48 protein-coding genes, 5 tRNA genes and 1 pseudogene (2 of these 54 running past the window's edge) are annotated in these 57,671 nt (G+C 69.6%); 28 read left to right on the top strand and 26 right to left on the bottom strand.

The window, feature by feature from the left end; translation table 11 throughout:
- The 5 genes in view from FHU34_RS28425 to FHU34_RS28405 are tightly spaced (at most 17 nt apart) and all read right to left on the bottom strand, a layout consistent with a single transcriptional unit that may run on beyond the window.
- Window positions 1-667: the 5' portion of a glycosyltransferase family 2 protein gene (locus tag FHU34_RS28425; protein WP_244311866.1), read on the bottom strand. Its footprint begins 248 nt before the window's first position; the window shows 667 of its 915 coding nt (coding positions 1-667); it begins with the start codon at window positions 665-667; the stop codon falls past the left edge of the window.
- The gene (locus tag FHU34_RS28420; RefSeq protein WP_145785253.1) at window positions 652-2,106 is read right to left on the bottom strand and encodes an O-antigen polymerase; all 1,455 of its coding nucleotides are present in this window, start codon (window positions 2,104-2,106) and stop codon (window positions 652-654) included. Before FHU34_RS28420 ends, FHU34_RS28425 begins: the two co-directional genes overlap by 16 nt.
- Window positions 2,107-2,123: 17 nt before the next feature.
- Window positions 2,124-3,203: a glycosyltransferase family 4 protein gene (locus FHU34_RS28415; protein WP_145785252.1), complete on the bottom strand. Its 1,080-nt coding sequence runs from the start codon at window positions 3,201-3,203 to the stop codon at window positions 2,124-2,126.
- Window positions 3,203-4,051: a glycosyltransferase gene (locus tag FHU34_RS28410; protein WP_145785251.1), complete on the bottom strand. Its 849-nt coding sequence runs from the start codon at window positions 4,049-4,051 to the stop codon at window positions 3,203-3,205. Before FHU34_RS28410 ends, FHU34_RS28415 begins: the two co-directional genes overlap by 1 nt.
- 1 nt (window position 4,052) lies before the next feature.
- Complete coding sequence (locus tag FHU34_RS28405) at window positions 4,053-5,243, bottom strand: polysaccharide biosynthesis protein (protein ID WP_244311865.1); 1,191 nt, start codon at window positions 5,241-5,243, stop codon at window positions 4,053-4,055.
- Window positions 5,244-5,478: 235 nt separating this feature from the next.
- Here FHU34_RS28405 and rfbB point away from each other — a divergent pair, with 235 nt between their 5' ends.
- Window positions 5,479-6,480: a dTDP-glucose 4,6-dehydratase gene (gene rfbB, locus FHU34_RS28400; protein ID WP_145785250.1), complete on the top strand. Its 1,002-nt coding sequence runs from the start codon at window positions 5,479-5,481 to the stop codon at window positions 6,478-6,480.
- A gap of 73 nt (window positions 6,481-6,553) precedes the next feature.
- Here the strand turns inward: rfbB and FHU34_RS28395 are convergent, their stop codons facing one another.
- Complete coding sequence (locus FHU34_RS28395) at window positions 6,554-8,020, bottom strand: sugar transferase (RefSeq protein WP_244311864.1); 1,467 nt, start codon at window positions 8,018-8,020, stop codon at window positions 6,554-6,556.
- 173 nt (window positions 8,021-8,193) lie between these two features.
- Window positions 8,194-9,261 (bottom strand): LCP family protein, encoded by a 1,068-nt coding sequence (locus tag FHU34_RS28390; protein WP_145785249.1) that lies wholly within the window; start codon window positions 9,259-9,261, stop codon window positions 8,194-8,196.
- A 120-nt stretch (window positions 9,262-9,381) separates the two neighbouring features.
- Here FHU34_RS28390 and FHU34_RS28385 point away from each other — a divergent pair, with 120 nt between their 5' ends.
- From FHU34_RS28385 to FHU34_RS28375, 3 genes are all read left to right on the top strand, one after another.
- Window positions 9,382-10,215, top strand: a complete 834-nt coding sequence (locus FHU34_RS28385) for a class I SAM-dependent methyltransferase (protein WP_145785248.1) — start codon at window positions 9,382-9,384, stop codon at window positions 10,213-10,215.
- Window positions 10,216-10,219: 4 nt separating this feature from the next.
- A complete protein-coding gene (locus tag FHU34_RS28380) occupies window positions 10,220-11,038 on the top strand; it encodes an MOSC domain-containing protein (protein WP_145785247.1) in 819 nt (272 codons plus the stop codon).
- Window positions 11,039-11,142: 104 nt separating this feature from the next.
- Window positions 11,143-12,129 carry an expansin EXLX1 family cellulose-binding protein gene (locus FHU34_RS28375; protein ID WP_244311863.1) on the top strand — a complete coding sequence of 329 codons (987 nt, stop codon included), beginning with the start codon at window positions 11,143-11,145 and terminating at the stop codon, window positions 12,127-12,129.
- Between the two features lie 157 nt (window positions 12,130-12,286).
- Here FHU34_RS28375 and FHU34_RS28370 read toward each other — a convergent pair whose 3' ends face one another.
- The 3 genes from FHU34_RS28370 to bcp form a co-directional block, all read right to left on the bottom strand.
- Window positions 12,287-12,817 carry a GNAT family N-acetyltransferase gene (locus tag FHU34_RS28370; RefSeq protein ID WP_145785246.1) on the bottom strand — a complete coding sequence of 177 codons (531 nt, stop codon included), beginning with the start codon at window positions 12,815-12,817 and terminating at the stop codon, window positions 12,287-12,289.
- A gap of 105 nt (window positions 12,818-12,922) precedes the next feature.
- Window positions 12,923-12,996: transfer RNA gene (locus tag FHU34_RS28365), tRNA-Leu, on the bottom strand.
- Between the two features lie 616 nt (window positions 12,997-13,612).
- On the bottom strand, window positions 13,613-14,089 hold the full coding sequence (gene bcp, locus FHU34_RS28355; RefSeq protein WP_145785245.1) for a thioredoxin-dependent thiol peroxidase: 477 nt from the start codon (window positions 14,087-14,089) through the stop codon (window positions 13,613-13,615).
- A gap of 185 nt (window positions 14,090-14,274) precedes the next feature.
- Between bcp and FHU34_RS28350 the strand changes: the two genes are divergently transcribed.
- Genes FHU34_RS28350 through FHU34_RS28335 form a run of 4 tightly spaced genes read left to right on the top strand, consistent with a single transcriptional unit; the run spans window position 14,275 to window position 16,960 of the window.
- Window positions 14,275-14,991: an energy-coupling factor ABC transporter permease gene (locus FHU34_RS28350; RefSeq protein ID WP_145785244.1), complete on the top strand. Its 717-nt coding sequence runs from the start codon at window positions 14,275-14,277 to the stop codon at window positions 14,989-14,991.
- Window positions 14,988-15,416 (top strand): PDGLE domain-containing protein, encoded by a 429-nt coding sequence (locus FHU34_RS28345; RefSeq protein ID WP_145785243.1) that lies wholly within the window; start codon window positions 14,988-14,990, stop codon window positions 15,414-15,416. Before FHU34_RS28350 ends, FHU34_RS28345 begins: the two co-directional genes overlap by 4 nt.
- Before the next feature lie 18 nt (window positions 15,417-15,434).
- Window positions 15,435-16,205 (top strand): cobalt ECF transporter T component CbiQ, encoded by a 771-nt coding sequence (gene cbiQ / locus FHU34_RS28340; protein WP_145785242.1) that lies wholly within the window; start codon window positions 15,435-15,437, stop codon window positions 16,203-16,205.
- Window positions 16,202-16,960, top strand: coding sequence for an energy-coupling factor ABC transporter ATP-binding protein (locus tag FHU34_RS28335; RefSeq protein WP_145785241.1), 759 nt, complete (start codon window positions 16,202-16,204; stop codon window positions 16,958-16,960). The genes cbiQ and FHU34_RS28335 overlap by 4 nt, the downstream gene beginning before the upstream one ends.
- Here the strand turns inward: FHU34_RS28335 and FHU34_RS28330 are convergent.
- From FHU34_RS28330 to FHU34_RS28315, 4 genes are read right to left on the bottom strand one after another with little or no spacing between them, the layout of a single operon-like run.
- Complete coding sequence (locus FHU34_RS28330; protein WP_244311862.1) at window positions 16,944-18,065, bottom strand: hypothetical protein; 1,122 nt, start codon at window positions 18,063-18,065, stop codon at window positions 16,944-16,946. The two genes, FHU34_RS28335 and FHU34_RS28330, sit on opposite strands and share 17 nt — an antisense overlap.
- Window positions 18,062-18,778, bottom strand: coding sequence for a DsbA family protein (locus FHU34_RS28325; protein WP_145785240.1), 717 nt, complete (start codon window positions 18,776-18,778; stop codon window positions 18,062-18,064). Before FHU34_RS28325 ends, FHU34_RS28330 begins: the two co-directional genes overlap by 4 nt.
- Entirely contained in the window at window positions 18,771-19,286 is a 516-nt protein-coding gene (locus FHU34_RS28320; protein ID WP_145785239.1) for a MauE/DoxX family redox-associated membrane protein, read from the bottom strand. The genes FHU34_RS28325 and FHU34_RS28320 overlap by 8 nt, the downstream gene beginning before the upstream one ends.
- 32 nt (window positions 19,287-19,318) lie before the next feature.
- Complete coding sequence (locus FHU34_RS28315) at window positions 19,319-19,909, bottom strand: sigma-70 family RNA polymerase sigma factor (protein WP_145785238.1); 591 nt, start codon at window positions 19,907-19,909, stop codon at window positions 19,319-19,321.
- 202 nt (window positions 19,910-20,111) lie between these two features.
- Here FHU34_RS28315 and FHU34_RS28310 point away from each other — a divergent pair, with 202 nt between their 5' ends.
- Window positions 20,112-21,779, top strand: coding sequence for a copper resistance CopC/CopD family protein (locus FHU34_RS28310; RefSeq protein WP_145785237.1), 1,668 nt, complete (start codon window positions 20,112-20,114; stop codon window positions 21,777-21,779).
- A gap of 17 nt (window positions 21,780-21,796) precedes the next feature.
- Window positions 21,797-22,531, top strand: a complete 735-nt coding sequence (locus tag FHU34_RS28305) for a YcnI family copper-binding membrane protein (RefSeq protein WP_145785236.1) — start codon at window positions 21,797-21,799, stop codon at window positions 22,529-22,531.
- Between the two features lie 174 nt (window positions 22,532-22,705).
- On the opposite strand, the gene FHU34_RS28300 is transcribed toward FHU34_RS28305, so the two are convergent.
- Window positions 22,706-23,989, bottom strand: coding sequence for a glycosyltransferase 87 family protein (locus FHU34_RS28300; protein ID WP_145785235.1), 1,284 nt, complete (start codon window positions 23,987-23,989; stop codon window positions 22,706-22,708).
- Window positions 23,990-24,061: 72 nt separating this feature from the next.
- Here FHU34_RS28300 and orn point away from each other — a divergent pair, with 72 nt between their 5' ends.
- Together orn and FHU34_RS28290 are read left to right on the top strand one after the other, a co-directional pair.
- On the top strand, window positions 24,062-24,652 hold the full coding sequence (orn, locus tag FHU34_RS28295) for an oligoribonuclease (protein ID WP_145785234.1): 591 nt from the start codon (window positions 24,062-24,064) through the stop codon (window positions 24,650-24,652).
- A gap of 106 nt (window positions 24,653-24,758) precedes the next feature.
- Window positions 24,759-24,831 (top strand) — tRNA-His (locus tag FHU34_RS28290).
- 120 nt (window positions 24,832-24,951) lie between these two features.
- On the opposite strand, the gene FHU34_RS28285 is transcribed toward FHU34_RS28290, so the two are convergent.
- Both FHU34_RS28285 and FHU34_RS28280 read right to left on the bottom strand, forming a co-directional pair.
- Window positions 24,952-26,241, bottom strand: a complete 1,290-nt coding sequence (locus tag FHU34_RS28285; RefSeq protein ID WP_145785233.1) for a L,D-transpeptidase — start codon at window positions 26,239-26,241, stop codon at window positions 24,952-24,954.
- 250 nt (window positions 26,242-26,491) lie between these two features.
- On the bottom strand, window positions 26,492-27,766 hold the full coding sequence (locus FHU34_RS28280) for a L,D-transpeptidase (protein WP_145785232.1): 1,275 nt from the start codon (window positions 27,764-27,766) through the stop codon (window positions 26,492-26,494).
- Between the two features lie 187 nt (window positions 27,767-27,953).
- Between FHU34_RS28280 and FHU34_RS28275 the strand changes: the two genes are divergently transcribed.
- Window positions 27,954-28,029, top strand: a tRNA-Lys gene (locus FHU34_RS28275).
- Window positions 28,030-28,123: 94 nt separating this feature from the next.
- Here FHU34_RS28275 and FHU34_RS28270 read toward each other — a convergent pair.
- Window positions 28,124-29,065, bottom strand: coding sequence for a GlxA family transcriptional regulator (locus FHU34_RS28270; RefSeq protein ID WP_145785231.1), 942 nt, complete (start codon window positions 29,063-29,065; stop codon window positions 28,124-28,126).
- Between the two features lie 16 nt (window positions 29,066-29,081).
- The gene (locus tag FHU34_RS28265; protein ID WP_145785230.1) at window positions 29,082-29,516 is read right to left on the bottom strand and encodes a DUF6010 family protein; all 435 of its coding nucleotides are present in this window, start codon (window positions 29,514-29,516) and stop codon (window positions 29,082-29,084) included.
- Window positions 29,517-29,706: 190 nt separating this feature from the next.
- On the opposite strand from FHU34_RS28265, the gene FHU34_RS28260 reads away from it, so the two are divergent.
- The 3 genes from FHU34_RS28260 (at window position 29,707) to FHU34_RS28250 (ending at window position 32,936) form a co-directional block, all read left to right on the top strand.
- Window positions 29,707-29,782 (top strand) — tRNA-Lys (locus FHU34_RS28260).
- Window positions 29,783-29,973: 191 nt separating this feature from the next.
- Complete coding sequence (locus FHU34_RS28255; RefSeq protein ID WP_145785229.1) at window positions 29,974-30,282, top strand: hypothetical protein; 309 nt, start codon at window positions 29,974-29,976, stop codon at window positions 30,280-30,282.
- Window positions 30,282-32,936, top strand: a complete 2,655-nt coding sequence (locus FHU34_RS28250) for a DUF4132 domain-containing protein (RefSeq protein ID WP_145785228.1) — start codon at window positions 30,282-30,284, stop codon at window positions 32,934-32,936. The genes FHU34_RS28255 and FHU34_RS28250 overlap by 1 nt, the downstream gene beginning before the upstream one ends.
- Before the next feature lie 51 nt (window positions 32,937-32,987).
- On the opposite strand, the pseudogene FHU34_RS28245 reads toward FHU34_RS28250, so the two are convergent.
- A pseudogene (locus FHU34_RS28245) lies at window positions 32,988-34,652 on the bottom strand (Na+/H+ antiporter).
- Between the two features lie 223 nt (window positions 34,653-34,875).
- On the opposite strand from FHU34_RS28245, the gene FHU34_RS28240 reads away from it, so the two are divergent.
- From FHU34_RS28240 to FHU34_RS28230, 3 genes are all read left to right on the top strand, one after another.
- Window positions 34,876-37,956: a VWD domain-containing protein gene (locus FHU34_RS28240; RefSeq protein ID WP_145785227.1), complete on the top strand. Its 3,081-nt coding sequence runs from the start codon at window positions 34,876-34,878 to the stop codon at window positions 37,954-37,956.
- Window positions 37,957-38,021: 65 nt separating this feature from the next.
- A tRNA-Lys gene (locus FHU34_RS28235) sits at window positions 38,022-38,097 on the top strand.
- 135 nt (window positions 38,098-38,232) lie between these two features.
- Window positions 38,233-38,913, top strand: a complete 681-nt coding sequence (locus tag FHU34_RS28230; RefSeq protein WP_208745096.1) for a YdcF family protein — start codon at window positions 38,233-38,235, stop codon at window positions 38,911-38,913.
- A gap of 6 nt (window positions 38,914-38,919) precedes the next feature.
- Here the strand turns inward: FHU34_RS28230 and FHU34_RS28225 are convergent, their stop codons facing one another.
- Window positions 38,920-40,146 (bottom strand): helix-turn-helix domain-containing protein, encoded by a 1,227-nt coding sequence (locus FHU34_RS28225; protein ID WP_208745095.1) that lies wholly within the window; start codon window positions 40,144-40,146, stop codon window positions 38,920-38,922.
- Window positions 40,147-40,515: 369 nt separating this feature from the next.
- On the opposite strand from FHU34_RS28225, the gene amcA (FHU34_RS33145) reads away from it, so the two are divergent.
- The 6 genes from amcA (FHU34_RS33145) (at window position 40,516) to FHU34_RS28200 (ending at window position 43,646) form a co-directional block, all read left to right on the top strand.
- The gene (amcA, locus tag FHU34_RS33145) at window positions 40,516-40,680 is read left to right on the top strand and encodes a multiple cyclophane-containing RiPP AmcA (RefSeq protein ID WP_167524916.1); all 165 of its coding nucleotides are present in this window, start codon (window positions 40,516-40,518) and stop codon (window positions 40,678-40,680) included.
- Window positions 40,677-41,024 carry a hypothetical protein gene (locus FHU34_RS28220; RefSeq protein WP_145785226.1) on the top strand — a complete coding sequence of 116 codons (348 nt, stop codon included), beginning with the start codon at window positions 40,677-40,679 and terminating at the stop codon, window positions 41,022-41,024. The genes amcA (FHU34_RS33145) and FHU34_RS28220 overlap by 4 nt, the downstream gene beginning before the upstream one ends.
- Complete coding sequence (gene amcB, locus FHU34_RS28215) at window positions 41,021-42,142, top strand: cyclophane-forming radical SAM peptide maturase AmcB (RefSeq protein WP_145785225.1); 1,122 nt, start codon at window positions 41,021-41,023, stop codon at window positions 42,140-42,142. Before FHU34_RS28220 ends, amcB begins: the two co-directional genes overlap by 4 nt.
- 11 nt (window positions 42,143-42,153) lie before the next feature.
- The gene (gene amcA, locus FHU34_RS28210) at window positions 42,154-42,336 is read left to right on the top strand and encodes a multiple cyclophane-containing RiPP AmcA (RefSeq protein WP_145785224.1); all 183 of its coding nucleotides are present in this window, start codon (window positions 42,154-42,156) and stop codon (window positions 42,334-42,336) included.
- Window positions 42,337-42,398: 62 nt separating this feature from the next.
- Window positions 42,399-43,061, top strand: a complete 663-nt coding sequence (locus tag FHU34_RS28205; protein ID WP_145785223.1) for a pentapeptide repeat-containing protein — start codon at window positions 42,399-42,401, stop codon at window positions 43,059-43,061.
- 15 nt (window positions 43,062-43,076) lie between these two features.
- Window positions 43,077-43,646 carry a kinase gene (locus tag FHU34_RS28200; protein WP_145785222.1) on the top strand — a complete coding sequence of 190 codons (570 nt, stop codon included), beginning with the start codon at window positions 43,077-43,079 and terminating at the stop codon, window positions 43,644-43,646.
- An 84-nt stretch (window positions 43,647-43,730) separates the two neighbouring features.
- On the opposite strand, the gene FHU34_RS28195 is transcribed toward FHU34_RS28200, so the two are convergent.
- Window positions 43,731-44,906: a DUF418 domain-containing protein gene (locus FHU34_RS28195; protein WP_145785221.1), complete on the bottom strand. Its 1,176-nt coding sequence runs from the start codon at window positions 44,904-44,906 to the stop codon at window positions 43,731-43,733.
- Between the two features lie 197 nt (window positions 44,907-45,103).
- On the opposite strand from FHU34_RS28195, the gene FHU34_RS28190 reads away from it, so the two are divergent.
- Complete coding sequence (locus FHU34_RS28190) at window positions 45,104-45,619, top strand: hypothetical protein (protein WP_145785220.1); 516 nt, start codon at window positions 45,104-45,106, stop codon at window positions 45,617-45,619.
- A gap of 69 nt (window positions 45,620-45,688) precedes the next feature.
- Here FHU34_RS28190 and FHU34_RS28185 read toward each other — a convergent pair whose 3' ends face one another.
- The 3 genes from FHU34_RS28185 to FHU34_RS28175 all read right to left on the bottom strand — a co-directional run bounded on the left by FHU34_RS28185 (window position 45,689) and on the right by FHU34_RS28175 (window position 50,580).
- On the bottom strand, window positions 45,689-48,811 hold the full coding sequence (locus FHU34_RS28185) for a hypothetical protein (protein WP_145785219.1): 3,123 nt from the start codon (window positions 48,809-48,811) through the stop codon (window positions 45,689-45,691).
- An 84-nt stretch (window positions 48,812-48,895) separates the two neighbouring features.
- The gene (locus tag FHU34_RS28180; protein ID WP_145785218.1) at window positions 48,896-49,348 is read right to left on the bottom strand and encodes a hypothetical protein; all 453 of its coding nucleotides are present in this window, start codon (window positions 49,346-49,348) and stop codon (window positions 48,896-48,898) included.
- Between the two features lie 119 nt (window positions 49,349-49,467).
- Window positions 49,468-50,580 (bottom strand): RICIN domain-containing protein, encoded by a 1,113-nt coding sequence (locus tag FHU34_RS28175; RefSeq protein ID WP_145785217.1) that lies wholly within the window; start codon window positions 50,578-50,580, stop codon window positions 49,468-49,470.
- A gap of 307 nt (window positions 50,581-50,887) precedes the next feature.
- Here FHU34_RS28175 and FHU34_RS28170 point away from each other — a divergent pair, with 307 nt between their 5' ends.
- Window positions 50,888-53,872 carry a glycoside hydrolase family 3 protein gene (locus FHU34_RS28170; protein WP_145785216.1) on the top strand — a complete coding sequence of 995 codons (2,985 nt, stop codon included), beginning with the start codon at window positions 50,888-50,890 and terminating at the stop codon, window positions 53,870-53,872.
- 353 nt (window positions 53,873-54,225) lie between these two features.
- Window positions 54,226-56,922: an RICIN domain-containing protein gene (locus FHU34_RS28165; RefSeq protein ID WP_145785215.1), complete on the top strand. Its 2,697-nt coding sequence runs from the start codon at window positions 54,226-54,228 to the stop codon at window positions 56,920-56,922.
- A 45-nt stretch (window positions 56,923-56,967) separates the two neighbouring features.
- Here the strand turns inward: FHU34_RS28165 and FHU34_RS28160 are convergent, their stop codons facing one another.
- A protein-coding gene (locus FHU34_RS28160; RefSeq protein WP_145785214.1) for a DUF1996 domain-containing protein crosses the window boundary here: on the bottom strand, window positions 56,968-57,671 show its 3' portion. It continues 508 nt past the right edge of the window; only the last 704 of its 1,212 coding nucleotides appear in the window; its start codon lies beyond the right edge, outside the window; the stop codon is at window positions 56,968-56,970.

The raw sequence follows: 57,671 nt of genomic DNA, 5'->3' as shown, positions 1-57,671 counted from the left end.
GCAGGAAGGCTCGGAAGCCCTGGAGCTTGTTGTCACCCTCGACGCTGTGCCCACCCGCGTGCGGGAGGATGACGTCGAGCGCGCGAGTCCGCCTACCTGACGCGTAGAGCCGGTAGGCCAGATCGGCGTCCTCGCCCCAGGCGAAGAGGTGTTCGTAGAAGCCGCCGAACTGATGGAACAGTTCGGTCGGGAAGACAGCTGCGCCACCCGACGGGCCCAGCGGTCCCCGCGCCACGGTTGCCGTCCGGTCGATGAAGAGTGAGATCGGATTGACATCGATGCCGACGTACTCGCCGCCGTGCATGGCCAGACCGACCGCGATCGGCGTGCCAGGGTCCTCCGCGATGGCGGCGCACACCCGTGCCAGTGCGTCGTCGGGCAGCCACACATCGGGGTTGAGCAGCAGGACGTGGCTCGTCCTCGCGGCGGCCACGGCGCGGTTGCAGCCGGCCGCAAAACCGGGATTCGACGAGTCGGGAAGGTACTCGTACCGCCCGTCGTCCAGCCAACCGGCGATGACCTTCTCGCAGCCGTCCTCAGGCCAGTTGTCCGCGAAGATGAACCGCACCGGGAGCCCCTCGGCGCTGCGAACCCAGGTGGGCAGCGTCTGGGTCAACATGTCGTTCGAACGGTAGAGAACGGTGACGACTGTCAGCGTTTCATCCACTCCGGGATCCACCTCATCGGTTTGCTAAGTAGGTACAGGGCAACAAGGCCAGGAGCGAGGGCCAGCCAGAACGGTTGGACCACCGGATAGAGCTCGTAGACGCCGAAGGTCGCGAAGTAGATGACGAACGCCCGGGTCAGGTGATGCGCGGGGCTCCAGGCGGCCGCGAGCCGACGGTCGATGACGCCCACGCTGAGGCCCAGCAGACCGAGGAAGATCACGGCGCCGATCGGCCCGTAGTCCAGCAGGGGTATGGCGACGAACGTCGCGGTGTTCATGTAGAACGGCTTGCTCAGACCGGCGGTGATGGCGTACAGGTCCGCTGGCCCGAACAGCCGATCTCCTACCGAGCCGGTGAAGGTGATGGTGTACCGCCCCCAGGTGGGCGGATGCTGCTCACGCACTTCCCACAGCCGCCCGAACGTCTCTACGGAGCTGCTGAGCGACAGGTCCAGCGACCCGACGCTGGCGTAGAGCGGGCTGGCGCCGTACTGCGCCCGGAACTGGTCCTCGAACTGTCCCGTGCCGGCGAGCGTCCGTTGGCCGCCGAGGAAGACTGCCGCGCCTACCGCGACCGCTCCGATCACGAGCACCACGAGCGACACCCGCAGCCGGTTCTTCGGGCTGATGGTCGCCGAACGGCGGACCGAGAGCGCGGCTACCAGCGGGGGCACGATACCCAGCAGAACGGAGTTCTTGCTCGCGCCCAGAGCCGCGCCGAAGGCGAAGATGACGACGAAGACGACGTACGCCCACCGTCCCTCCGCCTTGCCGGTGAGCGCTCGGAGCAACGAGACCGCCAGCCCGATCCCCCAGAACTCCGAGAACAGCCCGGTGATCAGGTTGGATCGAAGTCTGACCGCCTCACGTGCGGCGTCCGGGTTGTCGGCGAACAGCGGCGGCACGTCACCACGGAACTTCAACGCCGCGCCGATGACGGCGAGCAGGAGCAGGAAGAGTACGAAGACCCGGAGTCGACTCTCGGCGGGCCAGCGCAGTTCGGCACGCTCGGATTCGAGACCGGTACGGCCCGCAGCCGGGCGCGTCGTCACGGCCGGCATGACGAACGTGTCCGCGGTCGGCGTCGACTCGACCGTCTCCGCGGTCGGCGTCGGCTTCTCGGAACGACCCCTGGCTGCCGCGAGTCGACGGCCGAGATACCAGGCACCGAGGAAGCAGGCGGCGTAGAAGCCCAGAACCGGCACCGCGGCGGGGCCGGCCGGGGAGTCGTACGGCCCGGGAATGGTGAGGACGGCGAGGAAGACGAAACCCCAGGCGGCCGTGCAGATGGCGAGCCACATGTGATGACGGAAGAGGAGGGCCGCCATCGCGAGGAATGCTGCTGCGACACCGAACTCGACGTCCCACAGGAAGACCGCCGCGACGGCGACGACCGCTACCACCCACGGCACGAGCGCCCGGAAGCGATTGGGTGTCACGGTGCTGGTCGTGGGGGTCACAGGAGGGACCTGTACAAGCTCTGCCATCGCTCCACACACCTGTCGAAGGCGTACTCCTGGGCGTACCACTCGGCCACCCGCTGCGCCTCGTCGGCCGCGCGGCGACCGACGGCCTGCCGAATGGCTCCGGCGAGCGCGGCGGGCGCGAGGTCCGCCTGGAAAGCCAGGGTCCCCGTCGCGTGCCGGGTGACCTCGGCGAGGCCGCCGGCCCCGGTGTGCACCACGGGTACGCCGAGGGACAGCGCCTCCAGCGCGCTGAGCCCGAACGACTCGACCCGGGACGGCACCACGAGGCAGTCGATCTCCTGGAGGAAGTCCGCAGCCGTGACCCGGCCGACGAGTTCGAGGTTCGGCTGGGGGGCGATCGCCACCGTGCCGGCGCCGGCGACCTTGAAGTCCAACTCCGGGAGGAGACCGGCGATGTCGGACAGGAGGTCGACGCCCTTCTCCTTCTCCAGCCGGCCGAGATAGCCGACCACCGGCCGGCGACCCGGCTCCGGGGTGTGCGCGGGTTTCGGGCTGGGCCAGGTGGCGGGCAGCGGGTTCGGGATGAGGTGGATGTTCTTGACGCCGCCACGGTCGCGCAGCTCGGCGGCCTCGAACTCGGACACCGCCACGGTCGCGTGTGGACGGGCGCGACGCATTGCCAGGTCCAGCGTGATGTTGGACTGGATGAGCGCCTTCTGCTGGAACGATCCGGCGGTGTCCCGGTACTGCCAGAGGCTGTTGTGCAGGGTGACCACGAGGGGGGTGCGCCTGCGCTCCATGCTCAGTGCGGCGCGGCAGTGCATCGCCGCGGACAACAGGTGGGCGCAGACCACGTCCGGCTGGACCTCGTTGACGAGGCGGCGAATCTCCCGGGCGTAGGCGAGGTCGACCCGACTGGTCGCGCTGAGCCCGATCCACGGCACCCCGGCCTCACGCAGCGCGTAGCCCACCTCGTCGTCGGAGGTCGCGGCGATGACCTCGACGCCGGTACGGGCGTGCGCCGGGATGATCTCCGTCAGGATGCGTTCCGCGCCGCCGAGCTGCCGCCTGCCGGAGCCGCCTGTCGTGCAGACGAACAACACCTTCATCAGGGACGCAGCCCCTCGACGGCACCGCGTGCGATGGCGCGGCGAACCGGGTTTCCGCCCACCGCTGCGCGCAGCAGGACGCCACCCACGTACGCCGTCGTGGCGATGCGGCCGCGCCGCCCGCCCATGGTCCGGCTCGCCCGGATGAACTCCCGGGTGCGACGCTCCGAGATCTCCTCCTCGGACCAACGCCGCTTCGCGGTCGCGTCGTCCTCGTGCATGATCACGGCCTCCGGCACGTACGCCAGTCGCAGGCCCTGCTGCCGCACAGCCCAGCAGAGGCGCATGTCCTCGGAGTAGAAGAACGAGGTCTCGTCGACTCCGCCGATGGCGTCGAAGGTGCTGCGGCGCATGGCGACGAAGGGCCCGGTCAGCCAGTCCGCCTTCTCCGGCGGCGCGACGATCCGCAGGTTCGGCAGCACCATGCTCAGCCCGGTGGCGTGGGCGAAACCGACACCCAGGCCCAGGAACCGCCCGCCCTCGGTCTGCGACACACCCTCCGGCGTCACCACCCCCGGGAAGGCTGCGCCCACCTTCGGGTCCTCCAGGGCGGTCAGCAGTCGGGCCACGGCATCGGCGTGCACGATGATGTCGTTGTTGGAGAGGATCACGTTTGCCCGGCTGGTGTGCCGCACACCGAGGTTCATGCCCCGCGCGTACCCCAGGTTCGAGCCGGACTGGACGTACCGGACCCCCTGCTGGGCGCAGAACTCGCTCAACGACTCCTGGATGTGCACGGAGCTGCCGTTGTCGACGACAACGATTTCTGCCTCCGCCGGCAGCGACAGGACACAGGCGCGGGTGCGCTCAAAGTCCTCCCAGGCGAGGACAACGATCGAGACATCCATGTCATACCGTCCCATGATTCGGCGACTGCGCTCGTCGCAGGCTTGCTCGGGAAGCGAAAGCGTGCACGGCGTAGGCGAGTGTCGAGGCGATGGCCGCCCCGACCACACCCGCCCACGGGATGATCGCAAAGTAGGCGGGAATCGCGAACGCCAGGGTGATCATGGCGACCACGGTCGTGGCCCGCTCGCCCCGCCTCTTCAGTAGCAGGGCGCTCCAGCTCTTGCCGGCGGCGGTTGCCAGCGAGCCGGGCAGGAGGACGAGGCCGAGGATCCAGGCGTGCCGGTACTCGGGCTGGAGGTAACCCAGCACGCCGAGCCCGAGGACCGCGGCCAGGGCGACCGGCAGAGCCGCGGTGACCACGGCCCTGGTCGGGTCGGGCCCGTCGGTGCCGTCCCGGCTGGCCAGGATCCGCTGCGCCCGAACGACGGCACCGGCCTGCGCGAACTCCAGGGCGGCGACCGCCAGGGCGTACACGCCGAGGGGACCGGCCCCGACGAACCGGGCCACCAGGATCTGGTTGAACCGGAGCGTCATCATCTGGGCGAAGATCCCGAGGTGGAGATTGCCGACGGCGGCCAGGTCGGCGCGGTAGTCCAACGCGCTCGCCTCCGCCCGGGGGGCCCGACCGATCCGGCGCAGCATGCCCAGCACCAGGCCGCACACAGCCAGCGCGCTGACCCACTGGACGACGAGCCACACCATGCTCCACAACCCGCCGTCGAGGTAGCCGGCGAAGTACAGGGCGACGTAACCACCGACCAGCACCGCCCCGCTCGCCGCACGCAGCGAGTAGACCGCCATGAAACTCTTCTGCCGCAGCGCGATCGACGAGACCGTGTTGAAGATCGTCAGACCCGCCGCGGACCCCACCCCGACCAGGTAACTGCCGATCCCGGCTACCGCGGTGAGGACGGCGGCGGCGACGACGGAGAGCAGGACCGAGGCCGCCAGCATCGCGAGAACCCAGGGACGACCCCGGGAGAAGACCCAGCCACCCGGACGGGACAGGAGGAACGTGTCCAGGGACAGACCACCGACTGCCGCGCCCAGAGTCGCGCTCACCATGTTCGCCGAGAGTTCACCGCGCTCTGCCGGAGGCAGGGCCACCGACAGGACCGCCGCCAAGCCGGTCAGGCCGAGCGCGCCCATGTAGAGGCGCTCGGGGGCGATGAGCCGCCGCAGCAGCCCCACGATGCGGGGTTTCGGGGGTGGATTGGTGCCTGGACCCGGCGATGGCCGAGCAGCATTGGCCAGCGACACGCTGTTCTCGCCCCCGATTTTCGACACAGTGCAGTACGACGAGTCACACGCCGCTGGCACTTTCTACCCGAATGAGATGACGCCTGCAATCGCCCGGGCGGCCCTATCCGAGAGTGCCAAAACACCTGCCGTTGTTGACAAACGGGCGGCGTAGACTTCCCGACCCGTGAGGATCCTCGTCACCGGCGGAGCCGGATTCATCGGGTCGGAGTACGTTCGCCTGTTGCTGGGCAAGCCCCTCGGCAGTGCCGACGGCGTGCCGCCACTGGAGCCGACGGTCGTGACCGTGCTCGACAAACTGACCTACTCGGGCAACCGGGCCAACCTCGACCCCGTCCGCGACGACCCGCGGCTGCGGTTCGTGCAGGGCGACATCTGCGACCCGGTCGTCGTCGACGAGGTCGTCGCCGACCACGACGTGATCGTGCACTTCGCCGCCGAATCACACGTCGACCGCTCCATCGCCGGCGCCGCGCCGTTCGTCACCACCAACGTGCTGGGCACCCAGACCCTCCTCGACGCCGCGCTGCGCCACCACACCAGCCGCTTCGTGCACGTCTCCACCGACGAGGTCTACGGCTCCATCGACGAAGGCTCCTGGACCGAAACCTGGCCCCTGGCCCCGAACTCCCCCTACTCGGCGTCCAAGGCCGGCTCCGACCTGCTCGCCCTGGCCTATCACCGCACCCACGGCATGGACGTCGTCGTCACCCGCTGCTCCAACAACTACGGCCCCTACCAGTACCCCGAGAAGGTCATCCCGCTGTTCGTCAGCAACCTCCTCGACGGCGCCACGGTCCCCCTCTACGGCGACGGCGGCAACATCCGCGACTGGCTACACGTCCACGACCACTGCCGCGGCATCGCCCTGGTCCAACAGAAGGGCCGCGCCGGCGAGGTCTACAACATCGGCGGCGGCACCGAACTGACCAACAAAGAACTCACCGGCCTGCTCCTGGACGCCTGCGGCGCCGGCTGGGACCGCGTCGTCCCGGTCACCGACCGCAAGGGCCACGACCGCCGCTACTCCCTCGACATCACCAAGATCCACCAGGAGCTCGGCTACAGCCCCAGCATCACCCTCGAGAAGGGCCTCGCCGACACCGTCGCCTGGTACCGCGACAACCGCGCCTGGTGGGAACCGCTGAAGTCGGCACCCACCGCATGATCTGACAGCGCCGGGGGTGGTGCCGACGGGTTACGGAACCGTCGGCACCACCCCCGGCGCTGTCTCGATCTGCTCAGCGACCGCCGGCGCGGAAGACCTCCGAGACCGTGCGGAGCACCACCTTGACGTCCAACCACAGCGACCAGTTCTCGATGTAGTAGTTGTCGAACCGGGCCCGGTCGGAGATCGGAGTGTCGCCGCGCAGGCCGCTGACCTGCGCGAGCCCGGTGAGCCCGACAGGAACGCGGTGACGTGACGCGTAGTTCGGGTATTCGGCCGAGAACTTCTCCACGAAGTACGGCCGCTCCGGCCGCGGCCCGACGACGCTCATGTCGCCGCGCAGGATGTTCCACAGCTGGGGCAGCTCGTCCAGCGACGTCCGGCGCATGAACCGGCCGATCGGGCCGACCCGCCGGTCGTTCGCGATGGACCAGTTGGTCTGGGACTCCTGCTCGTTCACGGGACGCATCGAACGGAACTTGATGACCTTGAACGGCTTGCCGTACCGGCCGATCCGCTCCTGGTAGAAGAAGATGCCGCGGCCACCGTCGATGAATGTGGCGATGGTGCAGAGCAGCAGCACCGGGCTCAACAGGATGAGAGCGATCGCCGCGAACAGGATGTCGGACGCCCGCTTGATGGCCCAGCGCGGGCCGGACAGCGTGATGTCGCCGATCTTGACGATCGGGAACGCGCCGATGTGGTCGGGGTAGCCGCTGTGCGAGCGCGAGCCCCACAGGCGGGGCACGGCCCAGAGGTCACAGCGCGAGCTGCGGGGCTGGAGCAGGGTCTCCATCAGGGTCAACTCGTGGCAGTCCGGGTCGGCGATGATCAGGACTTCGCACTCCGACAGCCGGACCAGGTGTTCCAGGTCGGTCAACGTCCCGCTCAACTGGAGCACCCCGTTGTCCTGGCGTGACGGAGCGTCGACACAACCCACGAACCGCAGACCGTACTGCGGGTAGCGGCGCAGCAACCGGGCGAGTTCGACACCGATCGGCCCGCCGCCGACGATGATCGCGTTGTGTTCCGCCCACCGACGCTTGCGGGACAGGACGGTGAACGCCCTGCTGGCCGCCCGCCCGAGGATCACGAGCATCGCCGACAGCGCGACGCCCCGCATGAATCCACCCACGTACGCCACCGAGGCGTGCCGCTCGGCCGCGATGATGGCCACCACCGAGGCGGCGGCCAGCAGCCGCCCACTGAGACTCGGCAACTCGTCGAGGATGCTCACGTGCCGACGCGGCCGGTAGAGACCGCCGACGGCGAAGAGGAACACCGTCAGCACGGCGTTGGCGATGGTCCCGCGCCAGTAGCTCTGGCTCAGTGCCAGCGGAGCGAGCAGCGCCACGACGTCCACCGGTGCGACCATCATCCACGCCCGTAGCCACCGCGTCCGCGACGACGTGCGGGACCTGGCGTACGGCAGGACGGCGGTGGTGCCGAGGCCGGGCACCTCGGGCGCGGCCTCCGGCTCCCGGGACTGCGGAACGGGTGGGGCGCCGCCACCGTAGAGGCGGGCCCCGTCACCCGGCATGTCGAGTTGTCCGCCACCGTACGGGGGCGTGGACGTATGGCTGGTCGCCGGCTGGCCTGACACTTGTGGACCTCCCCGTGAAAGCCCTCGGTCACGCGTCCAGACCAGAAGGGCGACCGAACTCTACGATCGGCCGAGGCGCGCCACCATGGCCGGCAAGACAGATCCCGCTCCTACTTTGCGGCGGACAGGATCTCCGGAACGTTGTCGTTGCGGACCGCTTTGAAGACCTGTGCGGCCTTCTCCTTGTCGACCAGGACCACGCTCTCGGTGCCCATCTGGCCGGTCCCCTTCGTGGGGCAGGTGAGGAACGTCAGATTGCCGCTGCGCAGGTCGCGCATCTCGGACGCGAGGTCCAGCAGGTTGAGCTTCTTGTCCACGGCGACAGAGTCGGCCGTCGCCTTGACGAACGAGTTGAGTTTGGCCGGGTTGGCCAGGGTGCCGCCGGATGCCGCCTTGTCCAGGATCGCCTTGATGACCTGCTGCTGGTGCCGGATCCGGGCGAAGTCGCCGTCGGCGAAGGCATGGCGCTCGCGTGCGTAGTCGAGCGCGGCCGCCCCGTCCATCTTCTGCTTGCCGGCGTTGAACGTGCGGCTGCCGTTCAGCGCGTAGAGCGTGGTGAAGCCCTTCTCCACCTCGATGTTGATGCCGCCCAGAGCGTCCACGATCTCCTTGAAGCCACCGAAGTCGACGATCGTCACGTGGTCGATGCGCACGCCGGTGAACTTCTCCACCGTCTGCACCATCAACGGAACGCCACCCCACGCGAACGACGCATTGATCTTCGCGTCGCGACCGCCTCGACCGGTGGACGACTTCGGCACGCTGACCCAGCTGTCCCGGGGGATCGAGATGAGCTGCGCGCTGGAGCGGTCCTTCGGGAGGTGGGCCAGGATGATCGTGTCGGTGCGGGAGCCGGACTCGCTCTCCGGGTCGCGGGAGTCGCTGCCCAGGATCATGATGTTCATCGCGCCCTTGGCCTCGGCCTGCACCTGCGGCCGGTCGGCCTCCGGCACGCCGTCGAAGGCGTCGACACGTTCGATGCCGGAGTTGATGGAGCGGAAGTACAGCCCACCACCGATCATTCCGATGCCGCCGAGCATCGCGATCACCACGAACGTGATCAGGGCGACCTTCTGCCACCGGGGGCGCTTCTTGCGCGCCTTCTTGGTCGGTTCCGATGGCTCCTGCGCCGCGATGAACTGGGTTTCGGGTTCCGCGTACTCCTGGCGATACTGCATGCCGCGATGCTACTGATTGCGGGTTACGCTCACGTGCCCCCGTCTGGGCCGTACGGTTTCACATCCTGACCAAAAAAACTTTTCGCTCAGACGATCGCCTGAACCTGGTATGAAGCAGCGGTGGACGCTACGCAGCTGCGCCGAGCCATCGCCCGTACCCCACTCGCACCCGTCGCCGCGTTTCCCAAGCGGCTCGCCCGGGTCGCCCGCCACGACGCCAAGGTGCTGCGCATCTCGGCCCGGTGGCTGGTCACCTCCCGGGAGCATCACAACTACACGTACGAGCTGACGAAACTCAGCCGTCACCACCTCGCCTGGTTCGTCAGCGTGGTCTGCGACCGCCCGGTCCAGCAGGTCCGGGGTTGGCTCGACGAGATCGAGTCCGACCAGGCGCTGCGCCACCACATCGAACAGACCACCGCCGGCGCGGCCCGCCGTGGTCTCGCCGACAAGAAGGTCCACTACGCCCGGCGCGTCGGCTGGTACGCGATCGTCCGGGCCACCCGCCCCGCGCACATCGTGGAGACCGGCGTCGACAAGGGGTTGGGCACCTGCGTCCTGGCCTCCGCCCTGCTGCGTAACGCACAGGAGGGGCACCCGGGCCGGGTCACCTCGCTGGACATCAACCCCGAGGCCGGCTACCTCGCCGCCAGCGAGCCCTGGTCGGAGGTCGTCGACCTGGTGATCGGCGACTCGATCGCCTCGATCGGCGCACTGGACCGCCCGGTCGACCTGTTCCTGCACGACAGCGACCACAGCCGTGCCCACGAGAAGCGCGAGTTCGACGCGGTGGAGCCGAAGCTCGCCCCCGGCGCGCTCCTGCTCACCGACAACGTCACCAGCACCAACGTGCTCGCCGAGCACGCCGAACGCACCGGCCGCCGGTTCCTCGCCTACCGGGAGAGCCCCGCCAACCACTGGTACCCGGGCGACGGCATCGGCGTGGCATGGTGACCGGGTGCGGCTGACCTCGATTCACACGTACCCCGTCAAGGGTTGTCACCGGCTCGACCACGACGGCGCGTTCGTGCAGCCGTGGGGCCTGGCCGGCGACCGGCGGTGGATGGTCGTGAACGCCGACGGCGTCGGCGTCACCCAGCGCGACACCACAAGGCTGGTCGGCCTGCGCGCCACCGTGCATGACGGCGGTCTGACACTGCGCGCCGACGGGCAGCCCGACCTCGACGTGCCCGAACCGAGCGGCGGCGAACCGGTCCCGGTGCGAACCTTCCGCAGCCGCACGTTCCCGGTCCCGGCACTGGCGGCCGGCCCGGCGGCCGACGACTGGCTCGGCGCGCTGCTCGGCCGGCCGGTCCGGCTGGTCTGGCTTGCCCAACCCACCCGCCACCTGGCCGCCGGGACCCGGGAACACGACACCGGCGACCAGGTCACCTTCGCCGACGCCTACCCGCTGCTGCTGGCGAACACCGCCTCCCTCGACGCCCTGAACGACTGGCTCGCCGAGGCGGGGGAGGAACCGGTGCCGATGACCCGGTTCCGGCCCAACCTGGTGGTAGACGGGGCTCCGCCCTGGGCCGAGGACGACTGGGTGGGCCGGTCGCTGCGCATCGGCGACCTGCGCTTTCGTGCCGCCGGGCCGTGCGACAGGTGCGTGGTGACCACAACCGACCAGGAAACCGGGGTACGCACCAAGGAGCCGTTGCGCACACTCGGACGACACCGCAACGTCAAGCAGAAGCTCCTCTTCGGCCTCAACCTGGTTCCCGTCGACAGTGGACAGTTGACAGTGGGCGACGCCGTCGTGATCGCACCCTGACCGAACCCGCTATCGACACGCGCCGATCACCGTCCGTCGATGCTGTCTTAGCTTTGGCTTAGCCGGCTTGTCCCTCCGCGCCCAGGTCCGGCAACATCGCCGTCGTGACGGACGTCAGCGCGGTCGACATCGACATCGACCTGGACCACGCTCCCCAGGAGCAGCAGGCGTCGTCGTCCCGCTCGATGCCCTGGCTGGTCGCCACCGGCGTCACAGTCGTCGCGGCGGCACTCGGACTCACCCTGACCCTGCGGTCCGGTTCCGCTCCGGCCTGCGCCGCCGGTCCGGCGCTCGTCGCCGCGCCACCCACCGGCAACGCCACGCACAACGGCAAGGCGACCTTCTACGACTCGAAGGGCGCCGGCGGCAACTGCTCGAACCCGGCGGCCCCCGCCAATCGGCTCTACGTCGCCCTCGGCCCGACCGAATACTCCGCCGGCGCCGCCTGCGGCGGATTCCTCGACGTGACCGGCCCGAAGGGCACTGTCCGTGTGCTGATCATGGATCAGTGCCCCGAGTGCGCACCGGGGCACCTCGACCTGTCCCGCGAGGCGTTCGCCCGGATCGCCGACCCCGTCCAGGGACTCGTCCCGGTCACCTACCGCGCGGTGGTCAACCCGCCGCTGCCGGGACCGCTCACCTTCCGCATGAAGGAGGGCTCGTCGCAGTGGTGGTTCGCCGTCCGCGTAGGAAACCACGGCAACCCGTTGCGGTCCGTCGAGGTCCGGCAGGGTGACAGTGGCGCGTGGCGGTCCGCCGCCCGGCAGGACTACAACTACTGGCTGATCGCCTCCGGCGCCGGGCCCGGTCCGTTCACCATCCGCGTCAGCGACGTGTACGGCAACCGGGTCACCGTCGGCGGTATCCGGATGGCACCAGGTCAGGTGCAGAACAGCACGGTCCGGATGTACGGACGCGGCGCCGTCGCGGCCACGCCGCGCGCCTCCGCGTCGCCCCGCCCACCCGGAAACCGGCCCACCGTCACGCCGACACCGGCCCGCCAGCCGGTCGAGGTGGCGAAGGCGAGCGCCTCGACCACCGGCACGCCGACCGCCCAGCCAGCTGCGGCGAACGCCCGCAGGTGCGGCTGACCGAGCCCGCCCGCCCCCGCCCCCCGCCCCCCGCCCGCGCCCGCCGCCCCGTCACCAAGATCCGCGCAACTTCCCGGATGTTGCTGCTTCCGGACGGCGGGAGACAGCAACATCCCTGATGTTGCGCGGATCTTGGTGACGGGCACCCGGCCGGGTGCTACTGCCGTTGCGGCGCCAGGTCCAGCCACATCAGGATCTCGTCCCGGTCGTCGTCGGGTGCCACCCGCAACGCGCCCGGCAGGCGGCCGATCTCCCGGTAGCCGAGACGGTCGTAGAACTTGTCCAACCCCAGCCCGTCGCGCACCGTGACGTGCAACGCCTCGTGGCCGAACTCCCGGCCCAACCGGGCCGCCTCGGTCATCAGCGCCGAGCCGTAGCCGGTGCCCTGGGTGCCCGGGTGGACCATCACCCGCTTCAGGACACACCAGTGCGCCTTGAGCGGGAAGCGGTTGTCACCGAAGACCAGCATCGCCACGAGTCGGTCGCCCGAATACGCCACCAACAGCCGGTCCGGCCCGTCGGCGATCCCGGCGAACGTCGGATCGGCGAGCACGTGGACGTCGGCTGCCGTGACCGGCGGCACGAAGCCGACAGCGCCGCCGGCGTTGCTGACGTCCGCCCAGAGGTCGACGATCTCGGCGCGCAGTCGCGGGGTCAGGTCGGGGTCGAGGACGAAGCGCAAACTCACGCCCGCCATCCTGACCCGACGACCAGGCCCGCGACCCACGACAGTGACGCGCCCGACAAGTTGTCGCCTGTCGGGCTGCGCCACCTTGCCGGGCCAGTATCGAGGTAGGGCCGACGGGATTCGAACCCGCACTGGTGCGGACCTAAACCGCATGCCTCCTGCCGTTGGGCTACGGCCCCTTGAAGCTGAACTCCACCAGCATCCACGGCCACTCCTGCCGAGGCAGTGGCCTGCCTATCGGGAAGCCGGTCGGAGTAACCGCATCAGGATCGTAGACCACATCCGGCTCGACGCGAGCAGGCCGCCGTTGACCAGCGAAGGTCGCGGTCTGGCTGTGACAGTTCGGGCAGAGGAGCCGAAGGTTCGGTGGCCGGTTGTCGAGGAAGTCCCCGTTGATGTGGTCGACGTGCAAAATGAGTGCCGCACCTCGCCAAATCGGCCCTGTCCCGCAGCCTTCGCACCGGTCGGGAACGCCGAGGGTGCTCAGCGCCCACTTCAAGCGAAAGCCGGGCGTCCTACGCGACCCGTCCGGCAGCACGACCAGAAGTTGAGCGGCCGTGGTGCGCCGCTTGCCCCGCTGTCCTTTGGTGTGGGCACTGCCGGTGAAATGTGAGGTGTCGATGCCGAACCTTTGAGCTGCCGGCTGATGTGCGCGTGTGAACCACCGCTGACGCGTACGCCGAGCAGGCGCATCACCTCGGTGATGTTGCGCGCGGCGGCCGCAGCGGCGGCAAGCGCCTCAGGCGTGTATTTGTATCGGACCGCTCGCCGAAAGTAGTGGCCGGGTGTGACAACTCAGTCCAGGCCGAGGTCGCGGCGGAGCTTGGCGACGTGGCCGGTGGCCTTGACGTTGTAGAGCGCGCGCTCGATCTTGCCGTCGGCGTCGATCACGAACGTGGAGCGGATCACGCCGGTGACGGTCTTGCCGTACGACTGCTTCTCGCCGTACGCGCCGTAGGCGGTCAACACCGACCGGTCCTGGTCCGACACGAGCGGGAAGGTGATCGCGTCGCGCTCGCGGAACTTCGCCAGCTTCTCCGGCTTGTCCGGGGAGATGCCGACGACCTCGTAGCCGGCGGCCTGGAGCGAGGCGAGCGAGTCGCGGAAGTCGCAGGCCTGCTTGGTGCAGCCGGGGGTCATCGCGGCCGGGTAGGCGTACAGGATGACCCTGCGGCCTCGCAGGTCGGTGAGGGAGAGCTGGTCGCCGGTGTCGGTGGCGAGGGTGAACTCGGGTGCGGGGTCGCCGGGGGAGAGGCGGTCGGGCGCGGTCATGGCCCGACCATACCGCCGAGGTGGGACGTGCTGTCGCCACCGGTGCGCCTGAGCTGCGCGTCCGTCACCTGCCGTAAAGGTGATCATCACCTCGCGTTGTTGCCAGACTATGGCAACAACGATGCCTGGGAAATAGGCTGACCCACGCTGGCCCGCTCGGGCTTGCTGACGAGTGGGGAGGTCGCGTGGAGACACTGGCGATGCACATCTCGAACGGGATCATCAATGGTCCCGTCGCAGCGATCTTCGCTGCGCTCGCACTGGCCGGGCTGACCGCCTGCGTTCTGCGCGGCCGGCGTGACCTGGACGACCGGCTGGCCCCGATGGCCGGCCTGGTGGCGGCGTTCATCTTCGCCGTCCAGATGCTCAACTTCCCGATCTTCACGGCCGGCGTGAGTGGCCACCTGCTCGGTGGCGCGCTCGCCGCCATGCTCGTCGGCCCGTGGGTCGGCGCACTCTGCGTGTCAGTGGTGCTGATCGTGCAGGCGCTGGTCTTCGGCGACGGCGGCGTGGCGATGCTCGGCCTGAACATCACCAACATGGCGCTGCTCGGCACCGCCGCGGCGTACCTGCTGATCGCCCTGCTCCTGCGGGTGCTGCCCCGGACACGCGCCGGTCTGGCGGTGACCGCGTTCGTCGCCGCGATGCTCAGCGTGGTGGTCGCCTCCCAGGGCTTCGTCGTGCAGTACTGGTTGGGCGGCACCACCGACCTGGGCGGCAACCTGGCCGGCCTGGCCGGCACGATGGCCGGAACCCACCTGCTCATCGGCATCGGCGAGGGCCTGATCACCGCGACCACGGTGCTCACCGTCGCGAAGGTGCGACCCGACCTGGTGTACGCGCTGCGCTCCCTGCGTACCCCCGCCACCCCCGCCGTCCCGGTCTCCGGAGGTGTCCGATGAAGAACCGTTCCTGGGCCTTCCTGGCCGGCGGCCTGCTGGTCGCCCTGCTGCTCGCCGGCGTGGTCAGCAACTACGCGTCGTCCCACCCGGACGGGTTGGACTCCTCACTGCTGAAGGGCTGCACTGTCGACGCCGACGACACCATCGTCGGCGGCAGCTGCCCGGCCCAGCAGGCGAAGGACCACGAGCTGGGGGACAGCCCGCTCGCCGACTACGGCGTGCGCGGCATCGAGAACAGCTTCGTCTCCACCGGCCTGTCCGGGGTGCTCGGTGTCCTGGTCACCTTCACGGTCGGCGCCGGCGGCTTCTGGCTGCTGCGTCGCCGGGGCGGCACGCCGACCGACCCGGACGAGACGACGACCGCCGGGGGCGAGCCCGCGACGTCCGACGACGACGCCCGACGCCGCGCCGACGCGGCCAGCTGAACGAAGGAGTACGCGGAGATGGGTGCCGGTCACGGGCATGTGCTGTACCGCGAGTCCAACTCGCCGGTGCACCGGCTCCCGCCCGAGGTCAAGATCGCGGCGATGGTGGTCTTCACCATCGCCGTGGTGGCCACCCCACGCGAGGCGTTCTGGGCCTTCGGCGCGTACGCGGTGCTGGTGGCGGTCGTGGCGGCGTTGGCCCGGGTCGGGCCGCGGTGGTTGCTCAGCCGGGCGCTGATCGAGGTGCCGTTCGTGCTGTTCGCCATCGCGCTGCCGTTCCTCGGCAGCGGTGACCGGGTCGAGGTGCTGGGTCTGCGGCTGTCCGAGGACGGGCTGCACGGGGCGTGGAACATCCTGGCCAAGGGCACCCTGGGCGTGCTCGCCTCACTGCTGCTCGCGGCGACCACCACCACCCGGGACCTGATCGTGGGACTCGACCGGCTGCACTGCCCGCAGGTGCTCACCCAGATCGCCACGTTCATGCTGCGCTACCTGGACGTGCTGGTCGGCGAGGCGCGGCGGATGCGGGTGGCCCGGATGTCCCGGGGTGACGACCCGCGCTTCCTGTGGCAGTTGCGCGGCTTCGCCGCCGGGATCGGGGCGCTGTTCCTGCGCGCCTTCGAGCGCGGCGAGCGCGTCTATCTGGCGATGCTGTCCCGGGGCTACAACGGGCGGATGCCTGTCGTGTGGCAGGGCGAGGGCGCGGCGAGCGTCGGTCAGTGGTTGGTGGCGGCGACCGTGCCGGTGCTTGCGGCCTCCATCGCCGCCACCGCCGTCGTGCTGTCATGATCGGTGTCGTGCAGACCGCTGTCTCGCTGGACGTTCGTGGCGTCCGGTACGCGTACCCGGACGGGCACGTCGCCCTGCACGGGGTGGACCTGACCGTGCCGCGCGGGGATCGGGTGGCGCTGCTCGGGCCCAACGGTGCCGGCAAGACCACGTTGGTGCTGCACCTCAACGGCATCCTCACCCCGGCCGAGGGCAGTGTGAGCGTCGGCGGGCTGACCGTCACGCCGGATCGGGCCACCCTGGCCGAGGTGCGTCGCCGGGTGGGCATCGTCTTCCAGGACCCGGACGACCAGTTGTTCCTGCCCACTGTGGCGGAGGACGTGGCGTTCGGCCCGGCGAACCTGGGCCTGCGCGGGGCGGAGTTGACCGCCCGGGTGGACGAGGCGCTCGCCGCGGTGGGGATGGGTGAGCACCGGGACCGGTCGCCGCAGCACCTCTCGTTCGGGCAGCGCCGCCGGGTGGCGGTGGCCACCGTGCTCGCCATGCACCCGGAGATCCTGGTGCTCGACGAACCGTCCTCGAACCTGGACCCGGCGGCCCGCCGTGAGCTGGCCGAGATCCTGCGCGACCTGCCGGTGACCCTGTTGATGGTCACGCACGACCTGCCGTACGCGGCGGAGCTGTGCGAACGTTCGGTGATCCTCGACGGCGGCCGGATCGTCGCCGACGCACCCACCCTGGACCTGCTGACCGACCCGGCCCTGCTGGCCCGTCACCGCCTCGAACTTCCCTACGGCTTCACCCCGCGGCCGTAGCTCCGCGAGCCTCCCGCTCGGCCTCCTCGACGCGCGGCGTACGGGCGGCGGCCCGCGAGGCGGCGTGCAGGCGCAGGGCACCGGCGGCCGTCGCTCCGGCGCCGCTGATCAGCACCGTCGCCACCATGACGCGGGCGATCTCGGGCGACCACGGCACCGGCGCGATGGACCGGGCGAACACGGCGGCGTTCGCCGCGCCGGCGAAGAGCGCCAGGCAGGCCCCGGCCAGCGCCACCGGGAAGTCGGCGGCCGTGCGGCGGGCCACCGCGTACCACCCGGCGGCGATCGCGCCGAGCCCGGTGAACAACGACCAGATCTGCCCGGACAGCAGCCCGAGCACCACCCCGCCGACACCCTGGGCGCCGGCGTCCAACTCCCGTCCCACCGGGTACACCACGGCGACCGCGCCGCCGACGACCAGCAACGCACCGAGCGCGGACAGCGCTCGGCCGCCGGCCGCCGAGGCGGCGGCGACCAGACCGAGCGCCCCCACCGCGAGCAGGCCCACGATGGTCACCGTCCACCAGGTGTACGCGTCCGGCGGCGGCACCCAGTCGAGTGTGCCACCGATCACCACCGGGTCCGCGCCGTCGCGCAGCGGGACCGTCCAGTCCCGCACCCGGTGTTCGCGGTCGGGCGCGGCGCGTACCGCCGCCGGGGGTCCGGACTCCTGCCACAGCGCCCGCTGGTCGTGCCAGCGCACTGTGGGCCTGTCGGCGACCCGCCGCCAGGACGGCGGTGCGGCTGGATCGGCCTCCGCCGGCAGCGCGGTGTCCCCGGCCAGGGTGCGGTTCAGGTAGGTGGCGGGGGAGCGGCTGTTCTCGAACACCCCGTCCGGGCCGACCCGCAGGTACGGCTCGCCGGAGTAGCCGATCACCTCGACGGCACGGCCGGTGCGGTTGGTCAGCTCCAGTCGGGCGCCCGCTTCGACGACGCGTACCTCCAGCCCGGGCCGCGCCGGCGCGACCCCGGTGGTCGTGGTCCGGTAGTTGGTGCCGTCCGGGGCGTCCGCGCCGTGCGCGGCGGCGGGCGCCGCCGTGAGCACCGTGGCCGCGCCGGCTGCGGCGACGACCACCGCGGCGCGGGTCAGCAGGGTACGGATCACTTGCCGGCCGCTGCCACGGCTGCGCTGAGGCCCTGCGGGCTGCGGTCTTCGAGCGGCTGGCCGTTGACCAGGATCGTCGGCGTGCCGGTGACGTTGCTCCGGCTGGCCTCGTCGGTGACGTGCTCGGTCCACGTCCGGTACGTGCCGTCCTTGACGCAACCGGCGAACGAACCCCGGTCGAGGCCCACCCCGACGCCGATGTCGATCAGCTCGTCGTTGTCGAGACCGGCGCTGCCCTCCGGCGGCTGCTTGGCGAAGAGCGCCGACGCGTACTCCCGGAACTTGCCGCCGGCCGCCGCGCAGCCGGAGGCGGCCGAGGAGCGGCTGGAGTACTCGGTGGTGGAGAAGCGGTTGAGGTACGCCACCGGGTGGTAGACGACCTTCGCCTTGTTCTCGCTGGCCAACTGCGTGAGCGTCGCCCCGCTGCTCTGCTCGAACTGGTTGCAGGCCGGGCAGAGGAAGTCCTCGTAGACGTCGACGGTGACCGGGCCGCCGCCGGTGACGATGCCGGTGCCGTCGGCGTTCGCGCCGGGCGGGGTGGTGAAGGTGTCCGAGCGCTGGCTGGACCAGATGGCCCATCCGGCGACTCCGGCGATGACCAGGACGACGACCGCGGCGGCGGAGACCCAGATCGTGCGCCGACGCCGCCGCTCGCGGGCGAGCTGCTCGCGGACCACCCGGGCGGCGTCCCGCTGCCCCTTGCGACTACTCATCCTCGTCCTCCACAACGGGCTCGCCGGCCAACCACCCGTCCACCGACACCGGCGTACGCGGCCAGATCAGCAGAAATCCGGCCAATACCAAGAATCCCAGGTCCCGGAGGATCTCCGGGAGATAACTGGGGGCCTGTCCCTCGGCCAACTGCCCGCCACTGCCGAAGCAGCCGCAGTCGATGGCCAGCCCGCGCGCCCAGGCCGAGGCGATCCCCACGATGAAGACCACCAGCAGCGCGGCGGACACCCCGGCGACGAGCCGGGTGGCCAGCCCCACCAGCAGCAGCACGCCCAGCGCCAGTTCGACGAAGGGCAGGGCCGCGCCGATCACCGTCGCCACGTCGTACGGCATCACCTGGTACGCGTTGACAGCTCGCCCGGACGCGGCCAGGTCACCGACCTTCGACGCGCCGGCGACGAGCCAGACGGCGGCGAGGCCGAGCCGGGCCGCCGTGGCGAGCCAGGGCCGGAGCACCGGCCAACGGCCGGGAGGTGCAGTCACGCTCATTTGTCGTTCCGTCTCCGCCGGAAGTTCCGGGATCAGCCGGCCAGGGCGTCGCCGACCGCCTCGACCAGCTCGTCGCGGGCCCGGGCCACCCGGGACCGGATGGTGCCCACCGGCACCCCCTCGACGGCTGCCGCCTCGGCGTAGGACAGGCCGAGCAGTTGGGTGAGCACGAACGCGGAGCGTCGCTCGGCGCTGAGTCGGCGGACCAGGTCGGTGGCGCCGAGCTGCCCGGACGGGTCCGGGTGCGGACGGTCGGTGTACGCGTTCGCCGTCAGGCGCTCGTCGAGCCGGCGGCGACGGATCACCGTGCGCAGGTGGTCGGCGCAAGCCCGACGCGCGATGCCGAGCAGCCAGGTGCGGGCGCTGGAGCGGCCCTCGAACGCGGGCAGCGCCCGGAACGCGCGCAGGTACGTCTCCTGGGTCAGGTCGTCGGCGCTGTCCGGATCGATCAGGGCGGCGGCGAAACGCCAGACCTCGGCCTGGGTCAGCCGGACGAACGCGGCCTGGGCGGTCGGATCGCCGTGTCGCGCGGTCAGTGCCCACTCGGTGGCCTGGTCCCGGGCGACGTCGTCGGCCGGCTCGGCCGGACCGGCGGAACCGGTGTCACGCGGGACGGGGATCACGACAAACCACGATACGCGTCGCTCGGCTGAGCGTTAGGGTCCTTCGGCCCGTGGATGGTCTGCGCCACGTCGGGAACTTTTCCCCTACCCGGGCCGACTACCTCCTCATGACACGCGATCCCTCACGCGCGGCGCTGGCGGCTGAGCAGAGTTGAGCCCTCTGTCCGACTCGGGTCGCCGAGATCCACACCTGTCGGCGACCATGGCTGGCATGACTGTCGCCCCCCGCCGCTGGCTCGCCCGGCTGGCTGTCGCCGCCGGCCTGCTGGTCACCGTCGGCGCTCTGCTGATCGCGCCGGCCACCTCCGCGAGCGCCCACGCGGTGCTGCAGAGCAGCAGCCCGGCTGCTTCCTCGGTAGTGCCGAGCGGGCCGTCCGAGGTGGTCCTCACGTTCAGCGAGTCGGTCCGGAAGGTGCCCGGCAAGATCAGGATCATCGCTCCGGACGGCTCCCGCGCCGACCGGGGTGAGCCGGCCTTCGACAACACCGTCGTGACGATCCCGGTGTCCCCGGATGCCGGCCGTGGCACCTACCTGGTCAGCTTCCGGGTGATCTCCGCCGACAGCCACCCGGTGTCCGGCGCGTTCACCTACTCGGTGGGTGCGCCGTCGACGCCGCCGGCCGACTCCGGCGGGGACGACAGCCGCGCCGACCCGGTGGTGAGCACCGCCGTGAAGGTGGCCCGGTTCCTCGGCTACGCGGGCCTGGTGCTGCTGGTCGGGCCGGTGTTGGTGCTCGCCGCGCTGTGGCCGCAGCGGCTCTCCCGGCGCGGACCGACCCGGCTGGCCTGGACCGGCCTCGGTCTGGTGACCGTCGCGACCCTCGCCGACCTGTGGTTGCAGGTGCCGTATACGGCAGGCGGTGGTCTCTTCGAGGTGTCCGGCGAGGGGTTCGGCACCGTCTTCGGCAGTCCGTTCGGTGCCGCCCACCTGGTCCGGCTCGGTCTGCTGGCGGCCTCCGTCTTCCTGCTCCGGCCGATGCTGGCCCGGCCGGCGGGGCGCACCGACGCGATCATCCTGGCCGTGCTCGGCGTCGCCGCCCTGCTGACCTGGCCGCTGGCCGGGCATCCGGCGGCCTCCCCGGCGCCGGCGGTCTCCGTCGTGGTCGACGCGGTCCACCTCGGCAGCATGGCGGTCTGGCTGGGCGGCCTGCTCATGCTCGCCGTGTTCCTGCTGCGTCAGGCCGACGAGCGGGAGTTGAGCGCGATCCTGCCGATCTGGTCCCGCTGGGCGGCGCTCGCCGTCTCGGCCCTGTTGCTCGGTGGCACCGTCCAGGCGCTGATCGAGGTGGCCACCCCGCAGGCGCTGGTCAGCACCACCTACGGTCGGCTGCTACTGGCCAAGATCGCGCTGTTCGCGGTGGTGATCGGCGTGGCCGCGTACTCCCGGCAGTTGGTGCGCAGCCGGGTCGCGGCGCAGCGCCCCGTCCCGGTCCGTCGGGCGGTCTGGGTGGAGTTGGCAGTCACGGCGGTGGTGCTCGGCCTGTCCGCGACACTGGTGCAGACGCCGCCCGCCCGGACCGCCTCCGCCGAGTCGTCGGACGTCTCGGCTGGCCAGTTCACCACCTCGCTGACCAGCACGCTCTACACGATGCAGGTCGAGTTGAGCCCGGCCGAGCGGGGCAACAACTCGATCCACCTGTATGCGTACAGCAAGGACAACCTGCCGCTGCCGGTCAAGGAGTGGCGGGCGACCGTGGCGCTGCCCTCGGCCGGGATCGAGCCGATCGAGGTCCCGTTGCTGCCGTTGACTGACAACCACGCCTACGGCGACATCAGCCTGCCTGCCGCCGGCGAGTGGCAACTGAAGATCACCGCCCGTACGACCGACATCGACCAGGCCACGGTGACCGCCACCGTGCCCATCCGTTAGAGAGGTCCGCGAAACCCATGACCCGATTCCGGCGTACCGCAACCGCCGCTGCCGCCCTGGCGATCACCGCCGCCGCCACCGCTGTGCTCGGCTTCGCCGGACCGGCGTCCGCCCACGTCACCGTGAACCCGAAGGAGGCGACCCAGGGCGGCTACGCGCGGGTGGCGTTCCGGGTGCCCAACGAGAGCGACACCGCCTCGACCAACAAGCTGGAAGTGGTGCTGCCGGAGAACGCCCCGGTCGGCTCGGTGTCGACGATGCCGGTGCCCGGTTGGACGGTGGCCACCGAGAAGCGCAAGGTGGACCCGCCGATCGAGGTGCACGGCAGCCAGCTCACCGAGGCCGTCTCCAAGATCACCTGGACGGCCACCGGCGACGCGGCGGTGAAGCCGGGGCAGTTCCAGGAGTTCCCCGTCTCGATGGGGCCGCTGCCGAAGGTCGACACGATGGTCTTCAAGGTCCTGCAGACCTACTCGGACGGCAACATCTCGCGGTGGATCGACGACCCGGCGCCGGGCGGCGAGGAGCCGGAGAACCCCGCACCGGTGCTCACCCTGGCCGCCGCCGCGCCGGAGGGTGCGGCCACGCCGACCGCTGCCGCCGTCGCGGCCCCCGATGACGACGATGACGACGAGGGCAACGGCCTCGCTGTCGGCCTCGGCGTGGCGGGTCTCGTCGCCGGCCTGGCCGGCCTGGTGCTGGGCGGTCTGGCCTTCACGCGGACCCGCCGGGAGCCGGTCGCCAAGGCCTGACCCCGCCGCAATTCGCTGGCCCGTCCGGACACCACCGGGCGGGCCGGCGTGTTTGGGGAGCCTTCGTTGATGCGCCCCCGAAGGCGGGTGGCCCTCCGCGCTGCCGACGCGGAGGGCCACCTTCACCGGGGGAGCGGTGCTACCCGAGCGACGCTTGAGGTAGATGAGGCCAGATTAGCGCTGCTCGCGGCTAGTGGACAGACTTGTCCATTTGGCGCGATTTTCCGCCGCGTGTCCCGAACGGATCGGCAGGGCCGCCAGCAGCAGCAGGCTGAGCAGTACGTAGGTGTTCTGCGCGACAAAGTCCGCAGGGTCATGAGTACGGATCACGCCCGCGCCCCATTTTTGGAACGTCACCACGCCGTAGACGATCACGGCGGTGGTGACCAGCGCGAGTGTGGCCGACCACCAGCGCCGACGTGCCTCGTCCGGCCGGTCGGCGCTCAGCGCCGCGTCGACGAGCAGCACCACCGCCGGCACGAACCAGTAGATGTGGTGGGTCCAGGTGATCGGGCTCGCCAATGCCCCCACCAGACCGGTCAGCGTCAGACCTGTCAACGCGTCACCGGCCCGGGCGGCGCGGGTGGCCCGCCACAGGCCGTAGACCGCGACCGCGGCGACCACCAGCAGCCAGAGCAGCCGGTCTGGCTTCTCCGGCGCGGTGAACCTGCTGAGCAGCCCGAACAGCGACTGGTTGCCGACGATGTCGGTGCGTCCGACCCGCTCGGTGGTCCACAGCTCGTGCGTCCAGAACCGCCACGAGTCGCGCGGGGCGATGGCCGCCGCGAGCAGGGTTGCCGCCGCCGCGGTGGCGCTCGCCACTGCCGCGGCCCGCCACCGCCGGGTGGCCAGCAGGTACACGATGAAGATGCCGGGAAAGAGCTTGAGCGCCGTCGCCAGCCCCACACCCACCCCGGCCCAGCGTCGCGCCTGCGGCACGGCGAACAGCAGATCGGCCAGGATCAGCACGACCAGCAGCATGTTGATCTGACCGAAGGTGATCGTCTCGCGGATGCTCTCCACGGCCAGCACCAGCAACACGGCGGCGACCAGTGTGAACGTCCGCGGCAGGCCGTGCCGGGCGATCACCGGCAGCACCAGCCAGCGGGTGGTGAGCACCACGGCCAGCACTGTGAGCACGGTGAAGATCGCCACGGTGGCGCCCAGCCTCAGTAGACCGAACGGCCACAGCAGCAGCGCGCTGAACGGCGGGTAGGTGAAGTACAACTCGCCCTGCACCCGGTCCGGTTGGACGTAGTCGTAGAGCGGGTGTCCGACGCGCCACCAGTCCATGGCGGACATGTAGATCTTGAGGTCGAAGAAGTTGTGCACGAGGCCGGGCAGGTAGAGCGCCGGCAGCACGGCGAGCAGGGCCACCACCGCCACCAGGCGACGGACCGTACGGCCGCCGGGATCGTCGTCAGTGACGGCGGGCGGTGCGACGGGTTCTGCTGGCACCCCGAAACCCTAGCGGGCCGGGCGGCCGGCAGCGCGCAGCCGCGAGGCGTGGGCTGCGCGTAGGCTGTCCCGGTGGCTGATCTCCTTGTCTGGATCGACTGTGAGATGACCGGGTTGGACCTTGGCAGAGACAAACTGATCGAGGTTGCGGCACTGGTCACCGATCCCGACCTCAACGTGCTGGGTGACGGTGTCGACGTGGTGATCCACGCCGACGAGGCGGCGTTGGAGGCGATGCCGGAGATCGTCCAGACGATGCACGCCAAGTCCGGCCTGACCGACGAGGTCCGCCGGTCGGTGGTGACCCTCGCCGAGGCCGAGGACCTGGTGATGGAGTACGTCACCAGCTTCGTCAAGGATCCGCGCACCGCGCCGCTGTGCGGCAACTCGATCGCCACCGACCGGGGCTTCATCGCCCGGGACATGCCCCGCCTCGACGCGCACCTGCACTACCGCATGATCGACGTGTCGTCGATCAAGGAACTCTGCCGTCGTTGGTATCCGCGCGTGTACTTCGGCCAGCCGCAGAAGGGGCTCGCCCACCGGGCGCTGGCCGACATCCGGGAGAGCATCCGGGAGTTGGAGTACTACCGGCGGACGCTTTTCGTCCCGCTGCCCGGCCCGGACGTCGAGACCGCCAAGGCGATCGCCGCCGAGCTCTGACCCCCGCTCGCGCCGAGCGGGGAACCCGCTGGACGTGGCCGGCTGCGGTGCCGCTATTATTGGTCCGCACCCCGCCCGGGGCGATCGACCGGGCGACGGCGGCGTGGTGGCTGTAGCTCAGTTGGCAGAGCACCGGGTTGTGGTCCCGGTTGTCGTGGGTTCAATTCCCATCAGTCACCCAGATGGTTGTGCTGATCAGGCCCCCTCTTCGGAGGGGGCCTGATTCGTTGTAGGGGCGAGGTCGGGGACATACGACGAGAGCCCCCTCCGCGTAAGGGAGAGGGCTCTCGTCGTCGGGCTCAGGCGGTCGGCGTCGCTGACGGGGTCGCGCCGTCCGGGGTCGTCGGGGTGGTGTCCGGGTCGGCCGGAGGCTCGTACGGCAGGGCGCTGCCCTTGACGTACTCGTCCCAGCTCATGTTCCAGTCGGTCCAGCCGTTGCCGTTCTGCAGCTTGCGCTCGGTGCCCTTGACCGTGATCGGGTCACCGATCTGGGTGTTCTTGAACAGCCAGTCGCCGTTGGCCATGGACACGTTCACGCAACCGTGGGAGACGTTCGTGGTGCCCTGCTGACCCTCCGACCAGGGTGCCGCGTGGATGAACTCTCCGCCCCAGGTGAGGCGCTGCGCGAAGTCAATCTTGGTGCGGTAGCCCTCCTCCGGGCCCAGCTCCTCGAACGTGTCGAAGACCGTCTTGCGCAGCTTCTCGATCACAACCATGGTGCCGCTGGACGACGGGGTGCTCTTCTTGCCGAGGCTCACCGGAATGGTCTTGATCACAGAGCCGTTGCGGGTGACGGTCATCCGCTTGGTCTTGTTGTCCACCGTCATGACCACCGCAGGGCCGATCTTGATGTCCACGCTCAGGTCGGCGCGGCCGTACCAACCGTCACCCATCGGCAGACCGCCGGCCTGCACCCGGTAGGAGACCTTGCTGTCGGTCTTCCAGAACTCCTTCGGCCGGTACCGGACCTCGGTGGGGCTGACCCAGTGCCAGATGCCCTCCTGCGCCGGCGTCGACGTCACCGTCATGCGGCGCTGCACGTCGTCCCGGTAGTCCTCCGGGATGCCCCGGCTGAACTTCACGATCAACGGCATGCCGACCCCGACGACCTGGTTGTCACCGAGGAAGCTGGTCACCCGTACCTGGTTGCCCGGCTTGGCCATCGTGGTGAAGGTGCTGGTCGCGGTTGCCGGACGACCGTCGTCGCCGGTGGCGGTCACGGTCGCCGTGTAGGCGGTGCCGTACTCCAGCGCCCCGGCTGGCAGCCACGACTTGCCGTCCGCGGCGAGGGTGCCCTCGACCGCCTTGCCGGCCGCGTCCTTGAGCTCGACGGTGGTCTCCTGGGCGTCCTTCGTGGTGAAGGTGATGCCGGTGGAGGCTGGCACGTCCTTGGCGTCGGCAGCCGGCTCGCTGATGGTCGCGGCCGCTTTCGGCGCCGGGGTCTCACCGCCGCCGTGCCACGAGGATGGCTTGCCGCCGTCGCCGTCGGTGCACGCGGATGTGAAGGCCAGCGCCACGGCGAGGAGCCCTGCCGCGAAGACGCGGCGCCGCCCACCGCCCCTGATCAGTCGATCCTGGCTAGCTCGCATGATTCCCTCACAGTCGTGGTCGCTGCCCCATCGTCTCCTAATGACGCGCCAGAGCCGGCCCCGGTTGCCGAGGGTGAACCGAAACACGCCGTCCATGGTGCCGGATTTTTGCTACTATCCGGCGTTTCGTGAGCGGGATTCGTCTCCGTACCGGGACTAAGGGGTCGCTGCGGCGCCGTCGCGGCGCGGGACTGCAAGAGTACGCGCCGGCCCGGCCATCGGCCGGACCGGCGCATAGACGTGCGGCAACTCAGATAGCCGGACCGGCCCCACCACTGGGTACGGGCAGCGCGCTGCCCTTGACGAACGCCGACCAGCTCAGGCTCCACGCCGTCCAGCCGTTGCCGGCTGCGATCTTGCGCTCGGTGCCCTTGATGGTGATCGGGTCACCGATCCGGGTCTTCTCGAACAGCCACCTGGCGTTGACCATCGACACGTTCACGCAGCCGTGCGAGACGTTCTGCCGTCCCTGCACGTGCTCCGACCAGGGCGCGGCGTGGATGTACTCGCCACCCCAGGTGAGCCGTTGGGCGAACTGGATGTCGGTGACGTAGCGGTTGGCCGGGTCCGGGTCGTCCCGGGTGTCGAAGACCGTGGCCTCCTTCTTCTCCATCACGACCATGGTGCCGCTGGACGACGGGGTGCTCTTCTTGCCCAGGCTCACCGGGATGGTGCGTACCACCGCGCCGTTTTCGTACACCGTCATCTTCTTGTTGGCGTTGTCGACCTTCATCTCGAACGACCGGCCGATCTTCGCGGTGGCCTTGCGGTCCATGTCCCCGTACTTGCCATTGCTCAGCGGCATCCCCGCGATGGCGATCCGCACGGTGATGGTCGTGCCCGGCTTCCAGTACTCCGGGGCCCGGTAGTAGGCCTGCGTGCCGTTGTCGACCCAGTGCCACGCTCCCGGCTGCGGCGGGTCGGTGCGGACGAACATCCGCTTCTGCACCGCCGCCCGGTCCTTCTTCGGGATGCCCGGGTGGAACTCGGTGACCACCGGCATGGCCACCCCGTAGCTCTTGTCGTCGAAGAGGTACAGGCCGGAGCCGATCGTCGACTTGGGCTTCGCCATCGTGGTGAAGCTGCTGGTGCCCTGGCTGCTCGTGCCGTCGGACCCGCTCGCCGTCAGTGTGGCGGTGTAGCGGGTGCCCCACTTCAGCGGAGTGGACGGCACCCAGGCGGAACCGTCGGTGCGCAGCTTGCCCTCTACCGTGCCGCCACCGTCCGCGGTGAGGGTGACAGCGGACACCTTCCCGCCGTCCGGGAGCTTCGCGCTGATCTCCGTGCTCACCGGCCGGTTCTTCGTGCCGTCGGCCGGGCTCAGGGTGAGCGTCGGCCCGCTCGGTGTGCTCGGCGTGTTCGGGTCCGGACTCGCCGACGAACCCGGCGCGGCGCCCGGGTCGGCCGCCGACGTCCCGCCGACGAATGCCGGCTTCTTCTGCTCGTCGCCACACCCGGTCAGTGCCAGCGACGCCGCCAGAGTCAGAGCGCCCACCACCGCTCCGGCTCGCGTGAACCGTGCCATGCCCACCTCTGTTCTCGCGTACCTGGCGGACATCGTGCCGCATCGACGCCGCAACCTACGTCCCCGGCTTCAGTGGGTGCGGCAGTTTGGGGCATTTTGTCGGCAAAGCTCGACCGAAGGGTGGAGCCGGGTAACCGGATTGGAGCCCGGGTTGGAGGGGTGCTAATGTTCTCTCCGTTGCCGACGAGCGCCGCTAGCTCAACTGGCAGAGCAGCGGACTCTTAATCCGCGGGTTCGGGGTTCGAGTCCCTGGCGGCGCACCAACGATCAAGACCCTGACCTGGCAGTCACCTGCCGGGCTGGGGTCTTCTTCATTCCTGGTGACTTCCGACCGTCGGCTGCTGTCGCGCGTCGTGGTCACCCGCTGGGAAAGCTACGCCGATACGCCTGCGGGCTGGTGCCGGTGATCCGCTTGAAATGGTCCCGGAAGGCCGTGGTGGAGCCGAAACCGACACGTGTCGCCACCCGGTCGACGGGATGGGTCGTGGTCTCGAGAAGGTGCTGCGCCTGGTGGACGCGCACCCGGTGCAGCCACCGCAGCGGGGTGGTGCCGGTCTGGTCGCGGAAGCGCCGGTTCAACGTCCGGGTGCTCATGCCGGCGTGGCGGGCGATGTCGGCGAGGGTCAGCTCGCGCGGGGCGTTGTCGCGCATCCAGGCCAGCAGCGGCTCCAGGGTCGCCCCCTCCGGAGCAGGTGGTTCATGTTTGATGAACTGCGCCTGTCCGCCCGCGCGTTCCAACGGCATGACGGACAACCTCGCCGCGTCGGCGGCGACGGCGGAGCCGTGGTCGCGGCGGACCAGGTGCAGGCACAGGTCGAGTCCGGCCGCAGCGCCGGCGGAGGTCAGGAACTGACCGTTGTCCACGTAGAGCACGTTGGGGTCGACCTGGATCCGCGGATGCTGGGCGGCGAGCCGGTCGGTGGCGAGCCAGTGCGTGGTGGCGCGGCGTCCGTCGAGCAGGCCGGTGGCGGCGAGGGTGAACGCACCACCGCAGATCGAGGCGATCCGGGCGCCGTTCGCGGCGGCGGTGCGCAGCGAGTCGAGCACTGGGGCGGGTGCCGCGGCGGCGGGGTCGGAGACACCCGGCACGACGACGGTGTCGGCGTCAACGAGGACGTCCAGGCCCCACGGCACCGCCATGCTGAACGCGCCGGTGGTGACCGTCGGTGTGGCGGCGCAGACGAGGACGCGGTAGCCGGCGCGCCCGTCGGGCAGGCGGGTGCGGTGGAAGACCTCCATCGGAGTGGCCAGGTCGAACGGGACGACGCTGTCGAGGGCAAGCACGGCCACTGTGTGCATGGCGGAATTCAACCAGTCAGGATTGGGCGGTGACCGCCGGGCGCGCATCGTCCGCCCGCCGCACGACCCCGTCGTACAGGTCCCTGACCGACAGGCCACCGGCGAAGCACCACAGCGCGATGACCGGATCGCAGAGCGCGCAGCCGAAGGACGAGTCGTGCAGCGACGGGATGATCGGAGTGCCGCGCCGGTGGTGCACGACGTCCCAGACCGTGTGCAGGAGCCACCCGACGCCGATGAAGGTGTACGAGGTGAGCCCGGCGTAGCCCACCACCACCAGCAGCGCGCAGAAAGCCAGCTCCCACAGACCGAATCCGCCACCGCTGATGTAGGCGGCCCCGGCGCCGGTGACGACGAGCGCGTTCAGGCGCCGCCGGTGCGGCTCCGGCACGAGGGAGTTGAGCCCGACGTAGACCAGCCCGATCACCACTGGCAGGACATAGCGAAGCACGATCCAGCACCGTTTCCGTTCCCGTTGAAGCGTGTCGGGAAGGAGCCTAGGAATGCCTGCCGTCGAGGACGAGAGGCGAAAATGCCACGGTCCGCCGGATTCCCGCCACCCGTCTCCGCTGCGGTGCGGCCACCACTGCCTCTCCAGGTCGGTACGCGGGCGTGCTAACGTCCCGTCCCGTTGTCAGCGAGCGCCGCTAGCTCAACTGGCAGAGCAGCGGACTCTTAATCCGCGGGTTCGGGGTTCGAGTCCCTGGCGGCGCACCAAAGATCAAGGCTTTGACCGGTGATTATCACTTGGTCAGAGCCTTTTTCGTGTACGCGGGCGGTCGGGCGCTCAGCGGCTGACATCGACGACGGCGGGGGCTGCAGGTGGGTGACGACAAGCGTTCCAGGTTGCGGCGCCGGTCGCGTCCGTGTCGGACAGCATGTCCGGGGTCTGAGCTACGGTCTCCGCCATGCCGATGATCACAATCGCCGATGAAGTGACCGGAGCACCGAAAGGCCCTGAGTGGACGGTGGACGTCTTCGAGGAAGAGGTACGCCTCGACGAGCTAATTCGACGGCGGGTCTTTCTGGAGGTCGCGGAGTCCGGCGGGAACGTCGATCCGGAGGATCGGACCCGGGCGACGCTCGAGGCGTTCGGTCGCAACGGTTTCGTGGTGCTGGTCGACGACCGTCAGGTGACCAGCCTGGACGACAAGGTCCACCTGCACGCCGGGTCCCGGGTGACCTTCCTGAAGCTCGTGCCGCTGGTGGGTGGCTGATGGGCACCTACGACTCGGAACTGGTGCTGCGCGACGTGGTCGACACCATCCGGGGATGGTGTGAGCGGAGCGGAAACACCCTCAACGACCATGGCAAACGGGACTTCGTCGCCTGGGTGGGCACTGTGTGCGGCTGGGCGCCGGAGGGCACCGGGCCGGCGCTGCTCGCCGCGCTCAACGACCCGGCCGGACCGTACGAGCTGGCGTCCCCGCAGGTCGAACTGCTGCCGGACGCCACGCAGCGGGCCGAGGAGATCCGTGCCGCCGTCGCGGCGCTCGATGGCGATGCCACGGATGACGACCGTCGGGTCGCCGCGGCGATGACACTGATCGGCAGCCTGCCGCGGTCGTACCACGTCCGGAAGACCCCGTGGGAGATCGCGCTGAGCGAGATCTGGGAGCGGGCGAGGCAGCTCCTCGCCGCGCAACCGGTGACTGTGCGGCAGGCGCTGTTCGACGCATGGGCGGTGCCGGGACAGGACAGCGACGCGTTGTACGGGCTGCTCCGCTCTCTGCGCTCGGGCGGCGGTTTGACCGGGGCCGGATGGCTGGACCGACTGGGCGGTGAGGCGTGGCTGGGATTCGGTCGGTGGAGCGGGTCGCTCGTGACATTCACCCGGGAGTCGCTCCAAACCGAGTACCTCGCCGGACGTTCGCACCCGGCGGCCCTGGCGACCTGGCGTCGGACGCGCATCGAGCGTTCGTTCTCGAACATGGGCGACGAGGACGCGGCGATGTGGCCCACCGTCAACGTCGGCGAGAAGTGGGCTGACCGGGCCATCGCGGACATCGAGGCGATGTCGGAGGAGCGCCGATCCCGCTGGCAGGCGTTGCTTGCGCATTGCCTGCTCGGCGCGGACAAGGCACGACCGACGGCCGCCTGGCAGAAGAGTGCCCGGGCCCTGCTCGACGCGGTCGGCGTCGACGAGTTCACCGATCGGCTCGACGACTGGCTTCCGCTGGTGGGTCTGCCGCGCAGCCTGCCGCTGCGGATGACCACGTGCTGCAGTGGCCACCTCGCGGAGTTTCCGCCGCGGCTGGCCGACCGCCACAACGTCGGGGTGTTGTGGGGCCTGCTCTGGATGCGAGCGATGTGCCCGCCGTCCGAGGAGACCCTGCGCAGCCTCGGCCACATCGCGGAACGGGCCGCCCGCAAGGTTCCCGGGCACGGTCCGTCGAGCCCGAAGCTGGCGAACGTCGCCGTCGCGGTGCTCGTGGACACCGAGCACCCCGCCGCCCTCGCGCAACTGGCGCGGTTGGCGTCGCGGCTGACCTACAAGAGCACGCTACGCATCGTCGAGAAGGGCCTGACCAAGCACGCCGAAGCGCTCGGCATCGGCCGCGAGGACGTCGAGGAGATGGCGCTGCCCGGTTTCGGGCTGCCGCTCGCCGACAAGCTGGGTGACAGCTCGTACGAGGTCGAGGTGCGCGGCGTCGACGCCGTCCTGGTGTGGCGCAACGCGGACGGCAAGGTGGTCAAGGCCCCTCCGGCGCAGGTGCGCAAGGAGTACGGCGAGGAGTTGAAGGAGCTGAAGGCGACAGTCGCAGACGTCGGCGCGACGCTGATCGGGACCCGCGACCGCCTGGAAGGGCTGCTGCGGCGCGACCGTACGTGGACCGTCGAGCAGTGGCGCGAGCGGTTCCTGGACCACCCGCTGGCCCGGACGCTGGCCCGACGGCTGATCTGGACCGTCGACGGCGTCGCCTGCTGCTGGGGCGGCGACGCCCTGCGGACCGTGGACGACACGGTGTTCGAGCCCGCTGGCGACGCCACGGTACGGCTGTGGCACCCGGTCGGCGATCCGACCTCGGTCCTGGCGTGGCGGGCCTTTCTGGCCCGGCACACGATCACCCAGCCGTTCAAGCAGGCGCACCGCGAGCAGTACCTGCTGACCGACGCGGAGCGGGCCACCGGCACGTACTCCAACCGGTTCGCCGCGCACATCGTGCGCCAGCACCGTCTCATCGCGCTGCTGTCCCGGCGTGGCTGGTCGCACGTTCGACACCGCAACGACGGCGCCAACTATCAGGACCCCTGGCTGGCCCTTCCGGACTGGGACCTGCGCGCCGTGCTGCACATCGCCGGGATCGAGGATCAGGGCGACGATCTGATGTTCGACACGATGGGGACTGACCAACTTGTGTTCGTCCGCGGGGAACGCACGCCAGTGCCGCTGGAGGAGGTTCCGGCGGTCGTTCTCAGCGAGGTGATGCGCGACGTCGACCTGTTCGTGGCAGCGGCCGGGGTGGGCAACGACCCGAACTGGTTCGACGGCGGTCCGCAGGGCCGCTACCGCGACTACTGGTCGCAGAACAGCTTCGGTGACCTCACCCCGACGGCCCGGACCCGCCGGGAGGTGCTGGCCGAGCTGATCCCCCGGCTGGCGATCGGCAACCGGTGCACGTTCACCGACCGGTTCCTCGAAGTCCGGGGTGACCTGCACACGTACCGCATCCACTGCGGCTCGGGCAACATCCTGATCGCCCCGGACGACAGGTACCTGTGCATCATCCCCGACTCGGCGAAGGCGAAGGAGCCGGAGATGTTCCTGCCCTTCGAGGGCGACACCCGGCTCGCCGAGATCATCAGCAAGGCGTTGTTGCTCGCCGCCGACAAGAAGATCAAGGACCCGGTGATCCTGCACCAACTGTGAGGCGGCAGGTGACGGCGCCGGGCCGAGGCCAGGGCGCCGTCGCCCGACGCGTCAGCTGGATGCCCGTTTCGGGAGCAGCAGCTCCTCGTGGTCGAGTTCGCGTTCCAGGACGCGGAGTTCCTCATCTGGCAGCCGGCCCGAGTCGCGCCAGCGCACCAGCTCCTCGCGCTGCGCGGCGATGGCTGTCCGTCGGACCCGGAGCGCCGTCTCGTACTCCGGTGAGGTGGGCACCTCGGATGAATCGCTCTGCTCCAGCAGGTCCAGCCGCCCGCGGTAGCGCGCCAGCCGGGCCAGCAGCTGCGTACGGGTGATGCTGACGGCCACCCCGCTGTCCGGCTCGGCGGCGGCAACGTCGTCGAGGCGGGCCAGGGCGGCCTCGACCGCCGCCGAGCGGGCCTCGTTGCGTATGCGGGCCTGGTCTGTCTCGTTGGCGCGCAGGCCCAGCATCCGCACGAGCGGCGCGAACGTCAGGCCCTGCCCGACGAGTGTCACCAGGACGACCACGAAGGTGCAGAACAGCAGGAGGTCGCGGTCGGGAAAGGGCGCGCCGCTGTTGGTGGTCAGCGGCAGGGTGAAGATCGCGGCCAGGCTGATGACGCCACGAGTGCCGGACCAGCTCAGTGCCACCACTTCACGAGAGGTGAGTCGGCGGGCGTTGCGGTCGGCGCGCTGGATCTGCCGGGCGGTCCCGGGTTCGTCGGCGTCGTCCTGCTCGGCGATGCCTCCCAGCCGGGTGTGCAGCGACCGGGGAAGGGACTGGGTCATCACCAGCCACGCGGGGCGCAGCAGGAGCACCACGCCGACCGACACCGCGACCGCGATGATGATTGTCGACGTGTCGTACTGACGCAGGCCCTTGACGACCTCGGGTAGCTGCTGGCCGATCAGCAGGAAGACGAAGCCTTCGAGGAGGAAGTCGACCAGCCGCCACACCGCGCTGGTCTGCAGCCGGGCGGCGCCCGAGGTGAACTGGGGCGCCTGATGGCCGACGATCAGCCCGGCGATCACCACGGCGAGCACCCCGGAGACGTGCAGTTCCTCACCCAACAGGTAGGCCACGAACGGTGTCGCGAGCGAGATGGCGTTGGACAGCAACGGGTCCTTGGTTAGCGGTCGGGCCAGACGAACGGCCCAGGCGACGGCCGCTCCCACGGCGACCCCGCCGACCGCCGCCAGCACGAACTGGGCGACGGCGGACGGGAACGAGAACTCACCGCCCACGGCGGCGGCCACCGCGACGCTGAGCATCGTCAGCGCTGTGGCGTCGTTGAGCAGCCCTTCGCCCTAAATGATCGTGACCATCTTCGGTGGCAGGTTGACTCGGCGGCCCACCGCCAGGGCGGCCACCGGGTCGGGCGGCGCGATGGCGGCGCCGACAGCGATCCCGGCAGCGAGCGTCGCCCCGGCGACGAACAGGTGGAACCCGATGCCGACCAGAACCCCGGTGAGGAGCACCAGCAGCACTGAGAGGCTCACCACGATGCGGAGGTTTCGGCGGATGTCCAACAGCGAGGAGTCCAGTGCGGCGCTGTAGAGCAACGGCGGCAGCACGATCATGAGCACGAGGTCGGGATCAAGGCCGATGTTGGGGCCGGGGAGCAGCGCGTACGCGATGCCGATCAGCGGCAGAAGCGCTGCGGCCGGCAGGCCGGTGCGGGCCGCCACCCACCGCACGACGACGATGACCGCGACCGCGGCGAGCACGAACAGCAACATCGAATGGGTGCTCACCTGGTTACTTCCCCTGGATCGGCGCGAGGGTCCTCGAATCCACTGCGGGCTCGCGGCCGAGCCGGCCGTTCGGCGCCGTTGGCGCCGGGCAGCGCAGCATGCAGCAGTAACGAGCGTACTCGGCTGATCATCGGACCTGGCCGACTGCTGGGACCGGTCCCCGACAGAGCGTGCGAAGATCGGCCGCCGCGCCCCTACAGTCCGCACCATGAGGTGGACGGTGCGACTCGCGGCCACAATTCCCGTACTGCTCACCGCCCTGGCAGCAGGTGCGGTGAGCGCCGCCGCGGCGCCCGCCGACGGCGGCCTCGGCCTGGCCCTGCGGCCCGGCCAGGCCGACTACCGGGCCGGCGACCAGGTCCGCCTCGACCTCACTGTCACGAACACCACGGGCGCGGCGTGCGCGCTGCCGACCAGCGCCGTCGGCACCGTCCAGGTGACCGGGGTACGCCTCGACGGGCGCGACCTCACGCCGACGCTGGCCCGCAGCTTCCACGACGACGGCATCGGTGCTGCCGCCACCGCAGGGCTCACCACTGTGGAACCCGGTGCGACCGCGACGGTCAGCCTGACCGGCGTACGCCTGCACGACGGCGACACGCCCGACGCGGTGCTGCTCCGCTCGGTGGCAGCAACCCCGGACGGCGGTGGCCTGGACACGCTGTGGCCGGTCGGTGCCCCCGGCCGGTACGAGGTGACCGCCGGCTACCTGCCACTGCCGGTGACCGGCGCGACCGGCCTCTGCGCGGGCGGGACCACGCTGCGGACCACCACCTTCACCGTCGGTGACGGCGACGGCGTGACCGGCCAGCGCTGGCTGTGGCTTGCCGGCGGAGCGTTGCTGCTGGTGCTGCTCGCCGTCGCGCTGGTGGTGGTCCTCCGGCGGAGACGCCGCCGGCCGGCCGCCGCCGCGGTGGCACTGCTGCTGGTGGCCGTCGGCGCGCTGGTCGTCGGCGGGCCCCGACCAGCCCGGGCCGACTACGTGGTGGACCCGACCGGTGGCGTGCCGGTCAGCGGCGTCGACTTCCAGGGCGCTGTCGACACCTGCCTGAAGGGATTCGCCGCGCCCGGCGGGGACCCGTCCGGCCTGCTCCCGCGGCTGCGGGACAAGAAGTCTCCCCGGGTGCGGATCATCCCGACCACCGGCGGCTCGGGCGCGTTCGAGACCCCGGACAGCCCCGACGGGAAGGGCTCCTCGACGGTCACCTGGAATCCGACCTCCGTCGAGCCGTACGGCGACGGCGTGGCCCGGGACCCCTGCGCCGCGCTCTACCACGAGCTGAACCACGCCGACGACATCTCCCAGAACAAGGTTCCGCAGGGCGACTGTGGCAGCACCGAAATCCGTACCGCCGAGGTGAAGGCGACACTCGCGGAGAACCGCTACCGGGTGGCGAAGGGCCTGCCACCACGCACCGAGTACGACGGGAAGACGCTGCCGAAGAACCTCGACGAGTGCAAGAAACCGGCGAAGAAGAAGCCCCCGCAGAAGGGTCCGGTGAAGCTCTGCGAGGAGGGCGCCAACTGCGGCGGCAGCAACGGCGACCCGCACCTGGTCACGTTCGACCGGGTCGCCTACGACTTCCAGGCCGTGGGCGAGTTCACGCTTGTCACCGCCACCGGCGGCGACCCGCTGGAGGTGCAGGTCCGGCAGGCGCCGATGACCGGCACCCGGACCGCCTCGGTCAACTCGGCGGTCGCGTTCCGGGTCGGCGCCCACCGGGTGGCGCTCACGCTCACCGACGGCGGCACCCGGGTGCACGTCGATGGCGCGTCGGTGGCCGCGCCGCCGGAACGCAGCGACCTGCCCGGCGGCGGCACCCTCGCCCGCCGCCCGTCCGACACCGGACCCACCGACGGGTACGACGTGACGTGGCCGGACGGCTCCGCGGCGGCGGTGGACCAGATCGGCCACTACGGCTACCGGGTGCTGGTCAAGCTCGCCGACGGCCGGGCCGGGAAGGTCCGCGGCCTGCTCGGCGACTTCGACGGCGACCCGGCCGACGACATCGCACCGTCCTCCGGGACGGCGCTCACCCAACCGGTGCCGTTCGCGCAGCTCTACCCCGCGTACGCGGACAGTTGGCGGGTCCACCCGGACCGCTCGCTGCTGCACTACGACGACGGGCAGGACACCGGCACGTTCACCGACCGCGCCTTCCCCGAACGGGAAGTCACCGTCGACGACCTCGACCCGGCCCGCCGCGCCACGGCCGAGCAGATCTGCCGGTGGGCCGGCATCACCGCCCCCGCCCAGCTCGCCGAGTGCGTCTTCGACGTCGCGGTCAGCGGCCGTCCCGAGTTCGCGGTGGCCGGCGCCACCACGGAGCGGGTCGCCCCGCCCGCCGCCACGTCGATCACGGCCGTGCCCGTCGCGACCGCCAGCCTGACCCCCGGCGGGGCGCCACTGACGTTCCCCGGCCGGGCCGGCGACGCCGTCTTCGTCGACGCCACCGCGCCCGGGATCGCCAACCGGTGCTCGCCGTACGCGCTTACCGACCCTGCCGGCCAGTACATCGGGGGCGGCTGTGCGATCAACGGCGTCGGGTACATCGACCGCGTCGACCTCACCACCACCGGCACGTACGCCGTGCGGGTCACCGCCGCCCCCGGCGACACCGGACGAGCAGCCGTCCGGCTGTACGTGGCCCGGGACGTCGACGGCACGCTGCAAGCGAACGGCCCGGAGGTCACCGCGATCCTGGATCATCCCGGAGCGCGGGCCCGGTACCGGTTCACCGGGCAGCAGGGCGAGCGCGTCTTCGTCGAGGTGCCCACGAGCACACTTCCCAACCAGTGCTCGCCGCTGGAACTGCGCGACGCCGAGGACCGGCTGCTGAGCAGCGGCTGCGTGATCAACGGCGTCGGCGAGATCGACGGCACGCTGCTGCCCGCCGACGGGACGTACACAGTGGTGGTCAACCCGACCGGACGCACCACCGGCGCGACCACACTGCGGCTGGTCAGCAGCCGCGACAAGGCGGCGACGATCACCGTCGGCGGTCCGCCGGTCGTCGCCACCGTCGACCGACCCGGCGGGGTCACCACCTACCGGTTCACCGCCAGCGCCGGTACGTCGGTGAGTCTGACCGCGACCGCCTCCGACCTACCCGACCAGTGCGGCGTGGTGGAGCTACGCGCCCCCGACGGCAGCCCGATCACCAGCGGCTGTGTGATCAACGGGGCCGGCGACATCGAGCCGACGGTGCTGCCGACCTCCGGCACGTACACAGTGGTGGTGGACCCGTCCGGGGTCGCGACCGGGCAGGTCACGCTGACGCTGAAGTGAGGCGGACCCCTGCCTGTTCGGGGTGGCGTACCTGACGTGCTAGCGTCTCGTCCCGTTGCTGGCGAGCGCCGCTAGCTCAACTGGCAGAGCAGCGGACTCTTAATCCGCGGGTTCGGGGTTCGAGTCCCTGGCGGCGCACCAACGAGCAAGGCCCTGACCTGGTGGTTGACACTGGGTCGGGGCCTTCTTCGTGCGACGGTGCCGCCCAATGCCGTCGTTGCCGTGTTAGCCCTAGGCTGGCGGCATGACGGAACCAGCGCGGACCGGACCTGGTAGGTGCTGATGTACCGGCGTGCGGCGGCAAATGCCCAGGCGATTCCCGACGCTATCCGGGCGGACGTGGAGACGCTCTGGCGCTACCACGACATGCGTCACGAGTTGCGCTCGTGCGACGTGGGAATCGGGTTGGGTAGTCATGACCTCGGCGTGGCCGTAATCGCGACGCGCCTGTACCACGAGAGTCTGTTCCCGTGGATCGTGTTCACCGGCGCGAACGCCCCGACGACCGTCGAGCGGTTCCCGCGTGGAGAAGCAGTGCACTACCGCGAGTACGCCATTGAGCATGGTGTACCCGCGGAAGCGATTCTCGTGGAGCCGCGTGCCGCGAACACCGCCCAGAACCTGGAGTACTCGCTTCAGCTCCTGACCGAACACCGGATCCCGGTGCAGTCGGTACTGATCATGTCGCGGCCCTACCAACAGCGTCGGGCCTACGCTACCTGCAGGTTGATGTGGCCGGAGGTCGATGTGGTCTGCGCGTCGAACCCGCTCGAACTAGACGACTACGTGGCCAGCATCGGTGACCCGCAGCGGGTGGTGGACATGCTGGTCGGCGACACGCAGCGGATCGAGGTGTACGCCGAGCGCGGCTTCGCGATCGCGCAGGAGATGCCGGACGAGGTACGGACGGCGTTCGAGCGCCTGGTGGCGGCTGGCTACACGAGCCGACTGATCTGAGCTCGGTTACCAGCGCGGCCCTCCCGACCGGACACCCATCCGATCGCTGAGTTCGACGGCCAGTCGGGGTGGCCGGGGGCGCGTGAGGATATCCCGAACAAGGTCGCGGGAAAGCTGGTGGTAGCGCACCTGGTCAGCACCAATGATCTCTGCGTTAAGGAGCGCGGCGAGCGCGTCGTCGATGCGGTTCCACCGGGCAAGGGCTCGGGCGGTTTCGATGGCATGCCGAACCTGCCGCTCGACGGGCACGGTGCTGGTGTCGAGTGTGGCGCCGATGGCGATGGCGCGCTGCACGTCGCCGAGTTCCATCGCCACGGTCGTCTTGTGGATCGACACGTTGGTCGGCCCGAACGCGGTCCAGACGTGGTTGCCATCGGCACCGAGCCGCTGCGCGGTGGCATCGGCCTCAGTGATGTGGGTGACGGCCGAGGCGCGGTCGTCGTTCCGGGCGGCGGCCAGCGCGCAGACGAGGTGCAGGCTGCCGTAGACCGACAGCAGCTGCGGAGTGGGTTTGGCGAGCCGTGCTTCCAGGAACTGCGCTGCCGTGGCTGCGAGGCCACGAGCCTGCGCATATTCGCCGATGGACGCCAGTGAGTGCGCGGCGGAGCGGCTGAGCGAGCCGATGACGACGTGGTCGTGGCTGGCGTTGGCGGCGGCCAACCCTCGGCTGGCGGCGGTCCACGCGAGGTCACCTTCGCCGAGCTTGGTGAGGAACAACGCGGCGAGCTGATGGGCATAGGCGGTCATCGCGTGCGCGCGCTGGCCATCATCTCCGTCGTACGCCTCGGTGGCGGTGAGGCAGTCGTGGATGAGGTAGGGCAGCCGGCGGGCGAGGGTGCCGTACCGCGAGTGCTGGTAGGCGGTCCAGATCTCGGCGACGTCGTTTTCGATTTCGCACAGGGAGGGTGCCTCGACGTCCCCGGTGCTGGCTAGCGCTGGCGCGAGGTGACGATAGTCGTGAAGCGCGGCCCGCAAAGCCGGGATGGTCTCGCAGCCTGAGTCGTCCGACCACTCGAACAGGCTCGGTGCACCGATCAGGTCGCCGAGGGACACGTCGAGGGCTTTGGCGATCGCGCGTATGACCGACAGCCGGTCCAGGTCGGCCCGGTTCGTCTCGACCTTGCGTAACCACTCCTGCGTCTTGCCGACCAGACCGGCCAGCACCTCCTGGGAGAGCCCTCGCCGACGCCGGTAGAAGGCGACGCGCTGGCCGATCGTCATGTCGTCCGTCATCCCTCGCACACCATCACTCTGCCCGCTGAAGGCCGCTGGACCCGGTACGGATTTTCCCGGTCCTCCGAAGAGGGCTCCCCTACGTTCAGTTCACCTCGGATCACCGGCGCGTGTCGATGCCGGTGTCGGGATGACTGACAGGGAGCTGCAGATGGAGGGATCGATGAGCGGTACACCACACCACGGCTTGGACCGCTGGCCCGGCCCGTCCGAGAGCGAACTGTCTCGGCGATTTCCCCGCCTGCGTACCGCCATGAGGGCTGCGCGGGTGGGCGATCGGCGGTCTGCTCCCAGCCGCCGTGGTGCGGCGGCGGGCTCGCCATTCCCCCGGCGAGCCCGCCGCTCATCGTCCCTGGCGGGGGTGGCGGCATGACGGTGTACGTCTCGGGTAACGCGGTGGCCAGCCAGTTCCGGCGCCCCGAGCCCAGGTGGACGTCCTCGCAGGGGCAGGTGCGCCCCGCTGATCCGCCGCTGCTCACCTTCGTGTGGCGTCGGCTGTTCGAGCAGCAGGTCCGCGAGGGCGGCCTCCGGTGACCGGGCCGCAGCGCCGTCTCGCGGCGAACCGGCTCGCGCCAGCCGAGGTGGAACATCTGCCGATGCGCCCGCTGTGGCTGTGCCGCCGATGCGGGCAGCCGTGGCCCTGCGGCGCAGCGAAGCTCGCGCTCCTGGCCGAGTACCGAGAAGTGCCGGTGAGCCTGTTCCTCTACCTGGCCGGCTGCCTGCACGACGCGATCGACGACCTGCATCGGCTCAACCCGAGCGTCACGGGCAGCGCCGCCGACATGTTTGACAGGTTCCTCGGCTGGCCCGCCCGCCACACCCACGCCTACCGCGTCAGTACCACCACGGCCGCCAGCATCGAGGAGGCTTCCTCGTGAACGGCATCGGTCTCATCAACGTCACCGGCCAGCCGGCGGTGGCCGGCAGCTTCCACACCCTGGTCGTGCAGCCGACGAGCTTCTGCAACCTCGACTGCACCTACTGCTACCTGCCCGACCGGAGATCCTTGCGCCTGATGAGCGGCGCGGTCGCGCAGGCCTGCGCCGAGTCGATAGCCCAGCAGAACAGCAGACATCCGGTGAGCGTCGTGTGGCACGGGGGCGAACCCACCGCCACACCTATCGGGCTGTTCCGGGATCTACTGGCCCCGTTCGAGGAGCTGCGGCGCGCGCGACTGGTGCGTCACGAGATCCAGACGAACGCGACGCTGATCAACCGACAGTGGTGCGAGCTGTTCACCGCTTACGGGTTCGAGGTCGGGGTCAGCATCGACGGACCGGGCGCGTTGAACCGGAACCGCCTCGACTGGGCCGGCAACCCGACGGACACCCGGACCCTGCGCGGCATGCACACGCTGGCCGACGCGGGGCTGGGGTACTCGGTGATCTGTGTGGTCACCCCGGAAACCATCGACCACGCGGACGCCCTTGTCGACTTCTTCAACGGCCTGCCCGGCTGCGAGTCGGTGGGCTTCAACATCGAAGAGCAGGAGGGCGCCGACCGGGCACCGGTGTCGGAGGACGCCGCGTACCGGTTCTGGCAGCGCCTTATCGAACGTCGCATCGGCGGCAGTCCGCTGCGGATCCGCGACGTGGACCGGTTGGCCGACTATCTCGCCGCCGCCCGCGCCGGACACGTCGACCACGCCCCGTACGAGCCGATCCCGACGGTCTCCTGGGATGGGCAGGTGGTGCTGCTGTCACCGGAGCTGCTCGGCATCACCGAGCCACGATACGGCGACTTCATCGCCGGCGACGTTCTTCGACAGCCCATCACTGCCCTGCTTGCCGACGCCGGCGACTTGGACTACGTCGCCGAGTTCGTCACGGCCCTCAACGACTGCGCCGACCACTGCGCCTTCTACGACTTCTGCCGTGGCGCCCAAGCCGGCAACCGCTACTTCGAGCACGCGACATTCACCGCCCGAGAGACGACCTACTGCCGGACCACCCGACAGGCCCTCGTCCGCGCCGCCGCGGACCACCTCACCCCTTAAGGAGGAGCACCATGACCAATGCTCTCGCGACTCTCGTCAAGGCCGCACCCGAGCAACTCGCTCGCCTCGGCGTCGACCCTGAGCGGTCGGTAACGTCGATCGACGCGGCGAAGTTCGACAACCGCCCCGCCTGGGCTAACAAGGGTAAGTTCGACAGCCGACCCGGCTGGGACAACTGGAACAAGAAGAAGTAGCCCGCACCACGGGAACGCGCGGGGTGGCGTGCCTACCCCGCGCCCGCACAGGTTGAGGACATATGCGTACCACCACGATCGGCGACGTGAAGGTCCTGCTGCCGGACCTCGAACCGGACGACCTCGACACCACGACGAACCTTGCCGACGGCCTCACCGAGGCCCTCGTCGGGGGCGCGGCGTGGCGTGGCGCGCACCTTGAGGACGCAAGCATCCGCAGCAGCCTGATCACCGGCGTGGACCTGAGCGAGAGCACCTGGGAAGGCGGCAGCCTCTACGGCTGCGAGATCATTCGCACCGACTTCTCAGGCGCGACCCTGATCGGCATGACCATCGAACGCTGCGCCATCACCGGCTCCCGGTTCACCGGCACCAGACTCACCGACATACGCCTCAAGGACGTCCTGTTCGACGGCTGCCGCTTCGACTACGCCACCTTCCACCGCGTCACCGCCGCCGGCTCGGTCGCCTTCACCGACTGCACTCTCACCAACGGCGCGTGGTCGTCCTGCCGACTACCTCGCATCGCGCTGCGGTCGTGTGAGCTCACCGGGCTGGAGTTGAACTCCTGCCAGCTCGACGGCACCGACCTGAGAGGCAGCCGACTCCAGGGCCTCAAGACGCCGCTGGACAACCTGCGCGGCGTCACCCTCAGCGAGGACCAACTTCCTGACCTCACCCAGTTGGCCGTCGCTGCTCTCGACCTCACCATTGGTAACGACTGAAGCCGAGGAGGCATCGTGCGCGCTGAATCCACTGGCAGCCCGGACACGATCCTCGCCTGTATCCGGGGCAACTCCGGCTCCGGCAAGAGCAGCATCGCCCGCGAGCTACGACGCCGACACGGCCGGGGCTGCGCCCTGGTCGAGCAGGACTATCTGCGCCGCATCGTGCTGCGCGAGCGGGACAAGCCCGGCGGTGCGGCACCGGCGTTGATCGGGCAGACCGTGCGGTTCGCCCTCGACCACGGCTACCACGTCGTGCTGGAGGGCATCCTGCACACCAGCCGCTACCGCAGCATGCTGACCTCCCTGCGGGACGACCACCGCGGCCGGTCACTGTTCTGCTACCTCGACGTGTCGCTGCCCGAGACCCTGCGCCGGCACCTCACCCGCCCGCAGGTCAGTGAGTTCACCGCCGACCAGATGAGCGGCTGGTACGCCGCCCATGACGTCCTGGGCTGGCCCGACGAACTCGTCCTACCCGAGACCACCGGACTGGACGAGGCCGTCGAGGCCATCGCCGCTGCGGCTGGGCTACCCCAGAGCGGACGCGACGACGACCTGCTACCGAACGTCGCGCCCCCGTAGAGCAGCTCAGGCGGCGACTGGTGTCGGAATGTTCTGCTGGTCCTGTGCCGGCGGCATCAGGGGAACCCGGCGCGGGCGGGACCGTCAGACCGGGTCGGCGGCGCGGATCCGTGGCCACCGCTGCTCGGTCCAGGCCCGCAACAGCCACTCCACCGGTCCGTACCGGAACCGGGTCATCCACGCCGCGCTCGCGGCGAGCTGCGCACCGTAGATGGCGACCGCGATGAGGAGGACGACAGCAGGTGCGGCGGTGCCGGCGAGGCCCAGTCCGACGCCGGTGAAGACCAGCACACAGAGCAGCGACTGACCCAGGTAGTTCGACAGGGACATCCGTCCGGCCGGCGCGACTACGGCGACTACCCGCCGTCCCCGGTTGGTCTGGAAGAACTGGAGAAGGGTGGCGGCGTACGCGGCCGCGAGCAGCGGCGCGGTGAGTACGCCCGCCGCCAGCCCGGTCAGGTTGGCGGTGCCCCCACCGGCGGCGAAGATCACCGCACCGGCCAAACCGATCGGATAGCCCAGCTGCTGCACCCGGCGCAGGAGCTGCCGGTTTCCGGCGACGTCGGTGAGCAGCCGGCGTCGCCCGGCCGCGTAACCGAAGAGGAAGGCCGAGAAGGCGAGCGGCCCCTGCACGAGGAGCGTGCCGACCATCGCCGGCAGTTGGCGTACGTGTTCGGCGATCACCGACCCGATGCCGCCCTGTAGTGCCTCGGTGGACCGTTGCCCCGCCGCGAGCGCCGTCGCCGGATCGGTGACCAGTTGGGCCCCGCCGACGGCGGCGAGCGCGACGACGAAACCGATCCCGCCGGTCAGCAGTACGGCGGCGCGCACGGCGGTGCCGACGGTGACTCGTCGCATGGCGAGCAGGACCAGGCCGAGCAATGCGTACGTGGCCAGGATGTCGCCCTGGAACAGCAGCACCGCGTGCAGGATGCCGAGCACGAAGAGCCCGGCCAGCCGTCGCCGGAACCGGGGAGCGAAGTCGACGCCCCGCCGCGCCGCGGAGTCGAGTTGGAGCGTGAAGCTGTAGCCGAACAGGAAGGAGAAGAGCAGGTACGCCTTCATCGCGAAGAGCAGCTCGACCAGCCACCGGACCGTCTGGTCGCCCCACGAGTCGTAAGCGGGATCCGGAACCAGATGAAAGGAGTAGCCGGAGCTGAAGAAGGCGATGTTGACAATGAGGATGAGGAGCAGCGCCACGGCGCGCAGCGCATCGACGTCCGCGATCCGGGAGCCCGTCCCGGGCGATCCTTCATTCACGACTGGCGGGTCTTTGATGGAGAACTTCACGCGACTACCCCCGTAACGAAAATGACATCGAACTTGATGGCTCCCCCCTTTCCGACCCTACGAAGCGGTAGATCCAGGTGACAGCCGGTGAGCAGGAATGTCGCTGGTGGGGCAGGCACTACCCCAGGACGCAGTCATTCCGCGAGAGGGGCGGATAATTTCCCGGTATGAATCTCGTCGCGATTCGGGAGGACGTCGCCGTCATCGACGCCCTTCTCCGGGGCATCGCTGATCGTCCGGTGGACCTGACGGATCCGGACTGGCAAGCGAAGTTGTCGGCCGCCGCGCCGCCCGCTGAGGAAGCCGGGGTGGCAGTCGAGGCGGCAGCGGCTTTGACCGCTCTGCTGGACATCTACGAATCCGGTGACGAGGCGGCCAGGGACGAGGTCCGGGGAATCTTCCGCGCCCATCGAGCTTTCAGCTGGGGGGTCGGTCTCCGCGGTGAGTTCCCCTCGGCCGCCGCCGAGTTTCGTCGACGGCTGGTCCACATCTCCGCCCGGGACCAGTCTGCGGACCCACGCGACGACCTCGTGGAGATCTGGGAGTTGTGCGAGTGGGCGCGCGATCGCGGGATCGACGTCGAGCCCGTCCTGCACGCGGTCGCCGGCATCTCGGGCGAGGTCGACCATTTCGGCATGGGGTCCACCCGCCTGCTGATCCTGCGCGGCCTGGAACGCCACTGAACCTGGAACCCCACTGAACCTCACACACAAAGCGGTGCCGGCGCCCGAAGGCACCGGCACCGCCTCGTCTCAGTTGGTGTGGGTCAGTCGCGTGGTGATGCGTAGACCGGTGAGGGTGTCGTTCAACCATGGCACCCGCTCGCGGTGCAGGCCGGCAGTCATCTGGTCCGCCCAGATCTCGTACCGCTGGGTCAGCGCCGTCGCACGGGACCGCGCGCTGGTGACCAGGCAGTCGCCGAGTGGGTCACCGGGCAGGTTCGACGAGTCGACAGAAGGCTCGCAGGGCAGCTTGAGGCTGACCTGGTCGCGCAGCGGGCGGCTGGGGTCGAGCGAGCACGGTGCGGGCCCGCAGAGCGTGTAGTTCCCGCTGGCCTTCGCGTACGCATTGCCGATCTTGGCGTCGGTCGGCATGTTCACCGGGATCTGGTACTGCCCGAACAGGTTCGCGGACAGCACGTCGTCCGAGTCGAGGGCGTTGGGCAGACCCAACCGGGTGTACGCCTGGAGCAGCCGCGCCGCCGTGTTCATCTTCTTCAGCGCGGCGGGCACCGGCCCGCTGACCTGTGTGCTCAGGTCCCGGACCCGGTTGTACATCGACTTCTGCCGAGCTTGGAGGAAACCGCGCAGTGTCGGCGTCAGCGAGGTGTCCAGTGCTGTGTTGGGCACGGCCGTCGCGGCGCTCGCGAAGGTGTACCGGCCGGACGGCCACTTCTGGGTCAGCGCCTGTTCCGGGCTGGTCTCGCTGTCACAGTTGAACAGCTCGCAGTCGACCTGGTAGACCTGCTCGTCGGGCCAGGTGAAGTCGGCAGTCCGCGAGTTCTGCCAGGGCAGCGTCGAGTTCAGCCGGAACCGGCTGTGGATCTGCAACCGCAGCTTGCCGTAGTACCGGATCACCCCGGTGCCGTAGCCCGTCGTGCGGGTGTGGACCCAGCTCGGCGTGTAGCAGTGTCCCACCTCGGGCAACTCCCGTACGCCGGCCGGCGGCTCGTCGTGGCGTGGCGTGTACGCGTACTGGAGCGTCAGTACGACGTTCGACATCAGGTCGTAGCGGACGTTGCTGGGTCGGTCGATCTGCCGGGTGCCGTTGCACGACGGCACTGTCGCCTCGTCGGCCTTCGCCGGTGCCGGGGCGAGTTGCTTGTCCGTGTCCCAGAACAGGTCGTAGTTCTTGGGTGTCTTGACCTGCACGCCGTTGGCGTCGGGCTCCCAGCGGACCTGGATCTCGTTGGTCCGGAACGTCCTCAGCGCGGCCGACAACTCGTTGGTGGCGCCGACGTACTCGTCGATCAGCCCGGTGATCAGGCTGTTGGCGTCGCCGTCGACCGGTCGGCCGAAGCTGGCCGCGAGGTCGGCGATGCGGGTGCCCTCCGCCTCGATCTGCGCCGCGCGGCTGGCGCTGACCTGGGCGGCGTACGTCGGGTTCTGGAGCATCAGCATGGAGTACGCCTGCGCGCCGAGGTTCCAGACCGTCGGGTTGCCGACCGGGGTTGCTGGTTCGACCATCGACGGGTCGCGTCCGCTGGCCACCCGAGCCAGATAGTTGATCGACCGGGCCTCGCCGAAGCTGTTCAGGACGGTGGTCGGGTCGAGTGCCGGGTTGTCGGCGTCGGTCTTCGGCACCACGAAGGCGGCACCGCTGGCCAGCTGCGTGGCGGTCAGGTGGAACTCGTTCTCCGGGCCGACGAACTCGCCGTACGTGGGGATCGGTTGGCCGAAGTTCTCCAGGTAGCCGATGTACTTGTTGATGTCGGCGCGGGCGTCGTGCAGGGTGGCGTCGCCGATCGCGGCCAGGACGGTGGCGGCGATGTCCTCCAGTCGCAGCCCGAGCTGGGCGACCTGCTGCTGGACGAGGGTGAGCTGCGCGGTGTTGCCGGCGATGGCCGCGTTCAGCTTGTCGAACTGGGCCATCATGTTCGCGTACACCGTGTTGATCTGCGCCTCGACCCGCGCGAAGCTGGCCCGCATCTCGTCGCCGAGAGCCCGGACCTCGTCGCGCAGTGCCTTGACCTGGGCGAGGATCTGCGCATCCAGCGACGGCGCGCTGCCGCCGAAGAGCCCGACGATCGACATCACGGCGCCGAAGATGTTGCCGGTCATCGCCAACGTCGCGGTGCTGAAGACCGAGCCCGCCAGGCCCCGGCCGGTGATCGCCGCGGCGTACGTGGAGATGGCGCTGATCGTGGTGAGAACCGCCTCGCCGATCACCTTGGCCTTCTTGCCGGCGTCGGGGTCGGCGAACCCGATGAGGGTGGACACCATGCCCAGCCCGGCCTTGACGTCGGAGATCGTCTGCTGCCGTGCCTTGTCCCGGTCCTCGGCGGCCTTCTTGGCCGCCGCGGTGCACTCGGCGCTGGGTGGCCCCTCCGGTGGGCACTTGCTGTTGTTCTCGCCGATCTCGAGACGGATCTCCACGCTCAGGCCGAGCAGTTGGGCGTGCAGGGAGGCGAGCTTCTGCTTGGCCGCCGCGACGTACGCCGCCGAGTCGCCCTGTAGGGCGAGGATCGCCCCGAGGTTCACGGGGGCCAGCCCGGGATCCTGCGTGAGCTGCTCGTAGGTATGTGTCACGTCCACCCCGAAGGGCGCACCGAGTACGGCGTTCCACGCGCTGGCGACCGGTGCGTTGGCGGTCGCCGCCTGGCGGACCGCGGACCACACAGCGGCGAGGGCGTCGTCACGACCGCGCAACCACTGGGCGGTACGCAGTGCGCCGGAGGCGAGTTCCTCGCGGGTGTCCCACGGCTCGACCGTCTTGCCGATGACCGCCCCGACCAGGCCGGTGATCTCCGGTGAGGTCCGGGTGTCGCCGCCGGGGGTGCCGAGCAGGATGTCGACGGACCTGAGCAGCAGGTCCTGCTCGGGCACCAGGTGGTCGTAGGCGGTCAGCGAGCTGTCGAGCGTCTGCTTGCGCGCCGTCAGGTGGGTCTGCGCCTGTTCGGTGGTGGCGTCCGGGTGCAGCCGGTGCCACTGCACGAATTCGGCCGACAGCACGACGGCCTTGATCCGGTCGGCGCCCTGGATGTGGATCTCGGCGACCTGGCCGAAGGCCCGATCGGTGAGCGCTGCCTGCGGGATGGGGACGGGGACGGGATCGGCTGACGCGGATTCGCCGAACAGCGCGCTTGCCGCGGTGACGGCGATCATCGCCACCACGGCAGTCCCGCGCCTCGTACGCGTGGAACGTTTCATTGTCATGCCGCGAACGTATTGAGCAGCCTGAAAGGGCGCTGAAACCGCGCTGATCCGCCCAGGTGTCGACCCTGGACGGGTGCACCCGATCTAGAGCCGGCTCCGGTACGACGCCACCACCGACCGCCAATGCGGCGTCTTCAGGGTTTCCAGGTCAGGCACGATGACCGGATCGTCACCCGGTGCGCAGATGCCGTAGACCTGCGGCGCGATCGCCTCGGTCAGGATGTGGTCGAAGTGGAAGGATCCCTCGAAGGCCATCCACACCACACTTGCGCTCGCCGAACAGGCGACTTTCAGGCAGTCCTCGAGGTAGTGGCCGAGGTCGGCCGGCAGTACGTCGAAGACGAGGTCGAACTCGGTGACCCGGGCGCACGGGAAGGAGCCCGGGGGATCGTCCTGTTCGAGTGAGTACGTCCGCACCTCGGCTGGCGTCGTGCCGCCGAACACGAAGTTCGGCGACACGACGGGAGTGCCAGGGACGAACACGCTGACGACCGGCTGCGCGGCGAAACGCAGCCCGGATGCCAGGTCGGAAGCCACAACTACCCCACAACCTCAGATCGTCGGTAGTGACGATCCGTAACGCTACCGGCGTGCTCGCACTGCGTCGATGGTGCCGTCGCCGTTGGCAGGCAGGGGGACCGCGACTCGACCCTCGGCTATCGGCGGCTCCACTGCTGGTTGGTCTGACCGGTGCAGGTCCAGAGGACGAGCTTGGTGCCGTTGGCGGTGCCCTGGTTCACGGGGTCCAGGCAGAGGCCGGACTGCACTCCGGTGATGGTGCCGTTCGCGTTGACGTTCCACTGCTGGTTGGTGCCGCCGTGACAGTCGTAGATGGTGACCAGGGTCCCCGGAGAGGTGCCGTAGCCGGCGGCGTCGAGGCACTTGTTGCCGTACACCGTCAGTGCCTTGGCGCTCGTGTAGGTCCACTGTTGGTTCGTGCCGCCGTGACAGTCCCACAGTTGCATCTGGAGACCGTTGGTGGTGGACGCCCCAGGGACGTCGACGCACCTGCCGGACCGGGTGCCCACGATGGCGGTGGTCTGCCCGCCGCCGCTGCCCGGGTTGCCGATGCTGCCGGGCACCGACTGTAGGGCGCTGTACCAGCGAGCGGCCATCTTGTCGTAGCCACCGGCCGTGGGGTGTACGCCGTCGATCAGGTCGGAGGTGGTGAGGGCGCTGTTCATGTCGACCAGGTGCACCCGCTTGCCGGCGTTTACCTTGCTCTGCACGATGCCCGGGATCGCCGCGTTGAAGGTGCGGACGGCGGCTCCCTGGTTGCTGTTGGAGATCGGGATGAGCTGCGCCACGAACACCTCTGCGGTGGGCGCGGTGGTGGTGATGCGGTCGATCAGCGTGGAGAGGCGGTTCGGTGCGCTGCTCACGTTGTAGTTCTGCAAAATGTCGTTGGTGCCGATGTGCAGCAGGACGGTCTGCGGCCGTTGGGTGTTGAGCCAGCCGACGATGTTCGCGTCGATCTGGTCGATGCGCCAGCCCGGATGCCCCTGGTGGTCGTGGTCACCCAGGCTGGCCGGCCCGTTGAACTGCGACCCGACGAAGTCCACCGTGTACCGGCCGTTGACCAGTCGCTGCCAGAGCCCGATGCGGTATCCGCCGGGCACCTGGGTGCCCTCGGTGATGGAGTCGCCGAGCGGCATCACCCGTACCCCGCCGTTGGACTCCGCGCTGGCCGGGCCTGTCGGGGTCAGCACACCGGCGACTACGACGCCGAGCGCGGCGAGTGTCGCGAGCCATCTTGCCCTCGTTCGCATAGATCTCTCCTACCTCAACACTGGGACGAGTGTGAGCGTTAACAACGAAGATTGTAGATACCTGGATGGACCTGGTCTACCACGTTGCGCATCACCGCGCCCTTGCCCGGCCCCGGTTCGGCCTTGTCCACCAATAGATGCCCACCTATAGTTGCGCGAATCGCGCACCTTCCTGACCGTGGTGCCGCGGTGGGGTCGTCGAAGCGCTTCGATGATTCGTCGTTCAGGCCCGTCAGCCGGGTGTCGAGCCTGGCCAAGCCGGTCTTGGCGCTGAATCGCGCCTGTCGTACGACATGAGGAGAACCGCATGCGGAAGTGGCGCCTTCGGCGCGGAATCACCGCGCTCGCGCTCGCCCTGCTGGCCCTACCCGCCGTTCCCGGCACCGCGCTCGCCGAACCGAGTTACCCGTTCCGAGATCCCCACCTACCTGTGGACGCCCGGGTCGACGACCTGCTCGGCCGTCTCACACTGGACGAGAAGATCTCCTGGCTGCACCAGTACCAGCCGGCCGTACCCCGACTGGGCATCGGCCTGTTCAAGACCGGCACCGAGGCCCTGCACGGGGTCGCCTGGTCGACCGACATCGACAACAACGGCGCGGTGGTGAAGGCCCGCGGCACTGTCTTTCCGCAGCCGGTGGGCATGGCGAGCACCTGGAACACCGACCTGGTCCAGCGGGTGGGTTCCGCCGTCGGCGACGAGGCGCGCGGCTACCACGCGCAGAACCCCCGGGTGTGGGGGCTCAACCTCTGGGCGCCGGTGGTCAACCTGCTGCGCGACCCCCGGTGGGGTCGCAACGAGGAGGGCTACTCGGAGGATCCGATGCTCACCGGCGCGATCTCGACCGCGTACGGCTCGGGCATGACCGGCGGCGACCCGGACCACCTGAAGAGCGCCCCGACCCTGAAGCACTACCTGGCCTACAACAACGAGGTCCGGCGGGACGTCACCTCGTCCAACGTGCCACCGCGGGTGCTCAACGAGTACGACCGCGCTGCCTTCAAGCCGGCCATCGCCGCCGACGCGGCGACCGGGATGATGGCCGCGTACAACCTGGTCAACGGACGTCCCGCGACCGTCGACCCGGACCTGGACACCGTGGTACGCGGCTGGACCGACCAGTCCCTGATGCACGTCACGGACGCCTGGGCACCGAACAACCTCGTCAACTCCCAGAAGTACTACCCCACCCAGGCGGAGGCCAACGCGGCGATCATCAAGGCCGGCCTCAGCAGCTTCATCACCGACGACACCAACGCCCAACCGACCGTCACCGCCATCAAACAGGCGTTGGCGAGCGGTCTGATCACCGAACGGGACATCGATGCCCGGATCCGGGACATCCTGAACATCCGGTTCCGACTGGGCGAGTTCGACCCGGGCGGCGGCCGGTACGGGAGCATCACCCCGGACGTCATCAACAGTCCGCAACACCAGCGACTTGCCCGGCAGGCCGCCGGTGAGGCCATGGTGCTGCTGAAGAACTCCCGGCAGGCGCTGCCGCTGGACCCGGCCCGGAACCGCAAGGTCGCCGTGCTCGGTCCGCTGGCCGACACCCTCTATTCCGACTGGTACGGCGGGGACCTGCCGTACCAGGTGACGGCGCTGGACGGCATCCGTGAACGGCTGGGTGCCGCCGCCAGCGTCGATGGGCTCGACGGTGCGGACCGGATCGCGTTGAAGGACCCGGCGACCGGCCGGTACGTCACGGCCACCGGCACCACCGATGCCGACCCGGTCGCCGCCAGCGGCGAGACGGCGTCACTCGCCGCCCAGTTCGACGTGGTCGACTGGGGCCAGGACGTGGTGACGTTGCGCAACGCCGCCAACGGCCGCTACCTCGGCTACAACTGGGGGCCGTTCGTCACCCGCGACGAGCAGCCGAACGGCTGGTACGTGCAGCAGCAGTTCAAGCTGGAGCCGCAGGCCGACGGCACTGTGGTGCTGCGCTACGTCGGCTACGAGACGAAGGAGAGCTGGTTCGCCGCCGAGAAGTACGTGACGGTCGGCGACGACGGCGCGCTCAAGCTCGGCGCGTCCACTCCCGACGACGCGACCCACTTCAGTCGTGAGCTGGTCAGCAGTGGCATCGACCGGGCAGTGGCGGCGGCCCGGGCGGCCGACACCGCCGTGCTGGTGGTCGGCAGCAACCCGTTCATCAACGGGCGCGAGGCGCACGACAGGTCCTCCACGGCTCTGAGTGCCGGTCAGGAGGCGCTGGTCAAGGCCGTGACCACTGCCAACCCACGGACGGTGCTGGTGCTCCAGACCAGCTACCCGGTCACCATCAACTGGGAGCAGGAGCACGTGCCCGCCGTGGTGTGGACCACTCACGCGGGCGCCGAGACCGGGCACGCGATCGCCGACGTCCTCTTCGGCGACCGCAACCCGTCCGGCCGGCTCACCCAGACCTGGTACCGCTCCGACCGGCAACTGCCACCGGACCTGCTGGAGTACGACATCATCACGTCCGGGCAGACGTACCTCTACAGCAACGCGAAACCGCTCTACCCGTTCGGCCACGGACTGTCGTACACCCGCTTCCGGTACGGCGAACTGCGTACCGCCGCCCAGTCGGTCGCGGCCGACGGCACAGTGCGGGTCAGCGTGGACGTGACGAACGTCGGCGCTCGGGCGGGCTCCGAGGTGGTGCAGCTCTACACCCATCAACGCACCTCCCGCGACAGGACCCCGATCCAGCAGCTCAAGGCGTTCGAGCGGGTGGAGCTCAGGCCCGGGCAGACCCGGACCGTGACGCTGCGGGTGCCCGCCGCCGACCTGGCGCACTGGGACGTCACCCGTAGTCGGTGGGTGGTCGAGTCGTCCACCTACGACCTGATGGTCGGGGCGTCCGCCGGAGACATCCGGGCCCGGGCCGCGGTGCGCGTGCGCGGGGAGACGATCCCGGTGCGTGACCTGTCCCGGCCGACCCGGGCGGAGAACTTCGACAGGTACGCGGGGGTCCGGCTGGTCGACGAGACGAAGGTCAGGGGTACGGCCGTCGGCGCCACCGAGGCCGGGCAGTGGATCTCCTTCGCGGGTTCCGCCCTGCGCCCTGACGCGCGCACCTTCACCGCGATGGTCGCCAAGGCCGGCGCTGGCGCCGGCGCGATCCAGGTCCGGCTGGGCTCGCCGACCGGACGGCTGCTGGGCACGGCCACGGTGCCCAGCACCGGTGACGACTACCGGTACGTGAGCACCAGCGCTGAGTTGGCCCGGGTGGCCGGCAACCACGACGTGTACCTGGTGTTCGACTCCGCGCTGCGACTGGCGGACTTCTCGATCAGGTGACCGGAGGTCCGGAGGTCCGGGGGTCGGGGCGGATGGCACGCCCCGACCCCCGGCCCGCGCGTCGGACCGGCGCAGCATCGTCGTCAGTTCGGATTCATCGGATGATCAATCAGTGGTCTCAAGCGATGAAGGGTGATACGCCCGAAAAGTTAGCATTAACGCATAGATGTACTACGATTCATGGTTGCATTCATCACACGTGTGACCTACGCTTCGGGAAGATTTCGTAGCGATTAACAAGAGAGTGCGGTCGGGTGACAAGCCCCACCGGTCCTTAGTGGTGTCGCTGTTTCCGTACTCGTCGCTCGATACGCACGGGGCCCCCTGTCGACGGCAAATGAGAGGAACCGTACGTGAGGTCAAACGTGTCCACCGCTCGAACGTCGTTGCTGGCGGTGGCGGCCCTCGTTGCCGCCACGCTGCCGGCCGTGCTGAGCGACCAAACACCGGCCGCGGCCGCGGTGCAGGCCACCTACTACGTCGCACCCGACGGCAACGACGCGAACGCGGGAACTCTCCAATCCCCGTTCCGGACCCTGCAACGCGCGCGGGACGTCGTCCGTACGGTGAATACGAACATGACCGGCGACATCAACGTGTTTCTGCGCGGTGGAAGTTATCCGATCAGCAGCACTGTCGAATTCGGTCAGAGTGACTCCGGCACCAACGGTTACCGGGTCATCTACGGCGCGTACGCCAACGAGAAGCCGATCCTCGACGGCGGCGTCCAGGTGACCGGTTGGACCCAGCACAGCGGCAACATCTGGAAGGCGCCGCTGGACCGCGCCAACAAGCTGCGGGCGCTCTACGTCAACGACAAGCGCGCTGTCATGGCGACGAAGACGGTCAGCTCGGGCGGGTGCTACGGGACGTACACCATCACGGCCGGCCAGGCCGCCTGGGCCTGGGAGTCGGGGTCGCAGTGCGACGGCGCCAGGTACAACACGAACGACTTCCCCGCCATCGCGCGCAACCAGGACGACATCGAGATCGAGACGGGCACGACCTGGACCACTGCCATCGTGGGCGTCCGGCAGGTGACCACCGACGGCGGGAGCCGGGTCGCCCTGTTCCAGCAGCCGGGCGCGGCCATCGCCCAGGGGGCCTTCAACGGCAACGCCCAGGTCGGCGGCACCCACAAGCTCATGAACGCGTACGAGTTCCTGGACGCGCCCGGTGAGTTCTACTACGACAAGGGCGCGAAGACGGTCTACTACTACAAGGCCAGCGCCGAGAACATGTCCACCGCGACGGTCTACGCGCCGAACAACGTGACCACCGTGCTGCGGGTCGCGGGCACCTCGACGACCAGCCACGCCCGCAACATCACGTTCTCCGGTCTGACGGTGCGGCACTCGGACTGGAACCTGTTCAACGTCGCCGGTTCGTCCTACAAGCAGGCGCAGCAGGGCAACCTCGGCGCGCAGGCGTACGCGAAGGGCAACTTCCACGTCTACTACTACCGCAACGTGGACGTCAGCCCCGGCATCATCCAGATCCAGAACGCCGACGGCCTCCTGTTGCAACGCAACCGGATCGAGCACACCGGCGCCGACGGGATCAGCATGGTCAACGACGTGCAGGGCACCCAGTTGATCGGGAACGCCACCAACGACATCGCGGGGTCGGCCATCAATGTCGGCCATCCCCAGCACGTCTACATCGGGGACGGCACGTCGACCAACCGGGAGAAGTACCTCCCGCAGGTCGAGGGGCTGCCGAAGAACATCGACATCAAGAACAACTACATCTACGACAGCGCTGTTCTGTTCAACGGGCACAGCCCGATCTCGGCGTACTTCGTCGACACCCTGACGATTCAGCGCAACCGGATCGAGAAGACCCCGTGGTCAGGCATCACGCTGGGTTGGGGCTGGTGGAACTTCGACGGATCGTCGGGCTCGATCGCGCCCAACCGACCCACCACGACGGCGCGGAACAACACGATCAGTTACAACCACATCATTGACACGGTGCAGCGTCTCAGTGACACGGCGCCCATCTACACGCTGGGCAGCCAGCCGGGGACGACGATCACCAACAACTATCTGCAGGGCGTCCCCTCCGGTCACAAGTACGGCCTGCATCCGGACGAGGGGTCGGCGTTCATCACCTTCCGGGACAACGTCCTGAGCATCGACAAGAACGTCACCTGGATGATCAATTCCGACGACTTCGGCCGGAAGCACGACCTGAGCATCACGCAGATCTACGGACCGATCAACAAGGTCTCGAACAAGAACCTGCCGAACAGCACCGTCGCGGACATCCTCGTCTCCTCCGACTATGTCTGGCCGGCGGCGGCCTACAGCATCGCGGCGAACTCCGGCCTTGAGGACGCCTACCGGGACATCGTTCCGGCGAGCACCTTCTCCTCGCCGAACTACGTACTGCCGGCCAGCACGTTCGTCACCAGCGCCACGGCGTCGATTCCGATCCGGAGCACCGGCGACGCCACCAGGTCGGTCTGGCTGGCTCCGTCCGGCACGACCAACTTCACCGCCGGGGCGACGATGACCAGGGCGGCCGGCAACGCCACCACCATCGCCGTACCGGCGACCCAGGGTGAGTACCGGCTCTACGTCGTCGACGCACAGGGCAACCGGTCGGCGGAGTCGACCTCGATCGTCCGCCAGCAGCAGGGCGGCGGCAGCGGGACGGGGCAGGGGCAGCTCGTGGGCGGTCAGTCCGGCCGCTGCGTCGAGGTGCCCAACTCGTCGACCACCAACGGCACCCAGGCGCAGCTCTACGACTGTGGCAGCGGCACCAACCAGCGGTGGACCCACACCAGCAGCAAGCAACTGACCGTGTACGGCAACAAGTGCCTGGACGCCTCCGGGAACGGCACTGCCAACGGCACCCAGGTCATCATCTGGGACTGCCACGGCGGCACGAACCAGCAGTGGAACGTCAACACCAACGGCACCGTCACGAACGTCCAGTCGGGGCTCTGCCTCGACGCCAACGGCGCCGCCACCGCCAACGGCACGAAGATCATCCTTTGGGCCTGCAACGGTGGCCCGAACCAGCAGTGGACGCTGCGTAGCTGACCCACCCGAAACCCCGGGGCCAGGCCGACACGGGCCTGGCCCCGGCTATTTCTGGTAGCCGTAGTTGTCGCACGTCCGGCGCTGCAGGACACAGTTCTTGGTGCGCTTGTTCATGGTGTTGACGTCCCACATCACGAACGCGTCGCCGTGCATGGAGGAGGCGCTCTTCCCCTCCTTGTCGGAGGAGAGGTAGTAGCCCGCCGGAGTGCCCTTCGCCGGGTACTGGATGTCGAAGGTGATCGCCGGGATCCGCACCGGGTGGCTGCTCGGGCAACCGTTGCCGCTGCCGTACGCCACGTGGTCCTTGTGGTTGGGGCTGTCCAGGTGCTTGCCGTCCCAGCAGTCGGGGAACTGCATCATGAAGTGCAGGGTCGCGTCTCCGCCGCAGATGGGCCAGTTGCCGTTGGTGCTGCGGGCGATGCCGTCGAGGTCACCGGGGCCGTAGAAGGCGCAGTAGAACTGGCCGGTCGCGCCGCGCGGCGTGGGCTTCTTCTTCTTGGCGTCACCGGCGATCATGCGCAGGCCGTTGGGCATCGGCATCTGACCTGTCGAGTTCTTCGCCAACGACCGGTAGTAGACCCGGAAACCCGTGGTCTCGACCGGCTTGCCGGTCGCGTTGTCGTAGAGCGTGGGCACCCAGTAGGCGGAGTGGTCCTGGACCGGCTTGCAGGAGGTGGCGGTGAACTTCGTCAGGTCCCCAGCAACGGTGTCGGCGTCGACGGCCTTGTTCCCGACGAAGGAGTGCATGT

It is taken from the genome of Micromonospora taraxaci (assembly GCF_007830095.1).
GTDB classification, from domain to species: Bacteria; Actinomycetota; Actinomycetes; order Mycobacteriales; family Micromonosporaceae; genus Micromonospora; species Micromonospora taraxaci.
This window is presented reverse-complemented; position numbering and strand designations above follow the sequence as displayed.

Coding starts and splice junctions, on each gene's coding strand:
- FHU34_RS28415 (WP_145785252.1), bottom strand. CDS start 3,203: ATGAAGGTGTTGTTCGTCTGCACGACAGGCGGCTCCGGCAGGCGGCAG.
- FHU34_RS28410 (WP_145785251.1), bottom strand. CDS start 4,051: ATGGATGTCTCGATCGTTGTCCTCGCCTGGGAGGACTTTGAGCGCACC.
- FHU34_RS28395 (WP_244311864.1), bottom strand. CDS start 8,020: ATGCCGGGTGACGGGGCCCGCCTCTACGGTGGCGGCGCCCCACCCGTT.
- FHU34_RS28390 (WP_145785249.1), bottom strand. CDS start 9,261: ATGCAGTATCGCCAGGAGTACGCGGAACCCGAAACCCAGTTCATCGCG.
- bcp (WP_145785245.1), bottom strand. CDS start 14,089: ATGACCGCGCCCGACCGCCTCTCCCCCGGCGACCCCGCACCCGAGTTC.
- FHU34_RS28345 (WP_145785243.1), top strand. CDS start 14,988: ATGAAGAACCGTTCCTGGGCCTTCCTGGCCGGCGGCCTGCTGGTCGCC.
- cbiQ (WP_145785242.1), top strand. CDS start 15,435: ATGGGTGCCGGTCACGGGCATGTGCTGTACCGCGAGTCCAACTCGCCG.
- FHU34_RS28335 (WP_145785241.1), top strand. CDS start 16,202: ATGATCGGTGTCGTGCAGACCGCTGTCTCGCTGGACGTTCGTGGCGTC.
- FHU34_RS28325 (WP_145785240.1), bottom strand. CDS start 18,778: ATGAGTAGTCGCAAGGGGCAGCGGGACGCCGCCCGGGTGGTCCGCGAG.
- FHU34_RS28320 (WP_145785239.1), bottom strand. CDS start 19,286: ATGAGCGTGACTGCACCTCCCGGCCGTTGGCCGGTGCTCCGGCCCTGG.
- FHU34_RS28310 (WP_145785237.1), top strand. CDS start 20,112: ATGGCTGGCATGACTGTCGCCCCCCGCCGCTGGCTCGCCCGGCTGGCT.
- FHU34_RS28305 (WP_145785236.1), top strand. CDS start 21,797: ATGACCCGATTCCGGCGTACCGCAACCGCCGCTGCCGCCCTGGCGATC.
- FHU34_RS28285 (WP_145785233.1), bottom strand. CDS start 26,241: ATGCGAGCTAGCCAGGATCGACTGATCAGGGGCGGTGGGCGGCGCCGC.
- FHU34_RS28280 (WP_145785232.1), bottom strand. CDS start 27,766: ATGGCACGGTTCACGCGAGCCGGAGCGGTGGTGGGCGCTCTGACTCTG.
- FHU34_RS28270 (WP_145785231.1), bottom strand. CDS start 29,065: ATGCACACAGTGGCCGTGCTTGCCCTCGACAGCGTCGTCCCGTTCGAC.
- FHU34_RS28255 (WP_145785229.1), top strand. CDS start 29,974: ATGCCGATGATCACAATCGCCGATGAAGTGACCGGAGCACCGAAAGGC.
- FHU34_RS28250 (WP_145785228.1), top strand. CDS start 30,282: ATGGGCACCTACGACTCGGAACTGGTGCTGCGCGACGTGGTCGACACC.
- FHU34_RS28240 (WP_145785227.1), top strand. CDS start 34,876: ATGAGGTGGACGGTGCGACTCGCGGCCACAATTCCCGTACTGCTCACC.
- FHU34_RS28225 (WP_208745095.1), bottom strand. CDS start 40,146: ATGACGGACGACATGACGATCGGCCAGCGCGTCGCCTTCTACCGGCGT.
- amcA (WP_167524916.1), top strand. CDS start 40,516: ATGACGGTGTACGTCTCGGGTAACGCGGTGGCCAGCCAGTTCCGGCGC.
- amcA (WP_145785224.1), top strand. CDS start 42,154: ATGACCAATGCTCTCGCGACTCTCGTCAAGGCCGCACCCGAGCAACTC.
- FHU34_RS28205 (WP_145785223.1), top strand. CDS start 42,399: ATGCGTACCACCACGATCGGCGACGTGAAGGTCCTGCTGCCGGACCTC.
- FHU34_RS28190 (WP_145785220.1), top strand. CDS start 45,104: ATGAATCTCGTCGCGATTCGGGAGGACGTCGCCGTCATCGACGCCCTT.
- FHU34_RS28185 (WP_145785219.1), bottom strand. CDS start 48,811: ATGACAATGAAACGTTCCACGCGTACGAGGCGCGGGACTGCCGTGGTG.
- FHU34_RS28175 (WP_145785217.1), bottom strand. CDS start 50,580: ATGCGAACGAGGGCAAGATGGCTCGCGACACTCGCCGCGCTCGGCGTC.
- FHU34_RS28170 (WP_145785216.1), top strand. CDS start 50,888: ATGCGGAAGTGGCGCCTTCGGCGCGGAATCACCGCGCTCGCGCTCGCC.